Origin of the sequence: Paenibacillus sp. FSL E2-0178, from assembly GCF_038593005.1 — a bacterium.
In the GTDB taxonomy this organism is placed as follows: domain Bacteria; phylum Bacillota; class Bacilli; order Paenibacillales; family Paenibacillaceae; genus Paenibacillus_AQ; species Paenibacillus_AQ phytohabitans.
Genome location: NZ_CP151953.1, coordinates 7,430,932 through 7,488,602, shown reverse-complemented (window position 1 = coordinate 7,488,602; position 57,671 = coordinate 7,430,932). Strand labels below are relative to the sequence as shown.

47 protein-coding genes (2 of these 47 only partly in view) are annotated in these 57,671 nt (G+C 49.8%); 5 read left to right on the top strand and 42 right to left on the bottom strand.

Annotation, left to right across the window (positions count from 1 at the left end; all coding sequences use genetic code 11):
* Positions 1-585, top strand: the 3' portion of a protein-coding gene (locus MHI42_RS32080; RefSeq protein WP_076245612.1) for a YitT family protein. The gene continues 282 nt to the left of window position 1, outside the view; 585 of the gene's 867 nt are visible here — the last part of the coding sequence; the start codon falls outside the window, past its left edge; it ends in the stop codon at positions 583-585.
* 790 nt (positions 586-1,375) lie between these two features.
* Here the strand turns inward: MHI42_RS32080 and MHI42_RS32075 are convergent.
* The 4 genes from MHI42_RS32075 to MHI42_RS32060 all read right to left on the bottom strand — a co-directional run bounded on the left by MHI42_RS32075 (position 1,376) and on the right by MHI42_RS32060 (position 5,119).
* Positions 1,376-2,629 carry an aspartate kinase gene (locus MHI42_RS32075; protein WP_039295541.1) on the bottom strand — a complete coding sequence of 418 codons (1,254 nt, stop codon included), beginning with the start codon at positions 2,627-2,629 and terminating at the stop codon, positions 1,376-1,378.
* A gap of 249 nt (positions 2,630-2,878) precedes the next feature.
* Entirely contained in the window at positions 2,879-3,436 is a 558-nt protein-coding gene (gene efp / locus MHI42_RS32070) for an elongation factor P (RefSeq protein WP_039295482.1), read from the bottom strand.
* Between the two features lie 45 nt (positions 3,437-3,481).
* Positions 3,482-4,552, bottom strand: a complete 1,071-nt coding sequence (locus MHI42_RS32065; RefSeq protein WP_042138741.1) for a Xaa-Pro peptidase family protein — start codon at positions 4,550-4,552, stop codon at positions 3,482-3,484.
* 75 nt (positions 4,553-4,627) lie between these two features.
* On the bottom strand, positions 4,628-5,119 hold the full coding sequence (locus MHI42_RS32060; RefSeq protein WP_171716775.1) for a YqhR family membrane protein: 492 nt from the start codon (positions 5,117-5,119) through the stop codon (positions 4,628-4,630).
* Between the two features lie 156 nt (positions 5,120-5,275).
* Between MHI42_RS32060 and MHI42_RS32055 the strand changes: the two genes are divergently transcribed.
* Positions 5,276-6,280 (top strand): DUF1385 domain-containing protein, encoded by a 1,005-nt coding sequence (locus MHI42_RS32055; RefSeq protein ID WP_039295477.1) that lies wholly within the window; start codon positions 5,276-5,278, stop codon positions 6,278-6,280.
* A gap of 7 nt (positions 6,281-6,287) precedes the next feature.
* Positions 6,288-6,629 (top strand): hypothetical protein, encoded by a 342-nt coding sequence (locus MHI42_RS32050; protein WP_039295475.1) that lies wholly within the window; start codon positions 6,288-6,290, stop codon positions 6,627-6,629.
* Between the two features lie 103 nt (positions 6,630-6,732).
* On the opposite strand, the gene MHI42_RS32045 is transcribed toward MHI42_RS32050, so the two are convergent.
* From MHI42_RS32045 to mntR, 3 genes are all read right to left on the bottom strand, one after another.
* Complete coding sequence (locus MHI42_RS32045; RefSeq protein ID WP_342421810.1) at positions 6,733-7,692, bottom strand: patatin-like phospholipase family protein; 960 nt, start codon at positions 7,690-7,692, stop codon at positions 6,733-6,735.
* A gap of 68 nt (positions 7,693-7,760) precedes the next feature.
* Positions 7,761-9,437: a family 10 glycosylhydrolase gene (locus MHI42_RS32040; RefSeq protein ID WP_342421809.1), complete on the bottom strand. Its 1,677-nt coding sequence runs from the start codon at positions 9,435-9,437 to the stop codon at positions 7,761-7,763.
* Positions 9,438-9,612: 175 nt separating this feature from the next.
* Positions 9,613-10,038: a transcriptional regulator MntR gene (mntR, locus tag MHI42_RS32035; RefSeq protein ID WP_039295471.1), complete on the bottom strand. Its 426-nt coding sequence runs from the start codon at positions 10,036-10,038 to the stop codon at positions 9,613-9,615.
* A gap of 192 nt (positions 10,039-10,230) precedes the next feature.
* On the opposite strand from mntR, the gene splB reads away from it, so the two are divergent.
* Positions 10,231-11,307, top strand: a complete 1,077-nt coding sequence (gene splB / locus MHI42_RS32030) for a spore photoproduct lyase (RefSeq protein WP_171716778.1) — start codon at positions 10,231-10,233, stop codon at positions 11,305-11,307.
* A 9-nt stretch (positions 11,308-11,316) separates the two neighbouring features.
* Here the strand turns inward: splB and MHI42_RS32025 are convergent, their stop codons facing one another.
* From MHI42_RS32025 to MHI42_RS31895, 27 genes are all read right to left on the bottom strand, one after another.
* Positions 11,317-12,030: a cytochrome c biogenesis protein CcdA gene (locus MHI42_RS32025; protein ID WP_342421808.1), complete on the bottom strand. Its 714-nt coding sequence runs from the start codon at positions 12,028-12,030 to the stop codon at positions 11,317-11,319.
* 86 nt (positions 12,031-12,116) lie between these two features.
* Positions 12,117-12,920, bottom strand: a complete 804-nt coding sequence (locus MHI42_RS32020) for a metal ABC transporter permease (protein WP_042138749.1) — start codon at positions 12,918-12,920, stop codon at positions 12,117-12,119.
* A gap of 721 nt (positions 12,921-13,641) precedes the next feature.
* On the bottom strand, positions 13,642-14,391 hold the full coding sequence (locus MHI42_RS32015) for a metal ABC transporter ATP-binding protein (RefSeq protein WP_042138751.1): 750 nt from the start codon (positions 14,389-14,391) through the stop codon (positions 13,642-13,644).
* A 34-nt stretch (positions 14,392-14,425) separates the two neighbouring features.
* Complete coding sequence (locus tag MHI42_RS32010; RefSeq protein ID WP_342421807.1) at positions 14,426-15,394, bottom strand: zinc ABC transporter substrate-binding protein; 969 nt, start codon at positions 15,392-15,394, stop codon at positions 14,426-14,428.
* Between the two features lie 224 nt (positions 15,395-15,618).
* Entirely contained in the window at positions 15,619-17,652 is a 2,034-nt protein-coding gene (gene metG / locus MHI42_RS32005) for a methionine--tRNA ligase (RefSeq protein ID WP_342421806.1), read from the bottom strand.
* A 455-nt stretch (positions 17,653-18,107) separates the two neighbouring features.
* Positions 18,108-18,371 (bottom strand): membrane protein insertion efficiency factor YidD, encoded by a 264-nt coding sequence (yidD, locus tag MHI42_RS32000; RefSeq protein ID WP_039295456.1) that lies wholly within the window; start codon positions 18,369-18,371, stop codon positions 18,108-18,110.
* Between the two features lie 2 nt (positions 18,372-18,373).
* Positions 18,374-18,835, bottom strand: a complete 462-nt coding sequence (locus MHI42_RS31995; RefSeq protein WP_039295454.1) for a Fur family transcriptional regulator — start codon at positions 18,833-18,835, stop codon at positions 18,374-18,376.
* A gap of 233 nt (positions 18,836-19,068) precedes the next feature.
* The gene (locus tag MHI42_RS31990) at positions 19,069-21,381 is read right to left on the bottom strand and encodes a stalk domain-containing protein (protein WP_342421805.1); all 2,313 of its coding nucleotides are present in this window, start codon (positions 21,379-21,381) and stop codon (positions 19,069-19,071) included.
* 345 nt (positions 21,382-21,726) lie between these two features.
* On the bottom strand, positions 21,727-22,518 hold the full coding sequence (locus MHI42_RS31985; RefSeq protein WP_342421804.1) for a response regulator: 792 nt from the start codon (positions 22,516-22,518) through the stop codon (positions 21,727-21,729).
* A complete protein-coding gene (locus tag MHI42_RS31980; protein WP_342421803.1) occupies positions 22,496-24,349 on the bottom strand; it encodes a sensor histidine kinase in 1,854 nt (617 codons plus the stop codon). The genes MHI42_RS31985 and MHI42_RS31980 overlap by 23 nt, the downstream gene beginning before the upstream one ends.
* A 27-nt stretch (positions 24,350-24,376) precedes the next feature.
* On the bottom strand, positions 24,377-25,204 hold the full coding sequence (locus MHI42_RS31975) for a carbohydrate ABC transporter permease (RefSeq protein ID WP_039295446.1): 828 nt from the start codon (positions 25,202-25,204) through the stop codon (positions 24,377-24,379).
* Positions 25,204-26,088 carry a sugar ABC transporter permease gene (locus MHI42_RS31970; protein ID WP_039295444.1) on the bottom strand — a complete coding sequence of 295 codons (885 nt, stop codon included), beginning with the start codon at positions 26,086-26,088 and terminating at the stop codon, positions 25,204-25,206. The genes MHI42_RS31975 and MHI42_RS31970 overlap by 1 nt, the downstream gene beginning before the upstream one ends.
* 171 nt (positions 26,089-26,259) lie before the next feature.
* Complete coding sequence (locus MHI42_RS31965) at positions 26,260-27,663, bottom strand: extracellular solute-binding protein (protein ID WP_042138759.1); 1,404 nt, start codon at positions 27,661-27,663, stop codon at positions 26,260-26,262.
* Positions 27,664-28,035: 372 nt separating this feature from the next.
* Positions 28,036-28,773: a pyruvate formate-lyase-activating protein gene (gene pflA, locus MHI42_RS31960; RefSeq protein WP_039295441.1), complete on the bottom strand. Its 738-nt coding sequence runs from the start codon at positions 28,771-28,773 to the stop codon at positions 28,036-28,038.
* 120 nt (positions 28,774-28,893) lie between these two features.
* Positions 28,894-31,155, bottom strand: coding sequence for a formate C-acetyltransferase (gene pflB / locus MHI42_RS31955; RefSeq protein WP_039295439.1), 2,262 nt, complete (start codon positions 31,153-31,155; stop codon positions 28,894-28,896).
* A 261-nt stretch (positions 31,156-31,416) separates the two neighbouring features.
* Positions 31,417-34,038: a bifunctional acetaldehyde-CoA/alcohol dehydrogenase gene (adhE, locus tag MHI42_RS31950; protein WP_342421802.1), complete on the bottom strand. Its 2,622-nt coding sequence runs from the start codon at positions 34,036-34,038 to the stop codon at positions 31,417-31,419.
* Between the two features lie 443 nt (positions 34,039-34,481).
* On the bottom strand, positions 34,482-35,948 hold the full coding sequence (locus tag MHI42_RS31945) for an extracellular solute-binding protein (RefSeq protein ID WP_042138762.1): 1,467 nt from the start codon (positions 35,946-35,948) through the stop codon (positions 34,482-34,484).
* A gap of 133 nt (positions 35,949-36,081) precedes the next feature.
* The gene (locus MHI42_RS31940) at positions 36,082-36,954 is read right to left on the bottom strand and encodes a carbohydrate ABC transporter permease (protein WP_042138763.1); all 873 of its coding nucleotides are present in this window, start codon (positions 36,952-36,954) and stop codon (positions 36,082-36,084) included.
* Position 36,955: 1 nt separating this feature from the next.
* Positions 36,956-37,879 (bottom strand): sugar ABC transporter permease, encoded by a 924-nt coding sequence (locus MHI42_RS31935; protein WP_042141372.1) that lies wholly within the window; start codon positions 37,877-37,879, stop codon positions 36,956-36,958.
* A gap of 116 nt (positions 37,880-37,995) precedes the next feature.
* Complete coding sequence (locus MHI42_RS31930) at positions 37,996-39,324, bottom strand: response regulator (protein ID WP_171716793.1); 1,329 nt, start codon at positions 39,322-39,324, stop codon at positions 37,996-37,998.
* Between the two features lie 13 nt (positions 39,325-39,337).
* Positions 39,338-41,122, bottom strand: coding sequence for a histidine kinase (locus MHI42_RS31925; RefSeq protein WP_342421801.1), 1,785 nt, complete (start codon positions 41,120-41,122; stop codon positions 39,338-39,340).
* A 172-nt stretch (positions 41,123-41,294) separates the two neighbouring features.
* Positions 41,295-42,257 carry an alpha/beta hydrolase gene (locus MHI42_RS31920; RefSeq protein ID WP_342421800.1) on the bottom strand — a complete coding sequence of 321 codons (963 nt, stop codon included), beginning with the start codon at positions 42,255-42,257 and terminating at the stop codon, positions 41,295-41,297.
* 18 nt (positions 42,258-42,275) lie between these two features.
* A complete protein-coding gene (locus tag MHI42_RS31915) occupies positions 42,276-42,785 on the bottom strand; it encodes a GNAT family N-acetyltransferase (protein WP_342421799.1) in 510 nt (169 codons plus the stop codon).
* Positions 42,786-42,825: 40 nt separating this feature from the next.
* Positions 42,826-43,626 carry an alpha/beta hydrolase gene (locus MHI42_RS31910; RefSeq protein ID WP_342424846.1) on the bottom strand — a complete coding sequence of 267 codons (801 nt, stop codon included), beginning with the start codon at positions 43,624-43,626 and terminating at the stop codon, positions 42,826-42,828.
* 79 nt (positions 43,627-43,705) lie between these two features.
* The gene (gene pgmB, locus MHI42_RS31905) at positions 43,706-44,335 is read right to left on the bottom strand and encodes a beta-phosphoglucomutase (protein WP_342421798.1); all 630 of its coding nucleotides are present in this window, start codon (positions 44,333-44,335) and stop codon (positions 43,706-43,708) included.
* A gap of 3 nt (positions 44,336-44,338) precedes the next feature.
* Complete coding sequence (locus MHI42_RS31900; protein ID WP_342421797.1) at positions 44,339-46,663, bottom strand: glycoside hydrolase family 65 protein; 2,325 nt, start codon at positions 46,661-46,663, stop codon at positions 44,339-44,341.
* On the bottom strand, positions 46,663-48,966 hold the full coding sequence (locus tag MHI42_RS31895) for a glycosyl hydrolase family 65 protein (RefSeq protein ID WP_342421796.1): 2,304 nt from the start codon (positions 48,964-48,966) through the stop codon (positions 46,663-46,665). The genes MHI42_RS31900 and MHI42_RS31895 overlap by 1 nt, the downstream gene beginning before the upstream one ends.
* Before the next feature lie 458 nt (positions 48,967-49,424).
* Between MHI42_RS31895 and MHI42_RS31890 the strand changes: the two genes are divergently transcribed.
* Positions 49,425-50,141 (top strand): Crp/Fnr family transcriptional regulator, encoded by a 717-nt coding sequence (locus MHI42_RS31890; RefSeq protein ID WP_039295531.1) that lies wholly within the window; start codon positions 49,425-49,427, stop codon positions 50,139-50,141.
* A 134-nt stretch (positions 50,142-50,275) separates the two neighbouring features.
* Here the strand turns inward: MHI42_RS31890 and MHI42_RS31885 are convergent, their stop codons facing one another.
* From MHI42_RS31885 to MHI42_RS31850, 8 genes are all read right to left on the bottom strand, one after another.
* Positions 50,276-50,758 carry an NUDIX hydrolase gene (locus tag MHI42_RS31885; protein ID WP_342421795.1) on the bottom strand — a complete coding sequence of 161 codons (483 nt, stop codon included), beginning with the start codon at positions 50,756-50,758 and terminating at the stop codon, positions 50,276-50,278.
* 113 nt (positions 50,759-50,871) lie between these two features.
* Positions 50,872-51,690 (bottom strand): formate/nitrite transporter family protein, encoded by an 819-nt coding sequence (locus MHI42_RS31880; RefSeq protein ID WP_171716801.1) that lies wholly within the window; start codon positions 51,688-51,690, stop codon positions 50,872-50,874.
* Between the two features lie 24 nt (positions 51,691-51,714).
* Entirely contained in the window at positions 51,715-52,056 is a 342-nt protein-coding gene (gene nirD, locus MHI42_RS31875; RefSeq protein WP_039295419.1) for a nitrite reductase small subunit NirD, read from the bottom strand.
* Between the two features lie 25 nt (positions 52,057-52,081).
* Positions 52,082-54,508, bottom strand: coding sequence for a nitrite reductase large subunit NirB (nirB, locus tag MHI42_RS31870; protein ID WP_342421794.1), 2,427 nt, complete (start codon positions 54,506-54,508; stop codon positions 52,082-52,084).
* A 204-nt stretch (positions 54,509-54,712) separates the two neighbouring features.
* Entirely contained in the window at positions 54,713-55,414 is a 702-nt protein-coding gene (locus tag MHI42_RS31865; protein WP_171716804.1) for a hypothetical protein, read from the bottom strand.
* 143 nt (positions 55,415-55,557) lie between these two features.
* Positions 55,558-56,283, bottom strand: a complete 726-nt coding sequence (gene ric, locus MHI42_RS31860) for an iron-sulfur cluster repair di-iron protein (RefSeq protein WP_342421793.1) — start codon at positions 56,281-56,283, stop codon at positions 55,558-55,560.
* 111 nt (positions 56,284-56,394) lie between these two features.
* On the bottom strand, positions 56,395-57,117 hold the full coding sequence (locus tag MHI42_RS31855; protein ID WP_342421792.1) for a hypothetical protein: 723 nt from the start codon (positions 57,115-57,117) through the stop codon (positions 56,395-56,397).
* A gap of 353 nt (positions 57,118-57,470) precedes the next feature.
* Positions 57,471-57,671, bottom strand: the 3' portion of a protein-coding gene (locus MHI42_RS31850) for a helix-turn-helix domain-containing protein (protein WP_042138775.1). It continues 117 nt past the right edge of the window; the window shows 201 of its 318 coding nt (coding positions 118-318); its start codon lies off the right edge, out of view; its stop codon occupies positions 57,471-57,473.

Below are 57,671 nucleotides of genomic sequence, written 5' to 3'. Positions count from 1 at the left end.
CTGTCGGTTATCTCCACGACCTGGTTCCTGAATATCATCCCTGTGGTGAAGCTTACCAAGGACCCGATTCTGGCTAGTATCTTCGGCGGTGTGATCATTGCCGGCGGTGTCGGCTTCTCGCTGCGTGCGGGGGGATCTTCCGGCGGATTCGATATTCTGGGCTCCATTATTACCCGCAAACGGGACATTCCCATGGGAACGGTACTGTTCGTGATGGACGGTCTGGTAATCTTAAGTCTGGGCTTCTTCAAAAGCTGGGATTCGGCGCTGTACGCTATGCTCTGTATTTTCGTCAAAAGCCGTGTAGTCGACATGATCCACATCCGCCACGTCAAGCTGACCTGCTTCATTGTCACGAAGGAGCGGGAGAAAATGCTGAACCGCCTGACCTGTCTGCCGCACGGCGTCACCGTCGTGAATGCGGAGGGCGGATACAGTCATGAAGGCAATACGATGCTGATGACGGTAACTACCCGCTACGAGCTGGCTGACCTGCGCAAGACCATTCTTGAGACAGATCCGAAATCCTTCGTCAACGTGCTGGAGACTGTGGAGATTATGGGCCGGTTCAGACGGTTGAGTTAAACGAGGATAGTTGTATAATGTGCAATTAAAACCAGCGAAAAGGGATGCGAACATCTTATAACTGTATTCCGTACAACTAAATTTGCCCAAGTGGGCGGAAATCAAGGTACAAAGTCAGTTTAATTGTACGAAATACAACTATATGGATAATCGCTAGTAAATCAGACGATTTAGTTGTACAAAGTACAATTAAGCATATCGCCTATACCGTTGCTAGCCACATTTACTATGCAAAAAGAGTGCTGCTCTCCGCTCGCGCGGGGAACAGCACTCTTTTTGACTAATGATTGTTGGTTATTAATAGGATGTGTCTTTGTGTCTTTGTGTCTTTGTGTCTTTGTGTCTTTGTGTCTTTGTGCTACACATTATCCGCTTTACATTGACGATGGCGCATTGTATTCGGTTTTTCGCATACATTTGGCTCATCTACCCTATCGATGGGGCATTGTATTCGGTTTTTCGCATACATTTAGCCCATCTACCCTATCGATGCGCAATGTATTCGGTTTTTCGCATACATTCGGCTCATCTACCCTATCGATGGCATAATGTATTCGGTTTTTCGCATACATTTGGCTCATCTACCCTATCGATGCCACAATGTATTCGGTTTTTCGCATACATTCGGCTCATCTACCCTATCATTGGCACAAAGTATTCGGTTTTTCGCTCAAGCCCCAAATCAGTTTAGGGCTCACCTGCCGCAGACGCCAAACAGGGATGCCCTCCAGCCTTCCGGCCAAAGAAACATCCCTGATATTGTCATGCTACAGAATTATAGACCAGAAGCTTAGCGGCGGTCCTGCGGGCCTCCGACGAAGGCCTGCTCTGCGGTGTCGAGATTATAAGCCGTGTGCAGCGCCTGAATAATCTGCTGCAAATTGCCGGATTCAATGACACAGGAAACCTTGATCTCGGAGGTGCTGACCATCTTGATGCTCACACCTTCGTTCGAGATCACCTCGAACATTTGGGCCGCCACCCCCGGATGGCTGACCATGCCGGCGCCGACAATGGACACCTTGACCAGACTATCCTCGGAAGTCACTTCACGGTACGGCAGCACACTGTGCAATCCTTCAATGACCTGCTTAGCCTTCTCCAGATCGCTAAGGGCTACGGTAAAGGAGAAGTCTGCGGTCTGATTCTGAACGCCGCTCTGTACGATAATATCGACGTCCACACCCTCTTCGGCCAGCTTGCCGAAGACCTGGGCGAGTACACCCGGAACATCCGGAACTCCCAGAATACTGATCCGGGCCACATTCTTGTCATACGCGATGCCGCTAACTACTACACCCTGCTCCATACTTGCTTCCTCCTTCACAACAGTTCCTTCATTATGGTTAAAGCTCGATCTGACGACCAGCTTCACTTGATATCGTTTGGCATATTCCACTGCACGCGGATGCAGCACAGCTGCACCGAGGTTAGCCAGCTCCAGCATCTCGTCATACGAGATTTCCTTCAGCTTCCGCGCTGTCTTCACAATACGCGGGTCTGTGGAATAGATGCCGTCTACATCGGTATAGATTTCGCAGACATCCGCTTTGATCGCAGCAGCCAGCGCAACCGCCGTTGTATCCGAACCTCCGCGGCCCAGTGTGGTGATCTCACCGTCCAGTGTCATCCCTTGGAACCCGGCAACGATAACAATCTGCTCACGCTCCAGCGACTCCAGAACACGGCGTGGAACGATTTCACTAATCCGCGCACGGCCATGGGTCTCATCGGTTCGGAACCCGGCCTGCCAGCCTGTATAGGATACAGCATTCCGCCCGATTCCATGAAGAGCGATGGACAGAAGCGCTACAGAGATCTGTTCCCCCGTAGTCATCAGCATATCCATTTCCCGTGCGGGAGGCTGCCCGTTCAGCTGTTTTGCCTGATCGATCAGTTCATCTGTTGTATCCCCCATAGCGGACACAACCACAACGCAGCGATGTCCCTCATCCTGCTTATCTGCGATGCGCTTGGCGACACGCTTCATACGTTCAATATCGCCGACGGAGCTGCCTCCGAATTTCATGACATAAAGTGACAAAGTCCCATTCACTCCCTATTTCGCTGTAAGTAGTAGCTTTTATTTGGTTTTCGCTTTAACACAGTATAATACGAAAATCATAACATGCGTTAATGGTTTCACAAAAAAAGCGCCCAATTTTCCGAACATGGCCATTCCTCTATGCCTGGCACGGCAAATTATATTCAGCTGAAGCTGTACAAAAAACCTCCGCCGCATACTGCGGGGAGGCCGTCTTGAATAACGTTGAATCCGGAGCTACGTAAGCTCCTACGCGCGGGAGATGTATTTACCTTCACGGGTATCGATCAGGAGAACATCGCCTTCATTAATGAACAATGGAACCTGTACAGTATGTCCGGTTTCCAGAACAGCCGCTTTAGTTGCACCTTGAGCCGTGTTGCCTTTAACGCCCGGTTCTGTTTCAGTAACCTTCAGTTCAACACTTGTAGGCAGGTTGATCCCGAGGATTTCACCCTGGTAGCTGACGATATTTACCGTCATATTCTCTCTCAGGAAGTTAAGCTCCCACTCCAGCTGCTTCTCAGTCAACTCGAACTGGTCATATGTTTCGTTGTCCATGAATACATGCTCAGAACCGCTGGCATACAGGTACTGTACACCACGGTTCTCGATGATCGCGCGGCCGATTGTTTCGCCTGCACGGAATGTACGCTCAACGGTATTGCCGTTACGCAGGTTCTTCAGCTTGGAGCGGACGAATGCCGCGCCTTTACCCGGCTTCACGTGCTGGAAATCAATGACGGTGAAGATATCCCCTTCTACTTCTACGGTCAAGCCTGTCTTGAAATCATTAACTGAAATCACTAAAAATCCCTCCTGGAATCGATGAATTAACTGAATAAGTTTGTCTTACAGTACCGTGTATTCCTTAGACGAATGTGTCAGCAGCGCGATGCCGCTTTCGGTAATGACAATATCATCTTCAATCCGCACGCCGCCGAGGCCGGAGAGATAAATTCCCGGTTCAACGGTAACAACCATGCCCGGCTCCATAATTTCATCGGCAAGCTTGGACAGACGCGGAGATTCATGAACCTCCATGCCCAGGCCATGGCCTGTGCTGTGGCCGAAATACTCCCCGTATCCGTAACGGGTGATAATATCACGGGCCAGGGCATCGCATTCGCGGCCGGTCATGCCCGGCTTGATATGTGCCAGCGTATGCAGCTGCGCTTCAAGCACAATATCATAGATTTCCTTCAGCTTGGGATCCGGCGATCCCAGAGCAATCGTACGTGTTACATCGGAGCAGTATCCGTCCAGCAGAGCGCCGAAATCGAAGGTTACGAATTCATTGTTCTGGATGATCTTGCTGCTGGCTACGCCATGCGGCATGGCCGAGCGTTCGCCGGAAGCAACGATCGTATCGAATGAAGACGAGGTTGCACCATGGGTACGCATGTAGAATTCCATTTCCAGATCGACATCACGTTCAGTCATGCCTGGTTTGATCACATTCAGGATATGACTGAACGTGGCGTCGGCCAGATCGGCCGCCCGCTGCATGACAGCCAGCTCTTCTTCGTCCTTGAACATGCGCAGATTCTCCACGGCTTTGGATACCGGCACCATAACAGCCGGCTGCAGAGCCGCCGCATAGGCAGTGTACGCGCTGAAGCTTACATCATCCTGCTCGAATCCAACCCGGACTTGTCCGCCCTGCGGCAGCAGCTCGCGTACGGTGTCAATGAATTTCGAAGCATGCTGAACAACCTTCAGGCCGTTTACCTGTTCCGAGGCCTGTGTCATATACCTGAAGTCAGTCAGCAGATAACTGTCATCACCGGTAACCAGCACATAACCGGAGGAGCCGGTGAATCCGCTCAAATAGCGGCGGTTATAGCCGCTGGTAATTAACATCGCATCCAGTCCCTGTTCCTGCAAAACCTTACGCAGCTTGGAGACGCGCTTGTTGCTCATTTTCATTCTCCTCTCGAAATAGCCACATTGTATTTTAACATAGTGGCATGCCACCTGAGAAGTTTTTTCGGACGCTTAAGCCAGCTTTGTCTGCTGCTCCCGTTTCCGCTCATCGGTGTACTCAATCGCCGCCGTATATCCGATGAATAATCCCCAGAGCAAAAAGAGGCAAAATTCACTGATTACAGAGTTCCAGGGCAGTCTGAAAGGCGGCTGCATCAGGAACTGCCAGGAGCCGGCAAGGAACAGGGCCGACCACCAGAGCACACCGTAAATCATACCCGGCCAAGGCCCCTTCAGCTTGCGGAAGATAAGCACATAGATCAGGGAAACGATCACCGAGAAGACGATAAAGGATAAATATCCGAGCAGATGCCCGGCGGGCGACACCAAAAATTCATGTTTAAAGAAGGGCTCCGCCAAAAATCCCGGAATCACCTTGGTGAAATGCAGGACATACATCAGCCAGCGGGCTCCTCCCCAGATGATGCCGGCGAAAAAGCCCAGTTCAATGGCAAAATAAAACGGATTCGTATGGACTGACTTTTGCTTGTTGGAAGAACTCATAGAGCAGCCTCACTTTCAATATAGGGTTAATCCGGTTTCCACTCCGCTCTCTATAGACTAGTATGTACAGCAAACGGCAATCCAACTAGTAATGTGCTTAAAAATTAGTTACAATGTATTATATAAATCACATTAAAATACGGGAAGGTGAATTGGTTGTCCCAGGAAACTCCCAGTTACGGCGGCCAAGCCGTCATTGAAGGCGTCATGTTCGGCGGCAAGCATATCAACGTAACAGCCGTAAGAAGGAAGAATCAGGAAATCACATTTTTGGAGGTGCCGAAGAGCGATAAGAGCTGGGTCCTTAAACTGCGCAAGATTCCGCTGCTTCGCGGCATTGTCAGTATTATAGATTCCAGCGCCAAAGGCTCGAAGCACCTGAATTATTCGGCGGAATCCTATGCCGAGGATGAGACAGAGCCTGAAGAGCTTGCCAAGCAGAAAGAGAAAGATAAAGACAAGAAGAAAGATGAAGGCTGGAGCCTCGGTATGATTTTCGGCGTAGCTGTCATGGGTATTCTTTCTTTCCTTTTCGGCAAGATTATTTTTACACTGGTGCCGGTATTCGTAGAAGATTTTTTATTCAAGAATGCATTTGATAACTATATTCTGCACAACCTTGTTGAAGGCGGCATTAAGCTGATTCTCCTGCTCGTTTATCTGTTTGCGATTTCACAGACTCCTGTGATCAAACGGCTGTTCCAGTATCACGGTGCCGAGCATAAGGTAATCAGTGCTTTTGAAGCCGGCGAAGAACTGACTGTTAAGAATGTACAGAAATACAGCCGTCTGCATTACCGCTGCGGAAGCAGCTTCATGATGCTGACCATTATCCTCGGTGTGATTATCTACTCTGTTGTCCCATGGGATAATCTTATGGAACGGGTACTGCAGCGGATTATTCTCCTGCCGGTAGTTATCGGGATCTCCTTTGAGGTGCTGAAGGGCACCAATGCCGTGAGAGATATTCCCGGGCTCAAGTATCTGGGGTATCCGGGTCTGTGGCTGCAGCTGCTGACGACCAAAGAACCTAAAGACGATATGGTTGAGGTGTCCATCGCCTCGTTCAACCGGATGCGGGAGCTGGATGCCGCAATTGAAGCAAGAGGATATTCGGAGGCAAGTGTGTCAGGCGGCATTTTGGATCCTGCGAAAGGATGATTAGCCCATGATCAGACATGCTTTGATTTTTTGGATTTCAATAGCTCTCGCAGCATGGGGGCTGGTAACGGAATTTATGATACGCGGCCTTGCTGCCCTATCTATCTTTATTCTTCCGCTAGTCCTGCTGGCGCTGCTGTATTATGCGTACAAGATCGTTCCCGGCAGAACAAACGGCGGTCCCGGCCGGCCGCGCACCAAAGTCAAGCCTTCGGCCAAGACGATGTCCAAGGTTGCGGGTATCCGCAAAACCCAGGCCGCCTCACCGGGCAAGCGTAAAACCTATCCATTCCAGGTGATTGAAGGCAGCAAGGGTAAGAACGACGACCAGCTTCCCAAATATCATTGAAACTCCAGGCTATCCGCTAAGATTCAAGCAACAAAAGGCATCTCCGCATTGTCATTACGACATGCGGGATGCCTTTTTTGGTTATAATTCAGATCCGGCGCGTTTAGACCGGGTGAATATATGGACGGGTACTAAGCGGCGGCCGCCAATTTTTGAAAAAATCCGCTCCGGCCGTCAGCCCCGCAGTATAGATCGCCTCACTCTGTTCCGGGGAGATATGAAACTGGGTGGTGGAAATGCCCAGCGTGGGAATTTTGACAGTGCGTACGAATTTATCCGTCTCAATATAACGTTCATCATGGGCAGAGAGCATCGTCCCTACCATGGCCTGAAGCATGCTGAACGGCCCGGTAATGCGGTGAGGCTGCGGCTGTGTCTTACCGATCAACTGGTAGCCCACCGTGGGCGTACGCCGCTCTGGGGACTGGAAGCCATCCTTCTTCTCATCAAACAGCCACAGCGGAAAATTGCTGAGCATCCCCCCGTCTACCATATACACAAACTGCTCGGCAAAAGATTTTCTCCGGGCTGCCTCTCCGTTCAGCCGCAGCATCACCGGATCGAAGAAGTAGGGAATGCTGCAGCTCATCCGCACAGCCTTGGCGACTTCAAAGGACTCCGGTGAAATCCCGTAGAGCTCCAGATCATCCGGCAAGACGACTATCCTCCCGTTAGTAATATCTGAAGCGATAACGGTCAGCCTGCCGCGCGGCAGATCGCTGAACGTAACCACTCCCTTCTTCAGCAGAATGCCGCGGATCCAGGATTCCAGAGCCTGGCCCGAGTACAGGCCTTTTTTGATCAGCACACGGATTGCCGGTCCTATTACAGCGGTGTTATATAGCGCTCCGCGCTTGAGAAAGGATGTGAAGGGCGTCTCCCTGATAATCCGGCTCATCGCCTCCCCGTTATAACCGGCGGCCAGCAGCGAAGCAATAATGGAGCCTGAAGAGGTTCCGGCTACTCTCCTGAAGGTCCGGCCCGCCCGCTCCGTTGCCTCCACCGCACCTGCGAGCGCAATCCCCTTCACGCCTCCGCCTTCAAAAACTGCGTTAATCTCCATACCTAAGAGTCCCCCGTTCCATAGATCTTATTGCTTATCTATGAGCACGGGGGACTATTCATGACTGACTATGATTTGAAATAAAAGCTGAGCAGGCTGGCCAGGCCAAATGGATCACGGACCACAATATCATTGGCCCGGAACAGAATGCTGCCGGAAACCTCATCGTATTTCTCGTTATATTTCAGCTGGTTGATAATCTGATCGCCGCTCTGCCATTCCGCGGTTTGTTTGGTATCCCCTACTTTGTAGGAGGCCAGGCCGATATACAGCTTGACGTCAGTGCCAGTGACCTCGTTCACCCACCAGTCGACCAGCTTGTCATAACGGGCGGCGCTGAAAGAGAGACTCCAGTATATCTGCGGAGCCACATAGTCGACCCAGCCGCTCTTAATCCATGTGCGTACATCCGCATACATGTCATCATATGCAGACACGCCTGCCGTGGTATCCGAGCCGGAGCTGTCCGCCTTTTTATTGCGCCATACCCCAAAGGGGCTGACGCCAAACGAAACTGCCGGCTTCACCGCATGAATCTCTGCACCCAGCTGCCGGATGAACTGATTGATATTATCCCGGCGCCAGTCTCCCTTGGTGGCAATTGCCTGAGAGTTGTAGGTCTTGAATGCCGTATCATCGGCAAAGGTTACGTTGGAAGGATAGAAATAATCATCCAGATGCACACCGTCAATGTCATACCCTCTGACCACTTCCATTACGGTATCAATGATATGCTGCCGCGCTTCCGGAATACCCGGATTTATGTACAGCTTACTGTCAGCTTTGACGATCCACTCTGGATGCAGCTTGGCCACATGATTGGCGGCAAGCCCTGTAGTGGAGGCATCGGTAGTTGCCCGGAACGGATTGAACCAGGCATGCAGCTGCATGCCACGTGAATGGGCGCTGCTGACCATATACTGGAGCGGATCATAGCCGGGCTCCTTCCCTTGGGTACCGCTAAGCACCTTGGACCAGGGAACCAGCTGCGAGGAATACAGGGCATCTGCGGCGGGTCTGACCTGTACGAATACACTATTGAAACCGGCAGCCTGCAGCTTGTCCAGCATGCTGTCGAACTCTTTCTTCTGCTTGTCCGCATTACCGGCCGAAGCCGTTGACGGCCAGTCCAGATTAAATACGGTGGACACCCACGCGCCCTTCATCGCCTTTCCGGTCTTGGCCCCGGGAATGGAAGGTACGGTTGGCGTTGGCACGGACGGTGCCGGCACTACAGGCGTTGGCACGGATGGTGTCGGCACTGTCGGAACAGACGGTGTCGAAGGTGTAGACGGCCCGCCAATCTCTACATTTGAATATAAGGCAATATGCTTCGCAGCCTGATTCCAGACTACCTGCAGCCCGAGCTGCTCGCTGACAAACCGCAGCGGCACCATTACTCTGCCCTGTGTAATCTGCACAGAGGTATCCAGAGGGACTGAAGCACCGTTAACGATTGCACTTTTGCTTCCGCTTGTCAGCTTCAGCACATTATTCCCCTTGCTGATTGTAGCCGTCTTACTGGCCTGATCCCAGACCACACCGGCACCTAGTCCTTTACTGACTACCCCGACAGGGACCATGGTAACATTGGTCCGCGTAATATAAGGCGGAACATCCGTGCTTAAGCTCTCTCCATCCAGTTCAATGGTAATCTGCACCGAAGCAGCACGTGCACCGGTTGTCCACACAGGCAGACATAGCATAACCACCAGCAACCCTAATATCCATTTACGGTAATTCATAATTCCTCCCAAATGTTGTAGTGATATAACAAAGAAACGGCCTTCTCGTCCTTGAATCAGGGAGAAGGCCGTTTCTTTAGTAAACGGAGTCCTTCCTTAGGTGAAAAAGGAACGGTATCCGTTTTGACGTAATAAAACTGGAAAGGTTGCGCTAATCAAACAAAAACAGCCAAAATTATGAATCACTGACCATTTCATGGTGAATATCGTATAAGGTCTGCAGACGCGCTTCATCCCGGCGGAAGTACTCCACTAGTGTCTCGATCCGGGTGATAGAATCCCAGCTCAAATGATGCTCAATGCCTTCAACATCCTTATAAATATGTTCTTGCTGAACTCCAATAAGCCCGAGGAATTCCTCCAGCAGCTGATGGCGGTCCACAAGACGTTTTCCCACTTTTTTTCCTTTGCTTGTTAGGACAAGCCCACGATATTTCTCATAGATGAGATATTCGTCCTTATCCAGTTTTTGGATCATCTTGGTCACAGAGGAGGGGTGTACTTCCAGTCCCTCGGCAATATCCGAGACCCGCGCATAACCCTTCTCATCGATGAGCTTGTATATGCGCTCCAAATAATCCTCCATGCTGGGTGTTGGCATTAACTTTACCTCTTTTCTATATTGAGCGTGGCGATGGGGCCGGGCCTTGCTCTAACAATGATACATGTTTCTGCCGCTCCTTGGCAAGTCCTACAGGTCAGCCGCTTCTCCGCTTAGCGATGTTTACCATGATTTCATTCACCCGCTTAACGGCACAATAACGGTATCCTCATCTATAAGGAGCGTGAATTCATGAACGTAGTCACCCCTGAACGCCCTCCTGCCAAAAGACCGCGGAAGCCGACGGGTCTCTTCATTCCGGAGCTGGTTTTTTTCGAACCGGATGCCTTGAATTATCCCAAAGGGGAGCGGATTATGGAGTGGGTCAAGGCCCGCAACATTCCCTTCCGTATGACCACCTCGCATAACCGGATCACCAATTTGCCCGGCGAAACCGAAGTGGAGCAATACAAAATCGCTAAAAGAACACTTGTCGTCGGTCTCCGCAAAACGCTGACTTTTGACCAGTCCAAGCCGTCTGCCGATTATGCGATTCCGATTGCCACCGGCTGTATGGGCCACTGTCATTATTGTTACCTTCAGACTACATTGGGTTCCAAGCCTTACATCCGTGTATATGTAAACACTGGAGACATCATCGATGCGGCCAAAAAATATATCGGCGAGCGTGCCCCTGAGATTACCACCTTCGAAGCTGCCTGTACCTCGGACCCGCTGGGGCTGGAGCATATCACGGGCTCACTGACCGAGCTGATCGAATTCATGGCCGAAGAGCCGCTCGGACGGCTGCGCTTCGTGACAAAGTACCAGCATGTGGAGCCTCTGCTTGGACTAAAGCATAACGGCCATACCCGCGTACGCTTCAGCGTGAACGCCGATTATGTAATTAAGAATTTCGAGCCAGCCACCTCGCGGTTCGAGGAGCGGATTGAGGCTGCCGGTCAGATTGCCCGTGCCGGTTATCCGCTTGGCTTCATCATCGCTCCGATCATCTGGCATGACGGCTGGGAAGAAGGATATGCCGAGCTGCTGGAGAAGCTGGCCCGTACGCTGCCGCCGGGAATTGGCAAGGGTCTTACTTTTGAAATGATCCAGCACAGGTTCACCAAGACGGCCAAAACCGTGATCGAGAAACGTTATCCGAAATCCAAGCTGGAGATGGATATCGAGAAGCGCAAGAAGAAATGGGGCAAGTGGGGCCAGAACAAATATGTCTACCCTGATGAACAGCAAACCGCCCTGCGCGAATTCATCACAGAGCGGATTTTTGAACATTTTCCGGAAGCGGCTATTGATTATTTCACTTAACATTTAGACTTAGAAAATCAGCCACTCCGGCGTAACCCCCTGCAGCCAGATCGTTATCCGGAACATCTGGTCGGTGAACAGCAGAATGCCCATGAACACCATCAGTGTGCCGCCAAGCTTCATCAGCAGATTGGAATATTTCAGGATCTTCCGCGCGCCGCCCAGGAAAAAAGCAAGTCCGAAGAACGGCAGCGCAAACCCGATGCTGTAAGCCGTAATTAACGTAAACCAGGTTCCCGGATCACTGGCAGAAAGGGCAATAATCGCCGTCAAAATGGGGCCGATGCACGGTGACCAGCCCGCTGAGAAGCCGATGCCGAAGATAAACGAGCCCAGATATCCCGCAGGCTTCCATTTCAGCTCCAGCTTGCGCTCCCGGAGCAGAAACTGCGGCTGAAAAATACCGAGCAGGAACAGCCCCATTACAATAATCAGAATAGCCGACAACTGGCGGATCAGATCCCGCTGGCCGTTGAAGAATTCACCAAACAGTCCGGCCCCGAAACCAAAGGTATAGAACACAGCCGAGAAGCCCAATATAAAGGCCAGCGTATGCGAGAGGGTCCGGAAACGGACCTCTTTGCTGTTCCCCCCACTCTTCAGCTCCTGCACCGATAATCCGGTAATATAAGATAGATAGGACGGGTAGAGCGGCAGACAGCAAGGCGATATGAACGACGCCACTCCGGCGGCAAAAGCGATTCCTGCATTCAGGTTGGACACTGGCGCATCTCTCCTTCCCTACTCGGGTTCAGTTCACGAAGGCAGTATTCAAGCATATGTAGTTAGGCCGCTGGATGCTTCAGCCTTTAGGCTGGCAGGCCTTTTTTGCCGATCAGTGTTAGTGTCAGCAGTGCAATCAGGAGCAGAACAATGGTGGCTCCGGGAGCCAGATTCCACACACCGGCAATGACAAGTCCGCCGACTACGGCGATCTCAGCGATAATCACGGACAGGATGACTGAAGACTTGAAGCTTCGGGACAGCAGCAAACTGATCGCCACAGGAATGGTCAGGAGTGCAGATACCAATAGCGAGCCGACAATTTTGATCGCCGTACTGATTACCAGCGCGGTCAACACGGTTATCAGCATATTAAGCAGCTTCACCGGCAGTCCGCTGACACTGGCTGCATCCTCCTCAAAGCTGAGCAGGAAGAACTCTTTGAAGAACAGCGAAACTACAACCACAACCGCAATGGTAACGATACCTACTACAATCAGATCGGTGTTATTCAGCGTATAAATGCTGCCGAACAGGTAACTCATTACATCCGCATTATAGCCTTTGCCCAGGGTGAAAAAAAGCGAAGCCAGCGCCACCCCGCCCGACATGATGATGGCAATGGAGAGTTCGGCGTAGCTTTTGTATGCCTTGCGCAGCTTCTCAATCGCAAACGAGGCCACTACGGCAAAGATCAGCCCCGCTCCAAGCGGGTAGAAGCCCGTCAGGAAGCCAAGCGCCACCCCGGCGATGGTCACATGGGCCAGCGTGTCTCCGATCATCGACAGGCGCCGCAGCACCAGGAACACGCCTATCAGCGGCGCGGTAATCCCAATCATCAGGCCGCCGGCCAGCGCCCGCTGGAAAAAGTCACTAAATAGAATTTCCAAGATATTTTTCTCCTTTTATGATCAAACCTTATCGAGAATTTAGATCAAAACCTTTAGATCAAAACCTTTTCGATCAAAAACCTTTTAGATCCTAAACCTTTCGATCCCAAACCTTTCGATCCTAAACCTTTCGATCCTAAACCTTTCGATCCCAAACCTTTCGATCCCAAACCTTTCGATCCCACCCAAACCCTCCCTTCCAAGGGAGGGCCCCAAGGGCTCTGCCCTCTGGACACCCGTTTAAGTGCAATTGGCGTGGGACGGCGGACTTTCGCTGCTTAGGGACGTTGAGGTAGGACCGCTTTTCCTCCCTGCGGGATACGCTATACTATTGACGGATTTATCTGCACATTTAACTTCAAAGAAACTTACAAACAAGTTCAAAGACCAGGCCGTCCGATGTTGTACAATGGACGACCCAGGGGACAACTAAGAGCAGGGCAGAAGAGCCTTGTCCGTTGGAATCAAGCCGTTTAAATGTACTTTGTACAACTATTTCTCTTATTTAGAACCAGATCAGGAAAATAAGTGTATTTCATACAATTATAAAGAGGAGTAAGCGGATTATCGCCTGTTTTCCGCAAATATAAGTGTACAAACTACAGTTATAGCTTAAATCCGCGCCTACAATCTAAAAATAACTGTACGAAATACAGCTATCTTTAGGAAGCATGAGAAGCTAATTTGCAGAATGTCTGAAACACCTCTGCGCTCCCTTTTTTCAAGATAGTGTATGCTGCAGGTTATCGACAACGCAGTCCTGAACATCATGAGAATGGCGGCAATAAAAATTGATCTTGCCGTTCTTCTGCACCGGCTCGTTGCCGAGATAGTTCTTAATCATGTCAATGTCATGCGACACCATCAGGAAGGTCATGTGGTGATGGGCATGCATATGCATTATCAGGTCGAAGAATCCGGCCTGCGTCTCGGCATCAATGCCGACGGTAGGCTCATCGAGGATCAGCAGATCCGGATGGTTGATCAGGGCGCGGGCCAGAAAGACCCGCTGCTGCTGGCCGCCGGACAGCTGGCCTACTCTTTTCTCCGCGATATCCTGAATCCGCATCACTTCAAGCGCATCCTCACACTGGCGGTGCTGGGCTTTGGATACGCGGCGGATCAGATTCTTGTTATTGTACAGGCCTGACAATACCACTTCACGCACGGTAGCCGGGAACAGCGGATTGAAGGCATTCTTCTGCGGAACATAACCAATCCGTTCCCAGTCCTTGAACTTCCGGACCGGCTGGCCGAATAATTTGATCTCCCCGCTGGTAGCAGGCAGCAGACCGACAATCATCTTGAGCAGCGTAGTCTTGCCGGCGCCGTTGGAACCAATGATGCCCAAGAAATCGCGTTCTTTCACTGTATAATCCAGATTGGAGATTACCTTCTGTTCGCCATAGGAGAAGGACAAATCCTGTATTTCGATCATATGCTGATGGCAGTCCAGGGATACCGGTTGCATGTGAAGTACCACCTTTCAACTTATACTTTCCTTATTATTGTAAAGCCAGAATGAGATTTTGCAAATTTTTCTCCATTAGTGTGAAATAGTTGTCGCCATTCTTCTCCTGGGCTTCAGTCAGACCCTCTACCGGATTCAGCACCATCGTGGACACGCCGGTTTCACCAGCCAGTGTCTTAGCCAGCTTGTCGGATACCAGTTCTTCGAAGAAAATGTAGCGTATTCCCTCTTCTTTGACCAATGCCGCCAGATCGAGCAGATCCTGCCCCCTTGGTTCGGCATCCGGTGACAGCCCCATAATAGCGTGCTGTGACAGACCATAATCACGCGCCAGATACGAGAAGGCCTGATGAGAGACTACGATCTCTTTATTCGGCAGCTTGCCCAGTTCCTCGGTAAACTTGCTGTCGAGCGTACTCAAGCGTTCTACCAGCTTCTGGTACCGTTCTTCATAACCTGCGGAATGCTCAGGATCAACGGACTGCAGGCTTTCCTTGATGTTCTTCGCCATCACGAGCGCCGACTTCGGACTTACCCAGGTGTGCGGGTCCGTGTGCAGGCTATCACTGTGTTCTGCTTCTTCCTCCTCATGACCATGATCATGACCGTCTTCCTCGTCGGTCTTAATCAGATCAACCCCTTGGCTGACTTCTACAGCCTTGGCTTCACTGTCACTGTCGAGGCTCTTGAGGAAATTGGGCACCCAGCCCTCCAGTCCTGCTCCGTTATACAGGAACAGTTGTGCCTTCGAGGTATTAATAATATCCTGGCTGCGCGGCGTCCAGTCATGCGGCTCTACCCCCACCGGAAGCAGATTGATCGCGTTGATATCTTCCCCGCCGATTTCACTGGCAAATTCATATATAGGATAAAAAGTAGTGATGACATTCACTTTTCCCTCGACGATACTTCCGCTGCTCTTAGGACCGCATGCGGCAAGCATCATTAGCAGCAGTATGGTAACAACGAGTAAAAGCCCCTTATGCAAGCTTCTATATAACATTTCTCTATCGTCCCCTTAAATCGTAAAATTTACTATGAGAATTATAATAGTAATCGTTACGATAAGTCAACTCTGATCTTACAGCCAGCCTCCCGGTACTTAGACTGAAGCCGCTTATGCTTAAGCAGCACCTAATAACGAATATTCTCTATTTACACTAAAACAATCCCCGCTGCATTAAAGCACACGGGGATCGTTCAGATCATTCAACTATGCAGCTTGTCTTATTTCACAATGGCACCGTTCGGCATGCTGTCCGGCACGGTGGCGATCGTCAGCTGGTCGCCCTTGGAGGCTGCCAGGATCATCCCCTGCGACAGCTCGCCGCGCAGCTTCACCGGTTTCAGGTTCACGATGCAGATCACCTTGCGTCCCACCAGCTCTTCCGGTGTGTAGAACTTGGCAATGCCCGATACGACCTGGCGCTGCTCGTATCCAAGATCGAGCTGCAGCTTCAGCAGCTTGTCCGCCTTCTTCACCGGCTCACAGGCGATGACCTGGGCTACGCGCAGCTCTGCTTTGGCGAAATCGTCGATGCCGATTTCTTCCTTATGCTCCTCTTCCTCCGGATCGGCAGCTGCCGCATCCGGCGTCACAGCAGCCCCTGCAGGCGCAGCTTCCGCAGCTGCTTCTGCAGGCTTACCGGCTCCCATCGCTTCGGCGATGTACGCCACTTCCTGCGCCACGTCCAGGCGCGGGAAGATCGGGTCGCCCTTGGCCAGCTTGGTTCCCGCTGGAATCAGGCCGAATGATTTGCCGCTCTCCCAGGTGGTCAGCTCGCCCGGCTGAATGCCCAGCTGCTCCCAGATCTTCGCCGGAGCCCCGGTCAGGAACGGCTGCAGCAGGATGGACGCGGTGCGCAGTCCCTCGACCAGATGTCTCATCACCGAAGCCAGCTCGCCGGTTCTGCTCTCATCCTTAGCCAGTACCCATGGCTGGGTTTCGTCGATATATTTGTTCGTCCGGCTGATCAGAGCGCCAATCGCGGTCAGGGCTACGGAGAATTCCATTTTCTCCATCGCTTCTTCTACTTTGACATAGGTGCTCTGCACTACCGATTCCAGTTCCCCGTCAAATGCCGTCACCTGGCCTGCATAAGCAGGAAGCTCACCGGCGAAATATTTCTCTACCATCGCCCCGGTCCGGTTCAGCAGATTGCCCAGGTCGTTGGCCAGATCATAGTTGATGCGGTCCACGAAGCTCTCCGGTGTGAAGGTTCCATCCGAACCGAACGGAACTTCGCGCAGCAGATAATAACGCAGGGCATCCAGACCATAGCGGTCGATTAAAGTAACCGGATCAACGACATTGCCTTTGGATTTGGACATTTTGCCGTCCTTCATTAGCAGCCAGCCGTGCGCGAACACCTTCTTCGGCAGCGGTTCACCGAGCGCCATCAGAATGATCGGCCAGTAGATCGTGTGGAAACGGACAATCTCCTTACCGACAATGTGCACATCCGCAGGCCAGAACTTATCATACAGGCTGCGGTCTTCCGAGCCATAGCCGAGAGCCGTAATGTAGTTGGTAAGTGCATCAATCCATACGTACACTACATGCTTCTCATCACCTTTTACCTTAACGCCCCAGTCAAAGGTCGTACGGGATACGGCCAGATCCTCAAGGCCCGGCTTGATAAAGTTGTTAATCATCTCATTCTTGCGCGATTCCGGCAGGATGAATTCCGGATTCTCTTCGTAGAACTGCAGCAGGCGGTCGGCATACTTGCTCATGCGGAAGAAGTAGCTTTCTTCCTTGACCAGTTCAACCGGATGTCCGCTATCCGGACTTTTGCCGCCGGTAATATTGCCGTCAGCATCCCGTTCAATGTCCACCAGCTGTGTCTCGGTGTAGAAGGTCTCATCCGAAATACAGTACCAGCCTTCGTATTCCCCTTTGTAGATGTCGCCCTGCTTCAGCAGGCGGTCAAAAATATCCGCCACCACTTTCTTGTGACGCTCCTCGGTGGTACGGATGAAATCATCATTGGAGATATCCAGCTTGCGCCACAGATCCTTAATACCTACGACAATTCCGTCAACGAACTCCTGAGGGGTCTTACCGGCCTTGCCAGCCTTCTCTTCGATCTTCTGCCCATGCTCATCCGTTCCAGTCAGATAACGGACCTCATAGCCGCGCAGACGCTTGTAGCGGGCCATCGCATCACCGGCCACCGTTGAATACGCATGTCCGATATGCAGCTTATCGCTCGGATAATAGATCGGTGTAGTTAAATAAAAGGTTTTGTTCTCACTCATTACATTGTCATCCCTTCGTTATACCTTCTCATATCAAGTGGAAGCGGCTTTGCCGTCCTTTTATAAGGACGGTACCGTTTCAGCGAGAAATAGAAGGAAAAGTCATCTTGCGCAGCAAATACATTCTTATATTTTGACACAAAAAACTCCCGCCCCTATATGGGGCGAGAGTAAACTCACGCGATACCACCCAAAGTTCCCCGGCTCCTCACAGAGCACAGGCTTCGCCAGTCCCTTGCGGAACTGTCCATTAACGCTGGAACACGCCGTTATCTTACGCAAGCCGCAACTATAAGGCTCCCGCTCGAACACAGTTCCTCCCGGACCATATTCAATCTGGCATCCCATACCGGCTTCCAGCAGCCCCGGCTCTCTGTAATGGTTGTCCACATTTACTCATCCGTTCCTCGGAATATTGCTTATTATTCAAAATATACCCATCACAGCGGCTCATGTCAAGTCGTATGAACAGGCTTATCTCCTGGTGATTGCTCTTTGCGCGGCGGCACCGGGTCCAGCCCTCCCGGATGAAAAGGATGGCAGCGGGCGATCCGCCTTGCAGCCAGCCATGAACCCTTCAGCGGTCCATGGACCTCAATAGCTTCAAGCGCATAGGCTGAACAAGTCGGATAGAACCGGCAGGTTGCCGGCTTAAGCGGCGATATGAACCTGCGGTAGACCCGGATTGGTGCCTGGACTGTTCTTCTTAAGGTAGCCATATTCAGCGGCCTTCTTTGCCGTGAGCAGCTACGGCGGACTCTTCTTCGCGGCCCTGTTCACAGTCCTTGCAGTAACCGAACACCTCAAATTTATGCTTGACCACCCGGAATTGATCCGGTGTATCTGTTAAATTCATCGGACAGAAATGAATCGGGTAAGTCTTCATACACTGAAGACAAATCATATGATGATGATGGTGGTCCTGACTGCAGCTTGCTTTGAATTTGACGCCGTCTTCAAAGACAATCTGCTCCAGCACACCAAGCTCCTCCATGACACGCAGGTTGCGGTAGACCGTATCGAAGCTGAGTCCGCTGTATTTGCGGCCCATATGCTCATATACATCCTTCGCAGACAAATATCCCGTATTCTCGCCGAATAACCTGGCAAGCGTTTTGCGCTGATCGGTGATTCGCAGTCCCTGCCCCGACATGGCTTCCAGTATTTGTTCTGTCGACAGCATTCGCTCATCTCCCATAACATAGGTCGTTTGTATTGCACTCTCTTTATAATGCCCCAAAAGTACTGCCCCGTCAATGAAGTGTGCCTGTCCTGCAGCCTTCTCCATATTCCTGCAGGTGCATAGCGCAAAATAACGCCGCAAAGCTGAAGCGTATATTCCATGATTTCACACTAAAAAAAACGGCAGCCGTCCCCTCAGGAACGCTGCCGTTTGCATTTGCATTGAAGTTATATTTATTTTTTGGCCGGAAGCGGAGTAAACACAAAGTTTACAGGCAGATTGCTGCCGGAAGCTACGGAGAAGGTAATATCGACCGGACCTTCATATTCGCCGGTACGGAAGACTACTGCATTCATGTCCGAGCTGGACAAGCTTCCCTTGTTCGGCAGATTCACAATCGTTCCGTTCACCAGTAACGAACCCAGATAATTACCTCCACGCGGGTTGAAGGTGATCAGTGTGTTCGCTGCCACACGGTCCAGAACGATTTTGTACAGTACACCGAAGTTGCCGGAATTAGAAGCCTCTGTTCCAGTCATCGGATCAATACCAATCAGATTGAGGTCATTTTTATTATCCCCCAGGATCAGCTTGGATTGCGTTGTGCCTACAACATCAGTCACATTGATGATGCGTGTTGAATCCGGATACGTTCCCCGGTTATGCACACCGTCGCGGTCAAGAATTGGCAGTGTCGGCAGCAAAGCTACCGGATCTTTAGTCTGCTCAACCATTACCACATTATATAGAATAGGATAATCACTAATCAGATCGGCGCTGAGTGAGAGCACCTCTTTCGGTTTCATGGCAATCTTGTTCAGATCTGTCAGGATCGGCACACTTTGTCCCGGCTGCAGGACGATTTGGGATGCACTTGAACCTGTAATCATGGAATTGTAGTATTTCTGAATCGAAATTCTGCCTGTATATTCCGGAGAAGTTACCGGACCGGCAATACCTGAGTATTCGGTCGTAATCGTCGCCGGATATATGCCGTTGTTCGTGGCGATCACATACAGCTTCTGTCGTGTAGTCATATTGTTCATATGGTGTACCAGGAAACGTGTCTTCCCTACGGAAGTCTCGCGGTACAGCACACCCTCGGTATTAACCGTTTCAGGGCTGTTACTGCGGATCAGCGTATAACTGTCAGATGAAAGATTGTACGGCAGGTTAGGAAGTCCCGGGATCAATCCGCCGTCAAACGTCAGAACATCCCCTGGAATAGTGAACAGCTTCGCTACTTCATCCTGGGTATACAGTTGTTCGCTTGTAATGTTAATGGTCTTCTCAAAAGTGCTGCTAAGACCATGCTTATCAGTTACTGTCAGCTGGATGGACGTAGGACCGGGGTTGAAATAGGCCAGGCCACGGTTGCTCCAGGTGGTCGTTAATTCTTCATACTCAGGGTCATAGCTGGTATCTGTCAGAATTACCGGCTCACCCATTTTGTATTCATCTTTATCAGTCGTGAACTGGGCCACAGGCGGCTGATTTGGCTGCAGCACCTGGATCGTTACAGAGTAAGGATCACTCCACAAATTATTCGCATCACGCACAGAATAAGTTACGGTATAGAATCCCGGCTGATCGTACATATCCAGTTTGTTGCCGCCCCATTGTTCTTCAGCCATCGGCGTACCATTCGGTGAAGAATACGAAGTAACATAATTCACAGTCGTTTGACCTGCATAAATCTCAGTTGGTTGGACTGTAAAGGATGCTGTCGGCTTCGTGTTCAGCGTAAGAATGACTCGCTTTTGCACATTGTCCACCGTATAAGGAATATTCAGCGCATAGGTAATGGAGGTTAAAGGAACCATGAAGGTGCCTTTGAACTGGTAGGCCGGGCCTTTCATAGTATTCTTGGCGCCATTTACCGTATAGATCTTACTGTCGGTCTTGAAGCGCATAATACTGGTGCCTTTAGTAACGATAACTTCCTTGGTTTTGTAGTCGTAGGTATAGCTTACTCCGACCATTTCCACCATTGCACGGATCGATACATACGAGACCCCGTTCTTGACAGCCATCGGCTGGTTGGCAGTATACGGTGTACCGTTTCTGTACATTTTGTTACTGTTCATCATCAGGATGAGCTGACCGCCGCCAGTGGCGGAAGTGGTCAGACCTGAAGTTGTTGTCGGCTGCAACACTTGAGTACTGCCAGGAAGCGGAGTTGCCGTTGGAATAGCAGCATCTGTTGGCACAACACCATCAACAGGAGCCTGGGTTACTGCCGGAAGTGGTGTTGGTGTTGCTGCCGGCACTATCGGAACTGCTGTCGCTGCAGGAACTGCTGTTGCTGCCGGGATCGGTGTTGGTGTTGGCGTAACTGTACCTGCAGGCGCCTCAGTAACTAATGGAGGCAATGGATCTGTAGCCGAGGGCTCCTCCTGTGTTACAACCGTCTGCGTGGTATTCACCGCTGCGGCAACATTGCCTGTGATACTTTGTGTGCTGGCAGGAATTGCAAAGGCCGGAACCGCTGCTGCGGTTTGTGAAACGGCCAATACTGCCACTAAGATCATTTTTTTCAAATTCATTGTACGACTCCTTCTGCTCCCAATTGTAGTGTATAAGGCGTTATCTTTCTTTCTTCACCTTATATTCCCCGCAAAAACGCAACCGCCCTCTACAGGACGGCAGAATTATTTGCCACGTTCATTTTACAAAACATAGTATTAGACGCAGGCAACTCCGAAAAGTTTCATTCAGTGTAAAGAAAAATCAAAGATTATCCATTTATTTCTAATAGAAATCCATTTTCACAAAAAAAGATCATCCCCATCCCGGGACAATCTTGGTGTACGCCGCCAGAACAAGCAGCATTGAATTCAGTTATTGTACCAGACAGGCTGTAATCTCCGGCTTCCCTTTAACCCTTACCCTTAGCGGGCTTCGGCAGCCTTGTGTTTATCGCGGTATTCCTTAGGGGACATCCCCGTCTGTTTCTGGAATACCTTGGTGAAATAACGCCGCTCCTGATAACCCACTCCCGAGCTGATCGCAGTAATGCTTTTATCACTGCTGGCCAGCATGAATTTGGCGGCTTCAATCCTCTGCAACGTTACATACTCCACAAAGGTCATCGCAAAGCGGTTCTTGAAGAGCAGGCAGAAGTAGCTGCTGCTGATGCCGATCCGGTTCGCCACCTCTTCAATGCCAAGGTCATAGCTCAGCCGCTCGGTAATATAATTCGCCGCCTGGCTCATCAATTGATCCGGTGTTTTTTTGGCGGAATCCTCGGGTACAGACATCTCCTGAAACAAGGGAATACTGTTATACAGTTTATCCTTGTACTGTTTGCTGCGGATCCGAGCTCCAATCTCCCGCACCTTGTTGCCAAGCTCCTCATAATGTATCGGCTTGCAGATATATTCCTTCACACCAAGGCGGATGGCCTCGCGCGCATAATCAAACTCCTGATAGCCGCTTAGCAGCAGCACCTCACTCTCGAGCCCCATCTCACGCAGCTTGCCGATGAATGTAAGTCCGTCCATCACCGGCATACGGATGTCACAGAGCACCAGATCGGGCGTTTCCTCTTCAGCGATACGCAGAGCTTCCATTCCGCTGCGGGCCATCCCCGTCACCTCCATCCCCATGTCATGCCAAGGCAGCACTTTGTTGAGGTTGTTCAGGATAGGCGCCTCATCGTCAACCAATAATACCTTTAGCATAATGATCTTCCCCCTGCCCGTATTTAGGTATGACGCACTGGATAATTGTCCCCTCACCAGGACTCGCACAGATGAAAATCCCGTATCTGCCTCCGTATTCTATACGGATCCGGTCAGCCACACTGCGAACGCCAAGCCCCCTCCGTTCCAGATGAATTCCGTGTTCCGGTTTGCCTTCAGGCTTCTGCTCCGCCGGATCATTAACCATGTACTGAAACATGGACAGCTGGGACGGCGTCATGCCGATCCCGTTATCCTGAATCCGCAGAATCAGATTCCCCCGTTCTTCCCAGACCTTAACGCTTACCAGACCTTTGTAGCTGATCCCTTCAAAGCCATGCTGAATGCTGTTCTCGACCAGCGGCTGCAGCGTAAGCTTCAGAATCCCGCAGCCCAGCAGCTCCTCCGGAACCTCAAGCTCGTAATCGAACAAGTCCTCGAACCGGAATTTCTGAATATCCAGATAGTTGCGCAGATGCTTAACCTCTTCTTCCAGCGTTATTTCATCCCTGTCCTGGATACTGATCCGCAGAATACTGGCCAGTCTGTAGACCATCTCACTGACCTTTCGCCCTTCATTCTGCACAGCCAGCACATTGATGGATTCCAGTGTATTGAACAGAAAATGCGGTTTGATCTGCGCCTGCAGCACACGCATTTCCGCCTGATTTTTGCGCCGCTGCTCTTCATTGACCCTGTTGAATAATGAATTGATTTTGTCCATGAGGTCATTGAAGCCTCTGGCGAGCAGCGTCATTTCGTCACTGCCCTTCTCCTCGACCCGGGTTGTCAGGTCTCCATCCTCCACCCGGCGCATGAAGCGGACGATCACAGCAATCCCGCCTGTAATCCGGTTCATGAAGAACAGATTGAAGATCACTGCACCGAGCAGGCACAGGAACATAACCACCACAAACCAGCGGGCAAACACAGTTACTTCATGGGACAGCGAGCCCCAGGAGGTCACAGAAACCAGGCTCCAGGGATAGTCCTTCAGGTGGTAGACTGACAGAATGCTCTTTTCGCCGTCAAATTGGGTTTTGTAGCTCTGGAAGCCCGGTTTAAAGGTAATATCCTTCGTAGTAAAGGCGCGGAAATCCTGTCCGTCCAGCTGCCTGTCCGGGTCCAGCAGGATCATCCCGTCATCGTTGACCAGCATAAAAGATACCTTCTGGCTGCTGTCCCCGATCTTGAGATTGCGGAATATCGATTCGAACTCCCAGTTCTTGATCTGGACTACCAGAATGCCGATGTTCTGAAAAAAGCTAAGCTCCTTAATCAGCCGGATCTGCGTAAATACAGCCTCCGTTCCCGTCAGTTCGGGATACTCATGCGGTGCCAGCCATTTCGGAACCCCGTTGAGCTTCATAACCTCCTGGTAGAGATCGCTCCCTTTGAACTTGTCATAGGGGAGAGTGCGGAAATTTTCTTTGGTGAAGACCGATACGATCTCCGAGCTGCCTTTTCCATTAAAATTATAGAGAAAGGCATAGCTGATCGACGGATGATTATAGAGCAGACTACGGAAATTGCGCTGGCTGGCGTTCAGGCTGAGCTGCTCGGCATCGGTCAAATCCTGTTTGGAGGGATCATCCGCGCTAAGCGCCATATGAAAGACCGAGGTGGCAATTCCGTTGTCTGTCACATTGTCCATATCCTTAAACACATTCGAAATGCTGTAACTGATCGCCTTAAGTGAATATTCGGACTGCTGGCTGTACTTCTTCTCTATCGAATTATAAGTAACGAAGAACATAATCATGCCAAGAATGAATAAGGGAATGATAATCAGGCCCAGAAATGCCGTAAATAATTTGTAGCGCAAATTCATCGGCCCATGCTCCTGACATGAATAGGGTTATCCTTTTACACTGCCTGCCGTTACGCCTTCAATAATCTTCTCCTGCAAAATAGCATAAATGACGATGACCGGGACCACGCTGTAGACAATACCCGCCGACATTTGCGCGTAGTTCATCTGGTATTGATCACGGAATTGAACCATGCCCACCGGAAGCGTGCGCAGCTCGTCATTAGAGAGGAAATAGTTAGCCAACAGAAACTCGTTCCAATTTCCCAGGAAATTAACAATGAAGACTGTAACCATGGCCGGAACTGTCAAAGGTACAATAATTCTAGCAAAGATACCCGGAGCCTTCAAGCCATCCATGACTGCCGCCTCTTCAATTTCACTGGGAAGTGAGCGCATGAATGCTGCCAGTATAATAATCGTGAATGGAATTGCATTGGCGATATAAGGAATAATAAGTGCCCAGTGTGTATTGAGAATATGAAGCTTGCGGACAATCGTGTAGATAGGCAGCATCAGTGCATTGTTCGGAATCAGCATGCCGATCAGGACCAGCGAGAACAGAATCTTGTTCCATTTCCCCTGGCGCATCCGCGTAACCGCGAAGGCAAACATAGAAGCCAGCAGAATGGATACCACCGATGACAGGATCGAAATATATAAGCTGTTAAAAAAGTATGTGCTGATCTTGGCGTTCACCCATGCTTCAACGTAGTTCGAGAATTCAAAGGTCTTCGGAATCCCGAACGGATTCAGGGCGATCGCATTGTTATCCTTCTTCACCGAGGAGAACAGGACAAAGAGAAACGGAAAGAGTACAACGATCAGGTATCCCAGCAGGGCAACGTGAGGTAAGCTTTTCTTGAGGCGCGGCATCAGTATTCAATCCTTTCATTACGACGGGCAAACAGCAGCTGATAGAGAGCTGTAACCACGAGCGTGAACATAAAGATCAGAACTGCAATGGTATTGCCGTACCCATATTTGAAATTGGTGATCGCATATTTAATCATATAGGTGGCCATAACCTCAGTTGAACCTGCCGGGCCGCCTTTGGTCATAACAATGACGATATCTGCGGCCTTCATCGCTCCGGCAATTGAGAGCATTATTACTACCGAGATAATGGGAACAATCAGCGGCAAAGTGATGCGTGTAGCGCGCTGGAAGCCCGTAGCGCCGTCGATGGCCGCAGCCTCATCCAATTCACCAGGGATGGAGAGAATGGCCGCCAGCACCATTACAATGTAGAATCCGGTCCATTGCCAGGCATTCGTAATCAGAATCGACAGCATGGCGAACCGCTCATCCGACAGCCAGTAGACAGGCTCAATGCCGACAAGGCCGAGCACTTTGTTGAACAAGCCGATATTCGGCTCATAAATGAAGCCCCACAGAATACCGATAACTGCAGTAGACATTATGGATGGCATGAATACTGCTGTCTTGTAAAGGCCCTTCAGCTTCTTCACATTAGCGATTAATAAGGAGAAGAAGACAATCAGCGGCACCTGAATGCATACGGAGAACAGAATGAACCAGCCGTTATTTTTAACAGACACCCAGAAGCGTTCATCTCCCAGGGCTTTTTTGAAGTTATCCAGTCCGGCGTATTTCACGGTATCGGATACACCGTTCCAGCTGGTGAAGCTATAGTAGAGTGAACTGAAAATGGGGTAAATGAAGAACATAATGAACAGAACCAGTGCCGGAATAACGAACAGAATGAACACCAGAGGATTTCTTAGTGCCTTATTCATGACTACCTCCAAGTTGCTTAGACATCTCACATTTTAAAACAACCCCACAAAGTGGGGCTTTGGCTTCGGAGCTTACTCAGGTACTTTGCGGGGACCCCGAAGCATATAAAGTCTTGTCTTTTAAAAATGTACCCTGGAGCAAGCACCAGGGTACATTCAATTTACCGCCTCTTATTCTACTGCTGCGTTGGCTTCTTCCTGAATCTTCTGCAGGGCATCGCCCATCTTCTCAGGAGTGGTCTGTCCGCCAATCAGGCTTTGAATCTGGATATTACTGATCTCGGTAGTCACATCTGCCTGCACCAGAGAGTCAAATGCCGGGAAGGAGGACTGGGAGCTGTTGAGTACTGCTACAATCTCACTCATCAGATCATCGGTGATATTCTCAGTCAGTACCGCCTGATCAATCTTCATAGCCGGCAGTACGCCGTCTTCCACCAGACCGCGCAGCTGCATTTCTTCATTGAACATATTCTTAATGAATGATTTCACTGCAGCGAGTTGACGTTCATCTTCACCTGCAGATGCCGAGAATCCATAGCCGTTGTTCACATCACGCATGAGTGCCGTCTGATCCCCCACTCCGCCGTCTACCGCCGGAATATTGAAGAATCCGACTTTACCGATCAGACCTTCACCGGATTGTCCGGCTTTGAATACAGAGGACTTCCATGTGCCGTCATACATCAGGATCGCTTCACCGCTGGTGAACTGGGTTGTATATTCAGCATACTCGAAGCCGAGCTCGCCTTTCTTGAAGTAGCCTTTGTCTACCCATTCCTTGTATTTCGCAAAGCCTTTGACTACATTAGGATCATTCCACTTAGCTTCGCCCGTAGCGAACTTCGCTGTAACATCCGGTCCGGCATAACGTGACCAGAGATGGTTGGCGAGCATAAGTGGTACCCAGCCAGCCTTGGAAGCACCGGCAAGCGGCACTTTGCCGTCAGCCTTGATGTCAGCCAGCTGCTGTTCCAGCTCAGCGAAGGTGGCTGGAGCCTTCCAGCCCTTGCTGTCATAGTATTCTTTATTGTAGAAGAACCCTTCACCTGAGCCGCCGATTGGCAGGCCGTAGATTTTACCTTCATAAGTGAATGGATCCAGGTTGGAGAATTTATCTTTAATTCCTAACTCATCGAGAATTGGCGTCAGATCAAGCAGCTTGCCTTCTTTGGCGTAGATCTTGGAATCCGGACTGCCGAACAGGTCGAAGATCTCCGGCGGATTCCCGGCTGCCATTTCCCCGCGCAGCTTCTCTTTACGGTTTACATCCGAATCAACTCCATCGAGCTTGAAGGTCAACCCCGGTACTTCTTCCTGTACCTTGCCGACTACATCCTCCAGGATCGCCAGACGTTTCTGTTTATCTGCACCTACCTGAGTATGACGGACCGTCATTTCAAAAGGTTCAGCACTAACCGGTTCTTCGGTTGCGGCAGCATTGGTTGCAGCGGCCTCATTCGTTGCAGCCGGTTCTTCCGTTGCAGCAGCATTATTATTGTTGCCTCCACAACCTGTCAGCAGCGCTGAGGTAACGAACATCAGGGACAACAGCATAGTTAAGCTTTTTCTCATTACGGGTGACCCTCCCTATTTAATGGTTTCCCTTACAACTCTTATTATAGAAAACCCTGATTGTAATCGTAAGGTTAAGATTCATCTACAATAGGGATAAAATACTCTAATGTAAGCGAATTCAGTTGTGTTTTGTGACATAAATGAGTTACATTTCATTACACAATAACTTTCAAAAAGGCAATTCACTATATTTTCACGTTAGAATACTTATACATCCAAACTGCTAATATTATCAATTTCACATGTTACTATGTATATGAACTCAAGATAATAATTTATATTCATAAGCGGATTCACTTCACCGTACATCAAAAAAAGCGAAACTCCTCAGACTGGAAGCTCCGCTTTCGTTATATATTGTGTATGAATTTATACCAGAGCAGACTGTTTACGGCCCTCTTCAATCAGCCGGTATGCACGCTGCACTTCTTCTTCATCCGGTGACTCCACCCCTTCAAGCTCGTAGGGACGGCCAAGCTCTTTCCATTTATAAATGCCCATTACATGATATGGCAGGATTTCGAACTTCTCTACTCCATTGAGCGTGCCAATGAACCGGCCGAGATTCTGCAGATCCTCTTCCTTATTATGAATGCCGGGAACGTATACGTGGCGGATCCACATTTTACGGTTATTATCTGACAACCAGCGGGCAAGCTTTAAGGTACGGTCGTTGGATTTGCCAGTCAGCTTAATATGAGCTTCATCATCGATATGTTTCAGATCCAGCAGTACAAGATCGGTAACATCCAGCAAGTCGCTGATTTTCGAACCATCATTATAGCCGTTAGTATCAAGCGTAGTATGCAAATTCCAGCGTTTCTTCACTTCGGTGAACAGCTGTTTGACGAAATGCGCCTGCAGCGTGGGTTCCCCGCCGGATACGGTAAGTCCGCCGCCGGATGTTTTATAATAATTCAGGTAAGGTTCAATTTCCGCCAGCACTTCTTCAACGGTCATTTCCTTGCCTTCATTCAATCCCCAGGTATCCGGGTTGTGGCAATACTGACACTTAAGTAGGCAGCCCTGCATAAAAAGCACGAAGCGGATACCCGGGCCATCCACCGTTCCAAAAGTTTCTAAGGAGTGGATATGTCCTTTAAGCATGAGATGTCATCCTTTCAAAAAGCTTAAAATTTTAATTACTTTTAAACAAGAGTGTACCGCCCTCTTGCAAGGGCGGCAGCTCTTTAATTTATTTTAATTCTTGATCTGCAAGAACAATTCTTACATGGAATCGTGGAACGTACGGTTGATAACATCCAACTGTTGTTCGCGGGTCAGCTTGATGAAGTTAACAGCATAGCCGGATACGCGAATGGTCAATTGTGGGTAGTTCTCAGGGTGATCCATTGCATCAATCAGCTGCTCACGGTTAAATACGTTAACGTTCAAGTGCTGAGCGTTGTTGTGGAAGTATCCGTCCATCATGAATACCAGGTTGGACTTACGGGATTCTTCGTCTTTACCCAGAGCCTTAGGAACGATCGAGAATGTGTTGGAGATACCATCCTGTGCATCGGAGTAAGGCAGTTTAGCAACAGAGTTCAGGGAAGCAAGTGCACCCTTCTTGTCGCGTCCGTGCATTGGGTTAGCACCAGGTGCGAACGGTTCGCCTTTTTTACGTCCATCAGGAGTAGTACCAGTCTTCTTACCATAAACAACGTTCGAAGTGATAGTCAATACCGATTGAGTTGGTACAGCATCACGGTAAGTTTTGTTTTTACGGATCATGCTCATGAAGGTTTCAACCAGTTCAACCGCGATGTTGTCAACAGCGTCGTCGTTGTTACCGTAGCAAGGGAATTCACCTTCAGTTTCGAAGTCGATAGCAATACCTTCTTCGTTGCGGATCGGTTTAACCTTAGCGTATTTAATTGCGCTCAGGGAGTCGGCAGCAACGGACAGACCGGCAATACCGCAAGCCATAGTACGCAGAATGTCGCGGTCATGCAGCGCCATTTCGATACGTTCGTAAGAATATTTGTCATGCATGTAGTGAATGATGTTCAGCGTGTTGACATAAGTCTTAGCCAGCCATTCCATCATTGGTTTGAACCGTTTCATTACTTCGTCGTAATCAAGGTATTCGGAAGTGATCGCCGGATATTCAGGACCTACCTGAGCGCCGGATTTTTCATCCTTACCGCCGTTGATTGCATACAGCAGGGCTTTTGCCAGGTTGGCACGGGCACCGAAGAACTGCATTTGTTTACCGATACGCATTGGGGATACGCAGCAGGCAATCGCGTAATCTTCACCCCAGTATGGACGCATTACATCATCGTTCTCATATTGGATCGCACTGGTTTCGATGGAAACCTTAGCACAATATTTTTTGAAGCCTTCAGGCAGCTTTTCGGACCACAGTACGGTCAGGTTCGGCTCTGGTGCAGGACCCAGGTTGTACAGGGTATGCAGGAAACGGAAGCTGTTCTTGGTTACGCGTGTTGTTCCGTCTTCAGCCATACCACCGATGGATTCAGTTACCCAAGTAGGGTCGCCGGAGAACAGATCATTATAGTCAGGCGTACGCAGGAATTTCACGATACGCAGTTTCATTACGAAATGGTCAACAATTTCTTGTGCTTGCTCTTCAGTAAGAGTGCCTTCTTCGAAATCACGTTGTACATAGATATCAAGGAAAGAGGATACGCGTCCGAGGGACATTGCCGCACCGTTTTGCTCTTTAACTGCAGCCAGATAACCGAAGTATACCCATTGAGTAGCTTCTTTGAAGTTATTAGCTGGTTTCGAAATATCAAGACCATGAGCAGCAGCCATTTGTTTCAGTTCGCCCAGAGCACGCATTTGCTCGGACAGCTCTTCACGCAGACGAATTACTTCTTCTGTCATGGAATCTACTTCAAGCTCAGTCAATTGTTGCTTCTTGTCTTTAATCAGGAAATCAATACCATACAGAGCAATACGGCGATAATCGCCGATGATACGTCCGCGGCCATAAGCATCAGGAAGACCTGTAATTACGCCGGATTTACGCACAGCTCTCATGTCTGGTGTATATGCATCAAATACGCCTTGGTTATGCGTTTTGCGGATGTTCGTGAACATGTCAACGATATTTTGCGGAAGCTCGAAGCCATAAGCTTTAGTGGCGTCGATCATCATTTTGATACCGCCGAACGGTTGAATGGAACGTCTGAAAGGAGCATCAGTCTGAACGCCGACAATTTGTTCCTTGTCCTTGTCGATGTAGCCTGGATTGTGGGAAGTGATCGTGGAGACAGTATCGAGGGATACATCCCATACGCCGCCTCTTTCTCTTTCTTCCTTGCTAAGCTGGGAGATAATCTTCCACAGTTCAGTGGTGTTGCTGGTAGGACCTACCAGGAATTCTTCATTTCCTTCATAAGGCTTGATGTTCTTGGCAATAAAGTTATTAACGTCAACTTTTTTAGCCCATGTACCCTTTGTAAAACTTCTCCAACCCGACTTAACCTCTTGTACTTCTCTTTCAATCACCGACATGCTAAATCCCTCCATTTATATTTAGTATATTTGTAGAGATCGCGGGCTTGAAGGTTAATCCCGTGTCTCGTGATCCCATAGCTATTGGTTGTTATAAAATTCACAATCGCGGCTTCATAACTGGGATCGTTGTTTATATAAACATTTTAGTTTATTTTCTGAAAAAGGACTGTGACAAATATCACTCTTTCGGTGATATTTGTCACTTCCATCCAGTTCCATATTAACCTTTAACCTTATTCTTTGCCAGACAATCTTAAATTAGTTGTCGAATCTTCCGTAGAATGCGTTGCGGTATACATCAGCAAGTTCAGATACCAGCGGCATTTTTGGATTGGCAGTTGTACATTGGTCTTCAAATGCACGGTCAGCCAGGTAATCTACACGGGATTCGAAGTCCTTAGGATCAAAGCCAAGAGCCGAGAAGGATTCTTCGATACCGAGTTTTTTGTTCATGTCGCGGATTGCATTGATCAGGCTGGTTACGCCTTCTTCGGTAGTGCGTGCAGGCAATCCTAGAATGCGGGCGATCTCAGCATACCGTTCGTCAGCTACAAAGTGCGAATATTTAGGGAACGCAGCGAACTTCGTTGGTTTCTTAGCATTGAAACGGATAACGTGAGGCATCAGGATAGCATTGGTACGACCGTGAGCCGTGTGGTATTGACCGCCCCATTTGTGCGCCAAGCTGTGGTTGATACCCAGGAATGCATTAGCAAATGCCATACCGGCAAGTGTCGAAGCGTTGTGCATTTTTTCGCGGGCAACCTTGTCAGCCTGCAATGCGGATTTTTCCAGGTACTGGAACACCAGCTGAATAGCCTTGATAGCCAGACCATCGGAATAATCACTGGCCATTACAGATACATAAGCTTCGATCGCATGTGTCAATACGTCCATACCTGTATCGGCAACAGCTGTTTTAGGCAAGCTATATACAAATTCAGGATCGATAATTGCCACGTCTGGAGTCAGCTCATAATCAGCCAGCGGGTACTTAGTATTATTACCCGTAGTCTTGTCTGTGATAACTGCGAACGATGTTACTTCGGAACCAGTACCGGAAGTTGTTGGAATCGCAACGAATTTAGCTTTGTTACCGAGCTTAGGGAATTTGTATACCCGTTTGCGGATATCCATGAACTTCTGTTTCAGACCGTTGAAGTCTGCATCCGGGTGTTCATAGAACAACCACATTCCTTTGGCAGCATCCATTGGGGAACCGCCGCCGAGTGCGATGATGCAGTCCGGCTGGAATCTGTTCATCATGGCTGTACCTTTTTCTACAGTAGTTGTCGATGGATCCGGTTCAACTTCCGAGAACACTTCAATCGCTACTGGAGTCTGGCGTTGACGCAGGTAATGCTCAACTCTCTCAACATATCCAAGCTTAACCATCATTGGGTCAGTGATAATTGCTACACGAGTGATGTCAGGCATTTTAGCCAGGTACTGAGTGGATCCCTTTTCGAAGTAAATCTTGTCAGGTACTTTAAACCATTGCATATTCACGGTACGACGGTTCACCCTTTTCACGTTGATCAGATTGATTGCAGTCACGTTTTGCGATACAGAGTTGCGTCCATAAGATCCGCAGCCCAGTGTCAGGGAAGGGATATTAGTATTGTAGAGATCACCGATTGCGCCGTGTGTAGATGGCGAGTTGACGAGAATACGTCCGGTTTGCAGACGGTTGGAGAACTTCATGATTACTTCTTCGTTGTTCGAGTGGATAGCCGAGCTGTGGCCCATGCCGCCAAATTCAACGATTTCAGCTGCGCGTTCGATACCCTGGTCTGCGTTCTTCACTTTGTAGCAAGCCAGAACCGGGCTCAGCTTCTCAGCGGACAACGGATATTTAGTACCTACGCCTTCAAGTTCAGCTACCAGGATCTTCGTGCCGGCAGGAACCTGAATTCCGCACATTTCAGCGATCTTCACAGCGGATTGGCCGACGATAGCCGGGTTAACCGCACATTTTTCTACATTCATTGCGCCGCTTGTCAGCTTGGCAGCTTCTTCTTTGTTTACAAAGTAGCAGCCGTTCGCAATCATCTTCTTCTTCACTTGGTCAAAAATAGCTTCTTCAATGATAACCGCTTGCTCGGAAGCACAGATCATACCATTATCAAATGTTTTGGAAAGGATAATGTCTGTCACTGCCTGATCAATGTCAGCACTCTTCTCAATGAAAGCAGGAACGTTACCAGGACCTACGCCGAGTGCCGGTTTGCCGCAGCTGTAAGCCGCTTTAACCATTGCCGATCCGCCGGTTGCCAGAATCAGTGCAACGTCAGGATTGTTCATCAGTGCGTTTGTTTTGTCCATGGTCGGAAGTTCGATCCATTGGATGAAGTTCTCAGGAGCGCCAGCCTTCACACCTGCATCATGTAGAATTTTGGCGGCTGCCGCACTACACTCTTGCGCTGAAGGGTGGAATCCGAATATAATAGGGTTACGTGTCTTAGCGGAAATCAAAGCTTTAAACATCGTGGTGGATGTTGGGTTGGTTACCGGTGTGATACCCATAATGATTCCGACAGGCTCAGCAATCTTCTGGAAGCTGTCATAAACGTTATCCTCAATAACGCCTACTGTCTTGTCGTACTTAATTCCGTGCCAGATATATTCAGTTGAGAAGATGTTCTTCGTAATTTTGTCTTCATAGACACCGCGTCCTGTTTCTTCAACGGCCAGCTTAGCCAGGTACATATGTTTGTCGAGTCCGGCCAACGCCATTGCATGAACGATTGTGTTAGTTTGCTCTTGATCCAGTCCCATGAACGCTTCATGAGCTTTCTTTGCTTTATCCACCAAAGTCTGAATATATTCTTCAGCGGTGGTTTGTTTCACTTGGGCGGCGACTTCGTTTTTAACTGCCATCTCCCTCGTCCTCCTGTCAATTTTTAGGTTGTTTTTCTCTACACATTTATCTTATCATATCCTTTTCACCTTGTATAGTGAAATCTTTCACAAAGTATAAAGTTTTTTTTGATTTGTTTTCAAAGCGCTTTCATTCGATCATATTCTAGATTATTTTCCATTTGTTGTGTGATAAATCATTTATATTTGTCCGATTTGCGAACGCCCGCCCTCTAGCCTCCCCTGCTTTTCTTGAATCCAGCTCTTCAGCCTTGTTTTTTCCCCAGAATAATGGTGCTATCTGATGTTCTTCCTATTCTTCGTCAACTCTACTCTCCTGCCGCATTCTCTTACATAGAAGTATAAATATAAATCAGAGCAAGCAAAAAGGCAGGAGACCAGGTCTCCTGCCTTAGCGTTATAATTCCTCTATCAAGCATCGTAACCACTCATTCAGCAAGTGACTATTCCACTTTGATAGTATCGAAGAATTTCTCTTGTACAGTTTTGGCTGCAGCGTCGAGCTGGGCCTTGGAATCTGTACCATCCTTGGAGAATAGCTCCTGGATTACATTGGACATGGTTGCGTAATAATCCTGAGTATTGTATTGTGCTTCAGGCTTACCATCCAGCAGCGCCATGATTTCAGGGCTGTATTGATAAACGATGTCGTACTTGTCATAGACAGCTTTGGTCTTCTTGCCGAAGTCGGAATCAGCAGCATAGTAATCAAGGAGCGGCGGGATGTAGTATTTGCCGTCCGTTTTGCGCTGGCTGATAATCGCGTCAAGAGCTTCAAGGCCTTTGTCAGAGAAGTAATCGAAAGTAATATAGCGGAAGGCCATTTCCTGCTCGTCTTTGCTGGCGTTCGGATTGATAACCAGATAGTCACCGCCGAGTACGCCGGTATGCTTGCCGCCTTTTTCAGCAGCTGGCATCGGGTAAGTAAGTACATCTTCAGGCTTGAGTCCGCCCTGGTTGAGCGCCTGCTCGATAACACCGTCAGATCCGGCCATTACCATAGCAGTACGTCCCTGCTGGAACGCGCCTACAGCATCGCCCCAGCCAAGCGCCCAATCCTGAGGAACAGCTTTGGCTTCCCATCTTAGCTTCTTATAGAAATCCAGCGCCTTCACACCGGCATCCGAATTGAATGTAGCCACAACCTTGCCGCCTTCGATCTTCTGGATTTCACCGCCTGCTTCGAACAGGAAGTTGGTCCAGTTCCAGCCTGCTTCGTTGCCTTTACCCATTGGAGCAATACCGGAGATCCCCTTCTTGGTATCCGCTACCCCTTTGGCGGTATTCAGCATATCATCCCAGGTCCAGTCCATTGGAGGAACGGCTACACCTTTTTCATCCAGCATCTTTTTATTAATCATCGTTGTAGTGACATAACCCTTTTGCGTTACGCCATACACTTTGCCGTCAATAATGAACTGGTTCTGCAGGACAGGGTTAATCTGATCCTTGAATTCATAGTTGTTCCACAGATCCGTAACATCAGCGACCCAGCCCTTCTCGACCAGGAATTTCGCTTCAGTTGCATAGGTGTTGAAGAAGGTAGGAGCTTCATTCGCCGCCATCTTCACACCGATTTCGCTTACATTGTACTGCCAGTCATCCTTGACAATCTCTACATTCGGATAGACCTCCTGGAACCGCTTGATCTTGTCATCCTCCTGTGCTCTTACCTCGGTAAGGTCAGGGGTAGGATAGTGAATTTTGATCGTTACTTTTCTCTGGGTGATATCATCTACCGGTGCCTCTGTCGGAGCAGCGGTCTCCTCTGCTGCATTAGTAGCTGCTGGTGCAGGTGTCGCCTCTCCTCCATTTGCCGCCGGTTTGTTCCCGTTATTATTGCCGCCGCAAGCGGACAATAACGATCCCGTCACCAGGAGACATGCTAATACGCTGGAAAATTTACGCATTGAAACTCCCCTTTTCAATTCATAATTATCTTACAAATTCATCATAAAAGAGAAACCGTTTACAAACGAGGTGTATTTATATTCCTTTCATGTGCAGGTTTACGATCCGTATCTCCCTGCAGCATAATTCTGATCACCCTTTGACAGCCGACAGGGAAACGCCACGCATAATGAACTTCTGGAAAACAAGGAAGACCAGAATAGGCGGCAAAGAAACAAGGAACAGAATGGCAAATTTGATGTTAGTGTTCAGTGCTTTTACATTAATAACGTATTTATAGATCGCTGTAGCGAGCGTGTACTTCTCCTCACTGTGCATGACAAGCGACGGCCAGAACCAGTCGTTCCAGGCTGTGGAGAAGATAAAGATCGCCAGTGTTGCAAAAATCGGAATGGACAGGGGAACCGCAATGGTGAAGAAGCTTCTCGGCTCAGAGGCCCCGTCAATCCGTGCGGCTTCAAGAATCTCCGGATGAATCCCGTCGAAGAAGTTCTTAAGCAGCAGGAAGAAGAAGGTATTCGCCCCAGCCGGCAGCCAGAAAGCCGCATACTGGTTCAGCAGCCCGAGTTCCTTCAGATTGACAAAGTTCGGGATCATATAGCTCGTGGCCGGAATAAACAGCGTCATCAGGAAGAAGAAGTAGAAGGCCTTGCGGTAAGGCACATTCATCCGCGAGATGCTGAAGGACGCCAGGCCCAGTACAACCAGGGTAGCTACCATGTTCCCGACAAAGATGTACAGCGTGTTCCGCAGGAACATCGGCAGATTGATATAATCCAGCGCATCCTTAAGGTTGCTGAAATGCCACTCCTGCGGGAAAAAATGCGGCGGAAATGAGTTAACCTCCACGTTGGACTTAAGTCCGTTGAACATGGTCATCAATATGGGATAGAGCATGCTGAAAATCATTAATAGAATGAAAAACACCATGATTCCGTATACGATTTTGTTGCCGGTCTTCTTAAGATCATGTTCGGAGAGAATCCCTCTGTCTGCGCTCTTCATCCTAGTTGTCCTCCTTGTTAAGCTTGAACTGTAAAATGCCCAAACCGCCCAGAACAACAAACATCAGCATTCCCAGCGCAGTCGCCGTACCATAATCCAGTCTTGTAAAAGCATATTTCACAATGAGCAGCGCATAGGTCAGCGTAGCATTGTTCGGTCCTCCGTCAAGCAGGGCCATCTGTGACTGGTACCCTTGAGAGGTAGCAATAATCTGCAGAATCAGCATGAGCAGAATCAGATTGCGCAGCGACGGCAGGGTAATATGGCGGATGCGGGCCCAGACTCCGGCTCCATCAATCTCAGCAGCCTCATACCAGTCCCGGGGAATACTGAGCACCGCAGCGAGATAGATCAGCATCCCCGAGCCGAACTGCTGCCAGGTCTCCATGAAGACAAGCGAGATCATCGACCACCTGGTATCCGTCAGGAAAGCGATCTGATCTGCCCCCGTGCTGCCAATCAGGGCATTAATCGGTCCGACCGGATCATACAGCCATCTCCATAGTCCGTACAAGACAACCGCAGGCATTACATAAGGCAAATACGCCGCTACGCGTACGAATCCGCCGAATTTTCTCAGCTCGGAGATCGCAATCGCAAAAGCAATCGGTACCCAGAAGCCGATCACAAGGCAGAGCAGCATGTAGTAAAGCGTGTTTTTTACAGCAATCAGCACATCCGGGTCCGTAAGTGCTCTGGCATAATTGTCCATGCCTACGAATGTATTTCCTTTGACGAAATCGACCGTGTAGAAGCTGTACAGGAATCCTTTGAAAATGGGCACCCACATAAACATAATGAAGATGATGATCGCGGGGACGAGGAACATAAAGCCCCAAAAATTCTTTTTCCAGCGGTTCTGTTTATACGGCTTGCTCTCGAGCTCCGCTGGCAGGTGATCATGTAACGCAGCAGACTGGTTCATTCTGGCTCCCTCATTCCTTTCGTCTTTCAGCACTTTCGCAAAGTGCTTCCTACCTTAATTGTAGAAAATGAGGGGGAGGCTGAACATGTCTATATCTATGGCAATCGTAAGCGTTCTTACTTCTTCAGTTCACTGGGGCTGATTCCGTAGTATTTTTTGAAAATCTTGCTGAAATGCTCCGGTGACTCATACCCCACCCGCTCGGCAATCTCATACCGGCGCAGATCGGTATTCAGAATCATCTCCCGGCTGTCCTCCATCCGCAGCTTGATCACATATTCCCACAGGTTATGGCCTGTATTTTTCTTGAACAGGTAACTCAGATAGTTGGGGCTGACATGGTTCTTCTTGGCAACCTCATGGATCGTTAAGCCCTTCTGGGCGTAATTCCCGTCAATATACTCCTTGGCCTTCTGCACAATCAGATTGCTGTGCGTATGCAGCTCCTCGGGTGACGGATCAGCGGCATAATTGTTCCAGTTGAAATCGCCATAGTAGAACACATAGTGGTCGGCATGCTCTTTGTTCCATAGAATGGCCTTCGAGGCCTGGCGGTTCAGCACATCCATGAAGCTAATCCCCTTCAGAATCTGGCTGATGCCGATTACAGCATTCAGATGCAGATAGCGGTGGATATTGAAATGCAGACTGCGCCCGAGCACATCAAGCCGTCCTACCTGGCCGGTGGCCGATTCCTCGTAGCTCTTCTCATCCCACTGGATAATCACTGTAATCTCCTGGTCCGGTGAATAAAAGGCTGTAGAGTTCCACTCCTGATCGAGCAGCTCCTTGGCAATATTCAGGGCGGCATAACGCAGCAGACTGCGGTCACGGGAAGTATATTTCTGCTCACGCCGTTCTTCCGGCAAGGGGAGCTTGATTTTGATGACGGCAAAAAACGGCCCCTGCAGCTTCAGCTCATCCAGCTTACGCAGCTCCTCCTCCCTCCCCAGCACCGAAGCGGTTTCGGCAAGCAGCGTATTCAGCAGTTCGCTATACTCCGGGAGAGGCTCCTCCAGGCGGAAGCTTTCACTGATCCCGTCCATGTAGGTGGCCAGCTCCGGTGACGGCTTATCCATCTTGAGGACTACACTGCGCACCGAATCAAGGAATTGCTCACTGTTCAGCGGCTTGATCAGATAATCCTTAGCTCCCAGCCGGACGGCCATCTGGGCATACTGAAAGGTCTCATGCGCAGAGATGACGATCGTCTGCACCCAGGGTTTGGCCATTTTGGCATGCTGCATCAGCTCGATGCCGCTCATCGCTCCCATCTGAATATCCGTAACGAGCAGATCAATCTCTTCCATCCGGATACAATCCAGTGCCTCAAATCCGCTGTTCGCGGTATAAATATGGTCAATATCAAGGCCTGAAGCGGCCAGCAGACTGCTTAGCCCTTTACAAATAAGCGGCTCATCATCAACAACCAGTATATTGAACACCTTGATCTCTCCTCTACTCTATAGTCTCTGATTTCGGAAGCGTCACTGTCACCACGGTTCCTCCGCCGGTACGCGGTCCGTAGCTGATCCCGTAATCCGGGCCGAAATGCAGATGCACACGCTGATTGATATTGCGTATACCATATCCGCTGGCCGGGTTGGGGCTTTCATCATTCAGTACATGGTCAATTGCCTTATAATCGACCTGCTTATAGCCGTTATCTTCAATGGTAATCAGAATCCTGTCATTCTGCAGAACGGAGGTGATGATGATTTCGCCGTCCTCATCCATATTTTTGACACCGTGAATAATGGCATTTTCGATTAACGGCTGCAGGGTGATCTTGGGAATCAGATTGCTTTTGGTTTCAGGGGCAATATTCCAGATGACGGCGAACACATAGTCATACCGGTGCTGCTGCAGCTTGATATAGGCACTGGCATGCTCCAGCTCCTCCTCAAGCGTGATCAGCTCTCTCCCCCGGCTTAAGCTGATCTTCATCAGCTTGGATAATTCCTTGATCATTTCCGCGGATTCCACATTGCCCTCCAGTGAGCTTTTCCAATAAATACTCTCCAGGGTGTTGTACAGTAAATGCGGATTGATCTGCTGGTAGAGCAGCTGTAGCTGGGCTTCCTTCTGCTTGATCTCCATCTGGTATTTGTACATAATCAGGCTGTTGAGCCTGCGGGCCATATCATAGGTGGAAGCGATCAGCACACTGACCTCATCATTGCTGCCTCTCCGGGGAGTCTCGGGAACGCGGTTGCCAGGCTCATACTTGCGCACAAAAAAAGCCAGCTTCTGCAAAGGAGTCATCAGCGAACGCCAGAAGTAGGTGATAATGATCAGCCCAAACAGCGCATAAGCAACGGTTATGTATTGAATGACACGTTTCATTTCGTTCTGCTGCTGCAGCAGCGCCTTGACCGGAACCTTATACACCAGCTTCTGCTCGAAGGCGTGATTGTTGTTCACCACATAGATGAAGTCATCCGTGATGATATCCTCGGTCCCCTCCGGGTCACCTGCTTCAGAACCCTCAGGCAGCGCGATAACTTCCCCCGTTGAATTCGTAGTAGAGGCAAGCACACGGTTATTCATGTCGGTCAGATAAATTTCCCCGTCCGGCAGGGAGATGGATTTCAGCGACTCTCCGATCTTCGATTCCATCTTGGTCACCACCAGCACGCCGATCGTGCCTGCACCTCTATAGATGTTATTAACTGCCCTGACATAAGTGAGCGTCTTCAGATCCTCGGCCTGCGGGCTGAGCTTCTCGGTGAACATCAGATACCCGTGGCCTTTCTGCTGCACCACCTGCTCGAACCAATAAGGCATTTCACCCTTGGAGAAAAAATAAACCCCCGCCTTCTTCACCTGCGGGAAATTGGGAGCGAAAAAGTAATAGTTGTCCGGATCATACACGTACAGCGAATAGTAAATCCCGTCGCCCCGCTCGGCTCCCTGGGAGTAGCTGCCCAGCAGCTTTTCAATAGTTTCGTACCGTTCAACGCGTTCCAGCACCGGATCATCCCCGCTCATATTCAGCTGCTGCAGGATCGGATTCTGGATGACGGTCGTCGTTATTTTGTTAACCGTATCAATGTCTCTGTTAATGATGGCGAAATTCTGCTTGTTCAGCTCCACATAGGCATTGGTCACATGGCGCTTGAGAATCTCTTCCGCCTTATAGTTGCCGTAGCTGTTCAGAATCAGGATGGGCGAGATCATAATCAGGAACAGCAGAATCAGCTGCTGCTTGACGTTCAGCTTAACGATAGGTTTAATAAGCATCGACAACATCTGGATACACCTCCAGTTTCAATAATATAACAAACCTACAAACGCTTACATAGGTTTATTTCAAAGTTCTTTATGTTCATTTGTATGGAGTTTCAACATTATTATATTTAAACAAAAACCAGCCATAACACGAAGCTACCGTGTCAGACTGGTTTTATCACAATCATTCTCTATCGGGTTCGTTCTCAATCGTTCTCAAAAAAGCAAGCACAGCAACAATCATCTGCTCCAGCCCCCGTTGTTCAATCGGAAAATGGCCGGCGCCTTCTAAACTCACATATTCTTTTCTGCTTTTGAGATTATCATAAAACGGTTTACTGAAGCGGTAAGGAGTCATAGGGTCTAATTGAGGATGAACGAGCAATACCGGACAACCCTCAAAATCCTCAGGTTTAATCACCGGTTTCATATTCAAGAACGTTCTTAGTAAGCGTAAGGGAATAGATGTGCCTGCCGCAAGGGGATCATTCATAATGAGTCTGGTCAGTTCAGCATTGTTCGTGATCCATTTCATCCGGGATACTTTATTCACAGAGATCTGCAAGGAGTCTAATAGGGAAGGGAATTGATTCATACACCATCCCCCTAACCGGCTAATGAGTTTGTTAGGAGCTAACTGATCACGAACTTTTGAATCACTCGTATCCACAAATGTTGTTGCAATTAACCCTTTGACCCGTTTACTTTGTACAGCAGTGTGATAAGCTAACATGCCTCCAATACTGGAGCCCAGCAGAATGATAGGCTTGCCGTCCCGTTTCAGCTCTTGATCGATCAATTCATTAAGGATGTCAATCCAGAGCTGATAATCCAATAATTCCGCTGAATCGGTATAGCTTAGACCATAAGGCGGCAGATCCGGCGACACTACTTCATAACCATAAGCTTGCAGCATTCGTGCATAAGGAGCGAGCAACCTGCCGTTACCGCCAGCTCCATGAATGAAAATAATTTTCAATTGTGCATCAGGAACAGGCATACGATCCAGGTGAATATGAGCATTATTCCAGGTCATCCACTCTTCTGTGGGTAAGTGGTTTTCATTAATCTGCATGTCATCAGGGAAAAACTTTTGATATTGTTTCCAATAGGTCACCGATTGATTATAGGAAGAGTCCTTGTTCATAAATAGGCCGTTCCTCTCTCAGGGGACCGGAATTTCTTTTTCCATAATAAAATCATCCATGACGAATCCATGCCCGATATCAGCCTTTTGTTCCCTTAGGGTCCGAAAGCCTTTTTTCTTATAGACTGCAATACTGGATTCATTATCACGATTGACCGTTAGCCAAATATGAGTCAGGTTTCGCTCTTGGCACAGCTTCTCCAGGAAGGCCAATGCCTGGCTGGCATAGCTGCGACCCCTGTACTCCTTGCCTATATAAAACTTGCTCAAGAAGAGCTTTCCATCCTCTTGTCTGGCCGACATATAACCGGCTGTGGAGCCTTCACCGTTATGGATTAAGTAATATTCATAACCCTGATGATGGATCTGATCCGTAATCGCCGGAACCGATTGGAACTTTCCAAGCATATAATCGATCTGCTCGGCAGTGATAAGGGAGACATAATGTTCGCGCCATATTTCTGCCGCCAATCGGGCAACCTCAGCGGTTTCTTCCGGTGTATGCACATGTGAAAATCTAAGCTTCATAATATGTACCTCCTTTGGGCGCGGACATAGAAGCAGAAGCTCACGCTTTGGTATAGCCGTTCAATTCCAGCCAGGAGGCACAGGCATCGGTCCACGTCCGTGTATGCGGCTCATCGGCTCCTAAACCAATTCCGTGTATCCCATGTGCATAAATGTGAAGATCGAACGGAATATGATGGCGGCTCAGTGCTCCTGCGAACAGCAGGCTGTTCTCGAGCGGAACGGAGGCGTCATCCGAGGTATGCCAGAGGAACGTTGGCGGAGTCTCCGCTGTTACTTGGCGTTCGCTGCTTAGACGTTGAGCTAATTCCTCATTGGGGCTCTCGCCCAGCAGGTTGGTCTTCGAGCCCTGATGTGTTACCCCTTCGGTCATGGAAATGACCGGGTAGCATAGAATCAGCCGGTCCGGCCGGCTGGACAGCCGTTCGAGCGGCTCCTGATGATCCGGATTTCCGAGATCATACAGGACACCGGCTGCAGAAGCGAGATGTCCACCGGCGGAGAAGCCCAGAATGGCCAGCCGGTCCGGATCAATTCCGAATTCATCCGCCCGGAAGCGGATCGTGCGCAGCGCTCTTTGCGCATCCTGCAGCGCACTCGGGTATTTATAAGGTGCAACACGGTAGCGCAGCACAAACGCTGAAATTCCGAGTGTATTCAACCATTCTGCAACCGGCCCTCCCTCGTGATCGGCACGCATCGCATAGCCGCCTCCCGGACAAATCACAACAGCGGCATTCTGCTTGCCTTCAACTAAATAAGGTGTAATCGCGGGCTGGTCCTCATCACTGGTTCCCAGCGCTCCAGGCGCACCCTCAGGCCATAGCAATAACGTTTCCATCATCATCCCTCAAGCTTTCCTTCTATAATAGAATAGGTAGTAGAGGAAATAAGTTCCTCTAGGCAATTCTATCAAGGTCTTACAGTTCATGCAATCCGGATACTACCAGATCTGCCTCCTTCAGCACTTCCCGTTTCCCGATGCCAACGACCTGCATTCCCGCAGCTTTCCCGGCGGCTACACCGGCCTCGGCATCCTCGAATACCACGCAGTCCTGCGGCTGCAGGCCCAGTTCCCGGCAAGCAGTCTGAAACACTTCCGGGTCCGGCTTTGCCCGGGACACCTTATTGCCGTCAACAACGGCATCGAACAGCCCAGCAATATTCAGCTTATCCAGTATAAATACGGCATTCTTACTGGCTGAACCGAGGGCAACCCCTACACCGCGCATTCTAAGACCGCTGAGGTATGCCTTGACACCAGGCAGCAGCTCCGCTTCATCCAGTCCGGAGATGTATTCCACGTAAAGGCGGTTTTTCTTATCTGCCATGACAAGCTTCTCCGCTTCACGGAATTCCAGCCCGCCAATCTCCAGCAGGATATCCAGTGATCTCATCCGGCTTACACCCTTGAGCCGTTCATTATGCTCTTCCGTGAACTGGAATCCAAGCTCTTCTGCCAGCGAGCGCCACGCAAGATAGTGATATTTGGCCGTATCTACAATTACACCGTCCAGATCAAAAATCGCACCTTTCATTTGCTCCAGCATCTGTTATATGTCCTCCTTATTAGATAATATTTGAAGTTCTGCCTCTTGCGCTTTACCCTTAGCCCGCAGCCGCAGCTGCATACCCGGACGGCACAGCTCCGGTTCGCCGCCGAAGCCGGCGAATGCTACAGCTTCACTGTTGTCCGGCGCTGCGGTAACGGTGATCTCCTCCAGGCTGATCTGCAGCCGGAAGCTGCCTCCGCGCAGCACAACCGGCAGCTCCACAGCTTTCCACGCCTTCGGCAGCGCCGGATTCATCACAGCAGTTACACCATCAAACTGCATACCTGCGAAGCCGAGCACCGCTGCCATCCATGCACCGCCGTTCGCAGCCGGATGGGTTCCGCCGATATAGAGATCGCCGACATACTGCTTCGATTCTCCGGTAAGATCTACAGTGGCAGTGCGCATGAAATACGGATATCCCCAGTCCGGTGAGCCGATATCTGCGGCAACAAGTGCATAGATGCACGGGCTGAGGCTTGATCCGTGCTCGGTACGCGGTTCATAGAATTCCCAGTTGGCCTGCTTCACTTCCTTACTGAATTTGCCCTTGAACAGGTTCAGCATCAGCACGACATCAGCCTGCTTCAGTATTCTTGTGGTGGTGGCCAGCCCGTTGCCTCCACCCCAGTATTCATGTTTGTTGATCACCCGTGATTTCAGCTCAGCCAGCGCAACCTCTTCCAGCTTCAGATAGCGGTCGAACTGTTCAATAACCAGGGTCTCCGGGTCCGGCTGCGGAACATAGAAATGCTCCAGCATATCTGTGAACTCAGCCAGGAACGGCCCGTGAGCAAACTGCCCTGCCAGCTCCGCATACACAGCCGGATATCTGTCCTGCAGCAGACCCGCTGTCCGCAGTGCAATTTCCAGTGTCTCCTGCACCAGAGCATTGGTGAACGCATTATTGTTAACCCGCTCATGATATTCATCCGGTCCGGTAACATCCAGAATCTCATAACGTTTCTTCACCGGATTATAATAAGCATACGAGTACAAGAAGCGTGCGCACTCCCAGATGACTTCAGCCCCGCCGTCCGCAAGCATACTGTCATCTCCGGTGAACTGGATATACTGCCAGATCCCGTGCACCACATCTGCACTGATATGCACCTGCTTATCCCGGAAATAGGTCCGCATCGGCCGTCCGGTAAACACATCATTCACATTGAATAGCGTGCAGGCGTCATCTCCCGAATCCTGGCTCTCCCAGGCATAAAAAGCGCCCAGATACCCATACTCAGCAGCCTTACGGCGGGCACCCTCCAGTGTATGGATGCGGTACATCATCAGATTGCGGGCAATACCGGGATCACTATGCAGGAAGAACGGCAGCATGAACATTTCCGTATCCCAGAACACAGCCCCTTTATAGACTTGGCCGGACAGGCCGCGTGCAGGAATGGATACTTTCTCAGATAAGGTTGGCGCAATAATCAGCAGCTGATAAATGCTGTACCGGAGAGCAAACTGCGCATCATCATCTCCTTCGATCACCACATCGCTGCTTAACCATCGCTCTTCCCATTTCCGGCAATGGGCTGCCAGCAGCTCTGCATAACCTGCCGCAGCCGCAGCCCTGACTGTTCGTACCGCCTGTACAGCAGGTTCCCCCTCCATATCCATCCCGGTGAACACAGCCACATATTTGTACCATTCATAGGTCTCTCCAGCCTTGGCGTCAAAAGAAACCGTCCGGAGCGCTCCCTCCCCATCGATACGCTGCTCCGCAAACGCGAAATCCGCCTGCTCAGCAACCGCCACCGGCAGATGTAGTTCACCGGTAACAGCCGTTGCCAGGAGCACGCCTTCCTTCAGCTGATTCCGCTGCTCAACCAGATGGGGGCCATTGATATCCCAGACCTCACCGTCAATCCCTGTCTCAATCTCTATCCGGCAATCCACCGTACTATGAATTGTCCATTTACCGGCCAGCACATGCAGCTGATCCATGCTGACGAACCGCTCCGCTGTGAGGGTCACCTGCCCGCCGTCCCGGATACTGAACACCGTCTCCCGCCGGTGGACTGCTGCGCGGAGTTCCAGGCTCTGTAGATGAGCCAGCGGCTCCGTCTCCAGAACGCTAAGCACTTTCCCGTCACAGCTGACCACAGTGAACATACCGTTCGGGGCATTCACCGGCTCGCGCCATTTGTCTCCCGCTCTGTCGTATACCCCGGCCAAGGTAACCGCCGTGAGCTGCTCCTTGCCGAACTCCTCGAGCACACCCCGGAAGCCCATATACCCGTTACCGGTCATATATTTATTCCCGTTGGTCGTAATTCTGCCAGGTTCGAAGCTGCGTTCGCTTACGGTCCAGTTCATTATGCCATCATCCCTTCACCGAGCGGAAGCTTCGTGCCTGCAGCATCCACTAGAACCGGCTGACCATAAACAGTAACCTCAGTGCTTCCACCCTCTATGGCTCTGAAGCTGACCGAATCTTTGTTCACAATAATTCCTAGCAGCACGCCCTCATACCTCACCTGGAAGCTATAGGAGGTCCAGCGCTGCGGCAGTGTAGGCTGGAAGGACAGACGGGCACCATCAGAACGCATGCCGCCGAAGCCGTACACAATGTTCATCCAGGCTGCTGCAATCGATGTTGTATGCAATCCTTCTCTGGTATTGCGGTTGTAGTTATCCAGATCCAGCCGGGTTGCGAACTCGAAGAAATGATAAGCTTCCTCATGTTTGCCGACTTCACTGGCCAGAATGGAATGAATGGACGGCGAGAGTGAGGATTCATGGATACATCTGGATTCGTAGTATTCATAATTCGCAAGCTTGGCTTCTCTGGAGAACTGCCCGTTATATAAGAACATGAACATCAGCACATCCGGCTGCTTGATCATGTCATAGCGGTACAGGCGGTCATACGACCAGTTCGAGTAGAGCGGGAATTCGGTCACCGGAATCGAGTGAATATCGATATGAGGCATATCAAAAAATCCGTCATGCTCCTCATATACCCCGCTCTCTGTATCCAGCGGAATCTTCATATGCTCGCGTTTGTTGTCCCAATCGGCCAATTCCTCTTCGCGGAGCTCCGTTTTGGCAACAACGGCTGCATGTGCTTCAGGCGTCTTCACCTTCATCTCGGCAATGGTTTCGAGTGTGAATTCAAATAATTTCTTAGCCATCAGATTGATATAGCAGTTATTGTTGACCATCAGCTGAAATTCGTCAGGTCCCATTACGCCGAAATAACCGTATTCCCCGCTGCGCTGACCCCACTGGCCGCGGGTCGCATAGAAGCGGCTGATCTGAATCAGCATCTCGGCGCCCTTGCTGTAGAGGAATTCCCGGTCACCTGTATTCTTCACATAATGCCAGATGCCGTAGGAAACGGCTGTTCCGACATGCAGCTGAAGGTTAGAGTGCTGCCACAGATCACAGCTCTCAGTCCCGTCAATCGTGGCAATGGGATAAAAAGCGCCTTGGCAATCCACATCCTTCCCGCGCTGCATGGCTTCCGGCAGTGTCTTATAGCGGAACTCCAGCAGGCTGCGGGCAGCCTTCGGATTATTGAACATATAGAACGGCAGGCAGTAGGATTCCGTATCCCAGAAGGCCAGACCGCGGTATGCTTCACCTGTCAGCCCTTTGGCACCGATATTATAGCCCGGATGATCTCCATGATAGGTCTGATACAGCTGGAAAATGCAGAACCGGATTCCCTGCTGGTTCTCGGGATCGCCTTCAATAGTGATATCGCTGGTTGCCCAGATACCGCTCCAGTAAGAAGCTTGGTCAGCAAACACCTGTTGCTCTTCCAGGCCGCTTACCCCTGCTGCAAGCTCCATACCTTCAGCCCAGAGGCTATCCGCCGTACGGGAAGCTTCGTTGTCCGCCGCATTCACGACGAGCTTGGTGAAGGAAGCCGGCTCTCCTTGAGACAGTTCAAGCGAGAATTTCCGTCCGATGAACCGGTCACGCTCCACAAGCTCTGTATTTAAAGGCTGGGAGGACTGAAGCATAAACCCGGAGAACAGTTTGTTCCCGGTTGTCAGCGTACTTCCCAGAATAGCTGTAACCGCTCCTTCGTCTCCGCTGTGCAGCTGCTTCCACATGCTCTGGCCATGTTCTTCGTGGATCATGTTGAAATCAAGACCTGCACAGATATCTACACTCCCCGTGAAGTTAAGCGGCTCAAAGGTGATCTGCTGCAGACCCAGATGAGACAATGTCATACTTACCAGGCGCGTGAAGCTGATCTGCAGCTGTTTGCCGTCCGGCAGATGCCAGATGAATTCCCTCCGGTATGTCCCGGTACGGAAATCCAGTCTGCGGGAGTAATTCGTAACCTTGCTATGGGCCAAATCGAGTTGTGAGCCATTAACGGATATCCGGGTATACAGCCAGTCCACCGCATTTACCATATAACGTAATGACCGGATAATACCCTTATAATGGTTGCCGACATCCATCTGCTCGTTTAGCCCATTCAAGTAACTGCCAGGCAGTGAATCTCCGCTGTACCCTTCTTCGGCATACCCCCGCACGCCCATATACTCATTGCCCAGTGAAAAGATGGATTCCGAGGTCCGGTTACGCTCCGGATCAAAGCCCTCTTCTATAATCGCCCACGAATCGACCTTCAGATATTTGTCCGCCACTTTTGCCATATTTGATTTCTCCTTCTCTAGGGGAATATTCCGCCCTTCCCGCAGTTGTCCACGGAGGTACGGACGCTCAGTTCCAGAGTATCTCTAAGCACCTTCAGGACCAAGGTCTGCTTATAACGGAGTTATGTGCATTTTTACGGAAATGGGGATATGCTGCAGTGTGGGGTATAATATTTTAGACAATTCAGTGCTTTTTCCCGCAAAAACAAAAAAAGCCGCAAGCTCCCAGGATCTTTCCAGATTAGGAGGCAGCTGCTATAATATCCTGTAATACAGGTTATGGACCCGCTTTTGGCGCGAAAACATATCATATCTCACACAAATGAAGTGAAAATTATCACAATGTAAAAAATTCGACACTTTTTCGCGAAAATTTTTACCCATAAAGAGGAATTTACATGTATAATTAATTTAAAATTTACTGAAAAACTGAGGGAATAAAGGGGATGTCGATTATGATAAAGGAACATTATAATGTTATCGAAGCCCGCGGCAATACAAACTGTTTCTCCGAACAGAACTTTAACCGGCTATTGGTCACAATGAAGGAGCGCATGGTCCCTGAAGGCTCTCACCTATTCTGGGAAGGCGACTATTCGGATAAATTGTTTTATATCAAACGTGGACGTGTGAAACTAACCAAATCAACTGACGAAGGCAAGGAACTAATCCTGTATATGTATCAGGCCGGTGACATGGTTGGTCAGGCAGACCCGTTCTTCAGCACGAAGCATAGCTTCACTGCCGAAGTGATTGAAGAAAGTGAAGTCGGCGTTATTGAGCAGAAGGATCTGGAGATTCTGATCTGCCAGCACTGCGATTTCGCAATTGACTTCATGAAATGGATGGGGATTCATCACCGTCTCACGCAGACGAAATTCCGCGATCTGATGATGTACGGCAAACCGGGTGCACTCTGCTCTACGCTGATCCGTCTGGGCAACACCTATGGAGAGAAGACCGGCGACAGCATTCTGATCAACAAAAAAATTACGCATACAGATCTGTCCAACATGATTGGCGCTACCCGCGAAAGTGTTAACCGTATGCTGAGCGATCTGCGTAAAAAAGACGCTGTAGAGTATGAGAACGGCATGATTGTCATCAAGGATCTGTCGATGCTTCAGGACATCTGCCACTGTGAATTATGCCCTAATGAAATTTGCCGAATTTAATTCCTAATAATAATACCCTCTATTCACCTCAATGAAACATATATGACCCAATAAATTAATAGAGTGGTCGAAGGCGCCCTGTCCGGCGTCTTTTTTTCTTGTCTGCTGAAGAGATTCCCGCGCTGCCAGTGATTCTACAAGGTCTTCAATTCCCAAGAATCATAGTATTCCGTCCTCATAGTCAGCCCATCCCCGCTAAGCCACTTCGCTGCCAGTACAGCTGCCGGTGAGGCCGAATCCAGCGTGATCCGGGCTAATTCCACCCATTCCATCCCACTCGAATCCTGTTCCGCAAAAGCTGAAATAGCTGCTGGCGCCTGCTCCCCATCCAATTCAACCTGGTACAACGCTGCCAGATGATGCATATGCGTGAAGTCATCCTCCTGATAACGGACAAAAAAATCGAATATGCCCAGATTTCGTTCTGCCTTGACTGCAAATCCGGTCTCTTCCATGAATTCTCTGACCAGGCCGTCAAGCAGCGATTCGTTCTCTTCAAGTCTTCCGCCAGGCAGATCGTATCTTCCGGTGTATGGCCCTCTTGCCTTATGTATTACCAGCAGCTTGCCGTCACGCTGGCAAATTCCATATACGCCAAAATGGTTAAAGCTCTTCAAGACTGTCCACTCCCTGATTCGAGTCCTAAACAGCTTACCACAGATAGATGCTTCCTTTCAGTGACAAAAAAGCCCCGCAGTAATTAAACTGCGGAGCTTGCGGAGCTTCTAAATTAACTTATTTTCTTAGTCTGCATGGCAGTTGATACTTTACGGGGACTACGCACAGGTGAGATCAGCCAGTATGCCATGCCGACGAATACACCGCCGCCGATCATATTCCCTAGCGTAACCGGAATCATGTTATGCACCCAGCCGGCAATGCTCACAGTCTCCGGATGATTCGGCAGCAGCACTGCCACGCTGAGCAGCGTCATGTTCGCTACACTGTGTTCGTAGCCGCTCGCGATGAAGGCGAACAGGCACCACCAGATCAGAACCAGCTTCGCCGCTTCACTCTTAGCGCGGGAGGACATCCACAGGGCCAGGCAGACCAGCCAGTTACAGAGAATACCGCGGAAGAACAGCTCCGAGAACGGCAGGCTCATCTTCTTGGCTGCTGCCGCGAAGATCAGATGCTCGGCAGGCGCTGCCTTAAAGAGACCCGATCCCTGAATCAGCAGGGCAAGAATCACTGCACCGGCTACATTGCCGAGGAATACCAGGACCCAGTTCTTCACGGTATCCCAGACCGTAGTTCTCCCGGCAAGCGTGCTTACCGTGAAGAACATATTATTTCCTGTGAACAGCTCCGACCCAGCGAATACAACCAGGGTCAGGGCAATACCGAAGGAAGCTCCCATAATCAGCGGCTGGAACGGTGACTTGATCGCTGCCAGCGGCGCCCCCAGCGAGAAGATCAGAATAATACCAATTCCTACATAAGCTCCTGCCAGGAGTGCCGCCAAAAAATATTTGGGCAGGCTCTCATTCATCTTGTCGCGTTTGCCTACGGCTGTCTCAACGATATTCTCTACGCTCTGCGTAAACATATCTACACCTGCTCTTCTTTTAATTTATAGCCTTGCTACTGCCGCAGGCAGACTAACCTTGACGACTCCGTCCTCCACAACAACCGGATGGACTACAGCCTGACCGCGGTCCGGAGCCTGAACTTCTCCGGTCCGCAGATCGATTTTCCAGTCATGAAGCGGATCGTACAAATAATAGCCTGATACTATTCCCTCAGCGAGCGGACCGCCCTTCGGGTGGGGACTGTGGTTCTCCACGGCATAGAAAGTGCCATCCGATGTGCGGAATATAGCTAACTCCACCTCTCCTGCATTTACTACCCGGCCAATCTGCAGCATGAAATCGTCTGCGGCTCCTACTGCATACTCTCGATTACTGAGTTCCATAATTTTCTCTCCCTCTCCCTTCAGGCTAGACCCGTGTCTGTTCGAACAGTGCTGTGCGGGTGCCGTTGTCATCCAGCATCTTTTTCCATGGATCGCTGACTTGTGCCAGGGCGAAGTCAATCCGTGCGGCGAGTTCTTTCCGGTTGTCGTCACTGCCCAGAATAACGGTCTGGATATGCTCAAGGCCCATACGTTCTACCCATTCTGAAGTTCTCTCCAGGTAATTGCCGGTTTCACGGTAATACTGCATTACGGCGGAGCAGACTTCGACCAGCTCTTCATCGGTTCTTACCTTGCAGAAGGCATCTGCGATCCGCGGCTTAATCCCGCCGTTTCCGCCGATGAATACTTCCCAGCCGCCGTCGTTGCCGACAATGCCGATATCCTTCGTGCAGGATTCTGCGCAGTTGCGCGGGCAGCCGTTGACTGCCATTTTGAATTTGGCCGGCATATCCAGCCGTTCGTATTTGCGTTCAAGCTGAGCGCCCATCTCCATGGAATCCTGTGTACCGAAACGGCAGAACTGTGAACCGACGCAGGTCTTGACCGTACGTAAGGATTTCGCATAGGCATAACCGGATGGCATATCCAGCTCCTCCCACACCTTCGGCACATCTTCTTTTTTGACACCGATCAGGTCCAGACGCTGTCCGCCGGTCACCTTCACGACCTTCACATCGTACTTCAGGGAAACATCGGCGATGCGCTTCAAATCCTCTGGGGTGGTAACCCCGCCGTACATACGCGGAACAACCGTATAAGTCCCGTCCTTCTGAATATTGGCATTCATCCGTTCATTAACGAAGCGCGATTCCTTCTCGTCCTCATGAGTGTCCGGATAGATCATACCCAGATAATAGTTCACCGCAGGACGGCATTTAGAACAGCCTTCGGATTGCTTCCAGTCCAGCACATGCATAACTTCTTTGGTGGTTTTGAGCCCTTTAGCCGTAATTTCAGCTACAATCTCATCCCGGCTAAGCGGGGTACAGCTGCAAATCCCCTGCTTGGCACTTTGCTGGAAGCTATCTCCCAGAACGAACTGCAGAATCTGCTCAACAACTGGCTTACAGCCGCCGCAGGAACGGGTCGCTCCGGTGCAGGCTTTGATTTCATCCACTGTAGTGAAGCCATTCTCCGTAACGGCATCAACAATCGCCTTTTTGGTAACCCCGTTGCAGCCGCAGACAATTTCTTCATCGGCCATCGCTTCAACGGATAGACCTTTCTTGGCTCCGCCTCCGCCGCAGCAGCCTGTGCCCATGACCTCGCCATAAATCTCATCGGTCATTTCTGTTCCCTGCTTCACCAGCTTCTGCAGGCTCGCTGATTCGGTTACATCACCGAACAGAACCGCACCGACAATAATGTTGTTTTTGAGCAAAATCTTCTTATAGGTTCTCTTCCACTCATCCTTGGCGGATATGACGGTATGCTCTGCTGTTTCGGTGAACTCTCCGGCCGAGAAAACATCAACACCGGAAATCTTGAGCTTCGTCGCGACAACCGAACCTTCGTATCCCGGAGTCTGCACACCAGACAAATGCTTGGCCAGTACCATCCCCTGCTCGAAAAGCGGCGCTACCAGACCATAGCAGGTCCCCCGGTGCTCCGTACATTCACCGACAGAATACACGTTAGCCATGGAGGTCTGCAGATAGTCATTGACGACAATCCCGCGGTTAACCTCGATGCCGCTATCCTTGGCAAGCTGAACATTAGGTTTAATTCCGACTGCCATGACCACAAATTCTGCGGGCAACTCACTGCCGTCACTGAAGCGCAGTCCGGTAACCCGCTCTTCTCCAGTCAATTCGACCGTCTGCTTGCCCATGGCGAATTTCACACCTTGACGCGCAAGCTCCGCCTGCAGCATGGAAGATGCCGTACGGTCCAGCTGCCGTTCCATCAGATCCTCAAGCAGATGCACAACGGTAACGTCCATCCCCAGATTCACAAGGCCTTTGGCTGCTTCAAGACCAAGCAGACCTCCGCCGATAACAGCTGCCGTGCGGTACTGCTTCGCTGCGGCCAGCATGGCATCGCAATCTGCGATATCACGGAAGCCGACTACCCCGTCCTTTGTACTGCCCGGAACAGGTAATATAAACGAATTAGAACCCGTAGCAATGATAACCTTGTCGTAATGAACCGCCTGTCCGTTATCTGTAATCACCTGCCGGGTTTGTTCATCAATCCGGACGACAGTCGTTCCAGTATGCAGGGTAATATTGTTATCCTCATACCACTGACGGTCATTCAGGATAATATCTTCAATGGATTTACTGCCTTCGAGAACATAGGACAGCATAATCCGGTTGTAATTGGGATGCGGCTCACTGCCGAAGATCGTGATATCATAAGCGCCGCCCAGCTTTAAAATCTGTTCAATAGTGCCTACACCCGCCATGCCATTGCCAATCAGCACTAACTTTTCTCTGTTCGCTGTCACTGGTAGGACCCTCCTTCAAAACTCAGATTCCTTCACAAACTTGCTTTATAGTGAAATTATACTGCCCAAAATTCCCCGGCATTTGTGATTCCAGTCACATTAAATGTGAAACATTTCACATAAAGTATTAGACACAAAAAAAAGGACATCCGCGCACTCGGCACAGAAATCCTTGTATCCGCTAAACGGATTCCGTTATCGTAATTACTTCAGAACCAGTGATATCTCCAGCTTGTCCTGCGGTCTGAGCTTCATATCCACTCCGTTGCCCAGCAGCGCTTTATCATTAACCTTCAGTTTCCACTCCTCACTGCTGAGTGGGGTGTAATCCATTACGGTGAGAACTGTCTTGTTATTTTCTGCCAGCTTAATCATCCCGCTGTTCTTCATTAGTCCCTTCACTGACAAATCTTCCGTAAAGGACAGCACATGCGAATGCGTCAGCTCAGGCTGTTCGCTCCCGCCGTTCACCGTAAGGATAACCGGTTGAAATAACGCTCCGGCTGCGGACGGCTTCGCCGAGAAGACAATAGCCGCTCCAGCCTCGATTGTACTGTTCCAGTCCGTAAGTTTCTTGCTGTTCACTTGTACTTCCCACATCATATCCTGACTAAGCGCAACCCTGTTGACCTCAAGAATACTATAGCCGTCTGCAGCAAAAGTAACGATCCCGCTCTTTCTCAGCAGTTCTATGATGGAATTACCTTCTATATAAGCTTCGTTAAGCAGTCTGCCGGAGGTTCCGGCCATTTCACGTTCACCCACCAGAATTGAAAAAGATAGTCCTGTGCTTCCGCTTCCGGCGCTGCCGCCGGTGTTCCCCGGTCCCAGAACCGAGCTGCAGCCGCTGGCTGTGATTATAAAAACAAGGCACAGCAGTAAGCGCCCCATCCATTTCGTGGACATTCCACGGCACCGCCTTCTTATGTAATATCCCTGACTCTTTAAGGATACCGCATAGAAGAAATGTTCTCAAATTATTTCTGTTCTGAACCTTATGTTCTATATAACAAAAAAGTCCCCGGAGGGACTTTCCGTAGTACTACATTTTATTGATAACGCAGGAACAGGTTATTGTTCTCCAGATGCACATGCTCGAAGGTCATACCTTCCAGCTCCTCAAGGCGTGCATAGGTCAGGCGGTAAGTCGTGCAGGCATGCGCAGGCGGTGTGTAATCATTGGTTACCCGGCGGAGCTCGCGGAGGATCTCACCGGCACCATCGTGCTCAGCCTCCAGATTATGCAGCAGGCCGCGTAGCTCCGATAGGCCTTCTTCAGTCGGGTTCTGTGTGTAGGCCAGCATTTTAGGGAATTCGCTCTCTTCTTCCTTCGACGTATGCTGAAGCAGATCTTCGCGCAAAAGATTAAACAGGCGGTGCATCTCACCCAGATGCGGAGAATCCTCGCCATGCACACGGAAGACTTTGGTTACATTCTGGCTGATTAGCGGAAGCTCTTCACGCAGGTAACGGTGATGCTTGTTCACGATATAATTCACCAGCTCTTCAGAGGAGGCCTCGTTCCAGGCTGTATCCTCTTCCAGCACCGGATGCTCTTCCTGCAGCTTGTTCAGATCCTGAATCATCGCTTCCGGATCAAGCCCTTTCTCGGCAGCAGCTTCAGCCAGCGGCTTCGCGCCTCCACAGCAGAAATCAATGCGCTTAGCCTTGAAATAATCCGCAGACTTAGGGAACTGCAGGACGATGTCTCTGACCATTGCTTCAGAGGCGAAACCTGATTGAATTGTTATATCGTTTAATTGATTGGACGCCATTGTGGCCCCTCCTCATGTTATGGGTATAGGTTTTTAGTTGCTGATCACCTTTACACCTTAACACCGGCAGGAAGGCGGACTAGTGATTGTACGCACTGGATATATAAAATTTTATTGAACAGTCGCCTGCATATACGTCCGTTTGCCTTGCGCATCCTTCAAATAGGGTCCAAGGCCGGCAAACCGTGAATGATCCACATACACTCCAGTCATCCACCTGCCTTCGGTCAGACCTCCATTCCACTGCAGCACCAGATCCGGGGCTGAGATCCATTCCTGATAGACTCTGATATTCTTATCCTTATATTCTTTGGCTTGTTTATTCATTTCCATTAACGGGGTCTGTGTCATATAGGTAGGCACGAAATATACAGATATAAGCTCCACATCATCTTCGCTGAGAAAAGCTTCTTCACCTAAGTAAGGCTGGAGCAGCAGCGTATTCTCATACATCGACCAGATTACCGCCTGCAGCACCATACTCTGACTAATGCCGTTATGAAAGGTGAAGCGGCGCGGCGGGCCGGAGGTATCGCTATCCGTAGCAGTCACAGGCTCCAGACAATGCCGTTCACAACCGATGCATTTCCAGCCGGAGGGGCTTTGAATCCACTTCTGAAACACACTGCCGCTATCATTGTCCCCTTTGTATAGAGAGGATATGATCTCATAAGGCACGCCAATCCAGGCATCCCATAATGAAGCGGGAAGATGGCTATGAAGCATAAACAACACCTTGTCATAAATCAGCTGCACTCTAATTGAAGCAGTCTCCAGTTCAGCGACATCCTTTTTTCCATAGGCTATTTCGCGGGAAAACAAGGTGATGGTCATGATCCTCGCCTCCTAAAAGTTTTGTGAGCTTAAACATCCCTGAATCAGCATCGTTCAAAACTTGCATCGAAAGCATACGCTTGGTTTTGTGAGCCTAAACATCCCTGAATCAGCATCGTCCAAAACTTGCCTCGAAAGCCTCGTCTTAGTTTGCTTGCCTTAACATTGGCTTATTCAGATCCTCCTTAGGCTTTTCCCAGTTTTGTCAGCGCTTCCACACATCCGTAACTTTAGTTTGTTCTATTATATTACACAGGTTTGGACACAGTGCAAGTTTTATTTAGCAGAACCGAAGCAAAAACCCCTTAAACCGGAGACCGGTAAGGGGCTGTCATTAGGAATATGAAACGTAACTACTCAACCCAGCTCTCGGCCCAGAACTGAATTTGCTGCATAACCGGCTCAAGCGCCCGGCCTTTGACCGTTAATTCATACTCAATGCGCACCGGTGTTTCCGGATATACATGACGTACCAGAATGCCTTCACATTCCAGATCCTTCATACGCTCGGACAGCATCTTATCGCTCATTGTCGGAATCAGTCCGGAAATATC

Coding starts and splice junctions, on each gene's coding strand:
- MHI42_RS32065 (WP_042138741.1), bottom strand. CDS start 4,552: ATGAGCAACAAGCGCGTCTCCAAGCTGCGTAAGGTTTTGCAGGAACAG.
- MHI42_RS32060 (WP_171716775.1), bottom strand. CDS start 5,119: ATGAGTTCTTCCAACAAGCAAAAGTCAGTCCATACGAATCCGTTTTAT.
- MHI42_RS32050 (WP_039295475.1), top strand. CDS start 6,288: ATGATCAGACATGCTTTGATTTTTTGGATTTCAATAGCTCTCGCAGCA.
- MHI42_RS32045 (WP_342421810.1), bottom strand. CDS start 7,692: ATGGAGATTAACGCAGTTTTTGAAGGCGGAGGCGTGAAGGGGATTGCG.
- MHI42_RS32040 (WP_342421809.1), bottom strand. CDS start 9,437: ATGAATTACCGTAAATGGATATTAGGGTTGCTGGTGGTTATGCTATGT.
- mntR (WP_039295471.1), bottom strand. CDS start 10,038: ATGCCAACACCCAGCATGGAGGATTATTTGGAGCGCATATACAAGCTC.
- splB (WP_171716778.1), top strand. CDS start 10,231: ATGAACGTAGTCACCCCTGAACGCCCTCCTGCCAAAAGACCGCGGAAG.
- MHI42_RS32015 (WP_042138751.1), bottom strand. CDS start 14,391: ATGCAACCGGTATCCCTGGACTGCCATCAGCATATGATCGAAATACAG.
- MHI42_RS32010 (WP_342421807.1), bottom strand. CDS start 15,394: ATGTTATATAGAAGCTTGCATAAGGGGCTTTTACTCGTTGTTACCATA.
- metG (WP_342421806.1), bottom strand. CDS start 17,652: ATGAGTGAGAACAAAACCTTTTATTTAACTACACCGATCTATTATCCG.
- yidD (WP_039295456.1), bottom strand. CDS start 18,371: ATGGCTACCTTAAGAAGAACAGTCCAGGCACCAATCCGGGTCTACCGC.
- MHI42_RS31995 (WP_039295454.1), bottom strand. CDS start 18,835: ATGCTGTCGACAGAACAAATACTGGAAGCCATGTCGGGGCAGGGACTG.
- MHI42_RS31990 (WP_342421805.1), bottom strand. CDS start 21,381: ATGAATTTGAAAAAAATGATCTTAGTGGCAGTATTGGCCGTTTCACAA.
- MHI42_RS31985 (WP_342421804.1), bottom strand. CDS start 22,518: ATGCTAAAGGTATTATTGGTTGACGATGAGGCGCCTATCCTGAACAAC.
- MHI42_RS31980 (WP_342421803.1), bottom strand. CDS start 24,349: ATGAATTTGCGCTACAAATTATTTACGGCATTTCTGGGCCTGATTATC.
- MHI42_RS31975 (WP_039295446.1), bottom strand. CDS start 25,204: ATGCCGCGCCTCAAGAAAAGCTTACCTCACGTTGCCCTGCTGGGATAC.
- MHI42_RS31970 (WP_039295444.1), bottom strand. CDS start 26,088: ATGAATAAGGCACTAAGAAATCCTCTGGTGTTCATTCTGTTCGTTATT.
- MHI42_RS31965 (WP_042138759.1), bottom strand. CDS start 27,663: ATGAGAAAAAGCTTAACTATGCTGTTGTCCCTGATGTTCGTTACCTCA.
- pflA (WP_039295441.1), bottom strand. CDS start 28,773: ATGCTTAAAGGACATATCCACTCCTTAGAAACTTTTGGAACGGTGGAT.
- pflB (WP_039295439.1), bottom strand. CDS start 31,155: ATGTCGGTGATTGAAAGAGAAGTACAAGAGGTTAAGTCGGGTTGGAGA.
- adhE (WP_342421802.1), bottom strand. CDS start 34,038: ATGGCAGTTAAAAACGAAGTCGCCGCCCAAGTGAAACAAACCACCGCT.
- MHI42_RS31945 (WP_042138762.1), bottom strand. CDS start 35,948: ATGCGTAAATTTTCCAGCGTATTAGCATGTCTCCTGGTGACGGGATCG.
- MHI42_RS31940 (WP_042138763.1), bottom strand. CDS start 36,954: ATGAAGAGCGCAGACAGAGGGATTCTCTCCGAACATGATCTTAAGAAG.
- MHI42_RS31935 (WP_042141372.1), bottom strand. CDS start 37,879: ATGAACCAGTCTGCTGCGTTACATGATCACCTGCCAGCGGAGCTCGAG.
- MHI42_RS31925 (WP_342421801.1), bottom strand. CDS start 41,122: ATGCTTATTAAACCTATCGTTAAGCTGAACGTCAAGCAGCAGCTGATT.
- MHI42_RS31920 (WP_342421800.1), bottom strand. CDS start 42,257: ATGAACAAGGACTCTTCCTATAATCAATCGGTGACCTATTGGAAACAA.
- MHI42_RS31915 (WP_342421799.1), bottom strand. CDS start 42,785: ATGAAGCTTAGATTTTCACATGTGCATACACCGGAAGAAACCGCTGAG.
- MHI42_RS31910 (WP_342424846.1), bottom strand. CDS start 43,626: ATGGAAACGTTATTGCTATGGCCTGAGGGTGCGCCTGGAGCGCTGGGA.
- pgmB (WP_342421798.1), bottom strand. CDS start 44,335: ATGCTGGAGCAAATGAAAGGTGCGATTTTTGATCTGGACGGTGTAATT.
- MHI42_RS31900 (WP_342421797.1), bottom strand. CDS start 46,663: ATGAACTGGACCGTAAGCGAACGCAGCTTCGAACCTGGCAGAATTACG.
- MHI42_RS31895 (WP_342421796.1), bottom strand. CDS start 48,966: ATGGCAAAAGTGGCGGACAAATATCTGAAGGTCGATTCGTGGGCGATT.
- MHI42_RS31880 (WP_171716801.1), bottom strand. CDS start 51,690: ATGTTTACGCAGAGCGTAGAGAATATCGTTGAGACAGCCGTAGGCAAA.
- nirD (WP_039295419.1), bottom strand. CDS start 52,056: ATGGAACTCAGTAATCGAGAGTATGCAGTAGGAGCCGCAGACGATTTC.
- MHI42_RS31865 (WP_171716804.1), bottom strand. CDS start 55,414: ATGTCCACGAAATGGATGGGGCGCTTACTGCTGTGCCTTGTTTTTATA.
- ric (WP_342421793.1), bottom strand. CDS start 56,283: ATGGCGTCCAATCAATTAAACGATATAACAATTCAATCAGGTTTCGCC.
- MHI42_RS31855 (WP_342421792.1), bottom strand. CDS start 57,117: ATGACCATCACCTTGTTTTCCCGCGAAATAGCCTATGGAAAAAAGGAT.